General features: G+C 69.1%; 50 protein-coding genes and 8 pseudogenes (2 of these 58 running past the window's edge). 34 read left to right on the top strand and 24 right to left on the bottom strand.

Going from position 1 to position 57671, the window contains the following annotated elements:
* The 5 genes and pseudogenes from AC1VWI_RS43980 to AC1VWI_RS43960 form a co-directional block, all read left to right on the top strand.
* A protein-coding gene (locus AC1VWI_RS43980; RefSeq protein ID WP_499516618.1) for a Pls/PosA family non-ribosomal peptide synthetase crosses the window boundary here: on the top strand, positions 1-1721 show its 3' portion. It extends 1084 nt beyond the left edge of the window; only the last 1721 of its 2805 coding nucleotides appear in the window; its start codon lies off the left edge, out of view; it ends in the stop codon at positions 1719-1721.
* Between the two features lie 24 nt (positions 1722-1745).
* Positions 1746-2753 (top strand): TauD/TfdA family dioxygenase, encoded by a 1008-nt coding sequence (locus tag AC1VWI_RS43975; RefSeq protein ID WP_499516617.1) that lies wholly within the window; start codon positions 1746-1748, stop codon positions 2751-2753.
* A gap of 182 nt (positions 2754-2935) precedes the next feature.
* Entirely contained in the window at positions 2936-4531 is a 1596-nt protein-coding gene (locus AC1VWI_RS43970) for an acyl-CoA ligase (AMP-forming), exosortase A system-associated (protein ID WP_499516616.1), read from the top strand.
* 164 nt (positions 4532-4695) lie between these two features.
* The gene (locus AC1VWI_RS43965) at positions 4696-4968 is read left to right on the top strand and encodes an acyl carrier protein (protein WP_499516615.1); all 273 of its coding nucleotides are present in this window, start codon (positions 4696-4698) and stop codon (positions 4966-4968) included.
* Positions 4969-5487: 519 nt separating this feature from the next.
* Positions 5488-5751: pseudogene (locus AC1VWI_RS43960) on the top strand (Na+/H+ antiporter NhaA); the annotation flags it as partial.
* 160 nt (positions 5752-5911) lie between these two features.
* Here AC1VWI_RS43960 and AC1VWI_RS43955 read toward each other — a convergent pair.
* Together AC1VWI_RS43955 and AC1VWI_RS43950 are read right to left on the bottom strand one after the other, a co-directional pair.
* Entirely contained in the window at positions 5912-7939 is a 2028-nt protein-coding gene (locus AC1VWI_RS43955) for a recombinase family protein (RefSeq protein ID WP_499508782.1), read from the bottom strand.
* A 139-nt stretch (positions 7940-8078) separates the two neighbouring features.
* Positions 8079-8444, bottom strand: coding sequence for a DUF5372 family protein (locus AC1VWI_RS43950; protein WP_499516614.1), 366 nt, complete (start codon positions 8442-8444; stop codon positions 8079-8081).
* Here AC1VWI_RS43950 and AC1VWI_RS43945 point away from each other — a divergent pair.
* Positions 8380-8673: pseudogene (locus tag AC1VWI_RS43945) on the top strand (transposase); the annotation flags it as partial. The gene AC1VWI_RS43950 and the pseudogene AC1VWI_RS43945 overlap by 65 nt on opposite strands.
* A 76-nt stretch (positions 8674-8749) precedes the next feature.
* Complete coding sequence (locus tag AC1VWI_RS43940) at positions 8750-9754, top strand: helicase associated domain-containing protein (RefSeq protein WP_499516613.1); 1005 nt, start codon at positions 8750-8752, stop codon at positions 9752-9754.
* 481 nt (positions 9755-10235) lie between these two features.
* Here AC1VWI_RS43940 and mca read toward each other — a convergent pair whose 3' ends face one another.
* From mca to AC1VWI_RS43925, 3 genes and pseudogenes are all read right to left on the bottom strand, one after another.
* Positions 10236-11117 (bottom strand): mycothiol conjugate amidase Mca, encoded by an 882-nt coding sequence (gene mca, locus AC1VWI_RS43935; protein ID WP_499516612.1) that lies wholly within the window; start codon positions 11115-11117, stop codon positions 10236-10238.
* A gap of 183 nt (positions 11118-11300) precedes the next feature.
* Positions 11301-11681: pseudogene (locus AC1VWI_RS43930) on the bottom strand (MFS transporter); the annotation flags it as partial.
* A 226-nt stretch (positions 11682-11907) separates the two neighbouring features.
* Positions 11908-12054 (bottom strand): hypothetical protein, encoded by a 147-nt coding sequence (locus AC1VWI_RS43925; protein ID WP_499516611.1) that lies wholly within the window; start codon positions 12052-12054, stop codon positions 11908-11910.
* 279 nt (positions 12055-12333) lie between these two features.
* Between AC1VWI_RS43925 and AC1VWI_RS43920 the strand changes: the two genes are divergently transcribed.
* Positions 12334-12552: a hypothetical protein gene (locus tag AC1VWI_RS43920; protein ID WP_499516610.1), complete on the top strand. Its 219-nt coding sequence runs from the start codon at positions 12334-12336 to the stop codon at positions 12550-12552.
* 125 nt (positions 12553-12677) lie between these two features.
* Here the strand turns inward: AC1VWI_RS43920 and AC1VWI_RS43915 are convergent, their stop codons facing one another.
* Positions 12678-14711, bottom strand: coding sequence for an ATP-binding SpoIIE family protein phosphatase (locus tag AC1VWI_RS43915; RefSeq protein WP_499516609.1), 2034 nt, complete (start codon positions 14709-14711; stop codon positions 12678-12680).
* Positions 14712-15268: 557 nt separating this feature from the next.
* On the opposite strand from AC1VWI_RS43915, the gene AC1VWI_RS43910 reads away from it, so the two are divergent.
* The 8 genes from AC1VWI_RS43910 to AC1VWI_RS43875 all read left to right on the top strand — a co-directional run bounded on the left by AC1VWI_RS43910 (position 15269) and on the right by AC1VWI_RS43875 (position 21765).
* On the top strand, positions 15269-16177 hold the full coding sequence (locus AC1VWI_RS43910) for a LysR family transcriptional regulator (protein ID WP_499516608.1): 909 nt from the start codon (positions 15269-15271) through the stop codon (positions 16175-16177).
* Positions 16178-16411: 234 nt separating this feature from the next.
* Positions 16412-17572, top strand: coding sequence for a CaiB/BaiF CoA transferase family protein (locus AC1VWI_RS43905; RefSeq protein WP_499516607.1), 1161 nt, complete (start codon positions 16412-16414; stop codon positions 17570-17572).
* Positions 17573-17596: 24 nt separating this feature from the next.
* On the top strand, positions 17597-18364 hold the full coding sequence (locus AC1VWI_RS43900; RefSeq protein WP_499516606.1) for a crotonase/enoyl-CoA hydratase family protein: 768 nt from the start codon (positions 17597-17599) through the stop codon (positions 18362-18364).
* A gap of 1 nt (position 18365) precedes the next feature.
* Complete coding sequence (locus tag AC1VWI_RS43895; RefSeq protein ID WP_499516605.1) at positions 18366-19112, top strand: acetoacetate decarboxylase; 747 nt, start codon at positions 18366-18368, stop codon at positions 19110-19112.
* Positions 19109-19417 carry a 3-hydroxyacyl-CoA dehydrogenase NAD-binding domain-containing protein gene (locus tag AC1VWI_RS43890; RefSeq protein WP_499516604.1) on the top strand — a complete coding sequence of 103 codons (309 nt, stop codon included), beginning with the start codon at positions 19109-19111 and terminating at the stop codon, positions 19415-19417. The genes AC1VWI_RS43895 and AC1VWI_RS43890 overlap by 4 nt, the downstream gene beginning before the upstream one ends.
* Positions 19300-20058, top strand: a complete 759-nt coding sequence (locus AC1VWI_RS43885; protein WP_499517064.1) for a 3-hydroxyacyl-CoA dehydrogenase NAD-binding domain-containing protein — start codon at positions 19300-19302, stop codon at positions 20056-20058. The genes AC1VWI_RS43890 and AC1VWI_RS43885 overlap by 118 nt, the downstream gene beginning before the upstream one ends.
* Position 20059: 1 nt before the next feature.
* Entirely contained in the window at positions 20060-21262 is a 1203-nt protein-coding gene (locus AC1VWI_RS43880; RefSeq protein WP_499516603.1) for an acyl-CoA dehydrogenase family protein, read from the top strand.
* A 101-nt stretch (positions 21263-21363) separates the two neighbouring features.
* The gene (locus tag AC1VWI_RS43875; RefSeq protein WP_499516602.1) at positions 21364-21765 is read left to right on the top strand and encodes a tautomerase family protein; all 402 of its coding nucleotides are present in this window, start codon (positions 21364-21366) and stop codon (positions 21763-21765) included.
* Positions 21766-21901: 136 nt separating this feature from the next.
* Here AC1VWI_RS43875 and AC1VWI_RS43870 read toward each other — a convergent pair whose 3' ends face one another.
* Positions 21902-22090, bottom strand: coding sequence for a hypothetical protein (locus tag AC1VWI_RS43870; RefSeq protein ID WP_499516601.1), 189 nt, complete (start codon positions 22088-22090; stop codon positions 21902-21904).
* 39 nt (positions 22091-22129) lie between these two features.
* On the opposite strand from AC1VWI_RS43870, the gene AC1VWI_RS43865 reads away from it, so the two are divergent.
* Entirely contained in the window at positions 22130-23023 is an 894-nt protein-coding gene (locus AC1VWI_RS43865) for an alpha/beta hydrolase (RefSeq protein ID WP_499516600.1), read from the top strand.
* A gap of 283 nt (positions 23024-23306) precedes the next feature.
* Entirely contained in the window at positions 23307-24158 is an 852-nt protein-coding gene (locus AC1VWI_RS43860) for an ornithine cyclodeaminase family protein (RefSeq protein ID WP_499516599.1), read from the top strand.
* Here AC1VWI_RS43860 and AC1VWI_RS43855 read toward each other — a convergent pair.
* Positions 24153-25136 (bottom strand): IS3 family transposase, encoded by a 984-nt coding sequence (locus AC1VWI_RS43855; protein WP_419249715.1) that lies wholly within the window; start codon positions 25134-25136, stop codon positions 24153-24155. The genes AC1VWI_RS43860 and AC1VWI_RS43855 overlap by 6 nt on opposite strands.
* Before the next feature lie 41 nt (positions 25137-25177).
* On the bottom strand, positions 25178-25567 hold the full coding sequence (locus tag AC1VWI_RS43850) for a transposase (RefSeq protein WP_419249714.1): 390 nt from the start codon (positions 25565-25567) through the stop codon (positions 25178-25180).
* On the opposite strand from AC1VWI_RS43850, the gene AC1VWI_RS43845 reads away from it, so the two are divergent.
* Positions 25557-25784 carry a hypothetical protein gene (locus AC1VWI_RS43845; RefSeq protein WP_499516598.1) on the top strand — a complete coding sequence of 76 codons (228 nt, stop codon included), beginning with the start codon at positions 25557-25559 and terminating at the stop codon, positions 25782-25784. The genes AC1VWI_RS43850 and AC1VWI_RS43845 overlap by 11 nt on opposite strands.
* A gap of 633 nt (positions 25785-26417) precedes the next feature.
* Here the strand turns inward: AC1VWI_RS43845 and AC1VWI_RS43840 are convergent.
* Together AC1VWI_RS43840 and AC1VWI_RS43835 are read right to left on the bottom strand one after the other, a co-directional pair.
* Entirely contained in the window at positions 26418-26729 is a 312-nt protein-coding gene (locus AC1VWI_RS43840; RefSeq protein ID WP_499516597.1) for a DoxX family protein, read from the bottom strand.
* A 114-nt stretch (positions 26730-26843) separates the two neighbouring features.
* Positions 26844-28520, bottom strand: a pseudogene (locus tag AC1VWI_RS43835) (acetoacetate--CoA ligase); the annotation flags it as partial.
* A 106-nt stretch (positions 28521-28626) separates the two neighbouring features.
* Between AC1VWI_RS43835 and AC1VWI_RS43830 the strand changes: the two are divergent.
* A complete protein-coding gene (locus AC1VWI_RS43830) occupies positions 28627-29298 on the top strand; it encodes a DUF6766 family protein (RefSeq protein ID WP_499516596.1) in 672 nt (223 codons plus the stop codon).
* 1130 nt (positions 29299-30428) lie between these two features.
* On the opposite strand, the gene AC1VWI_RS43825 is transcribed toward AC1VWI_RS43830, so the two are convergent.
* A complete protein-coding gene (locus AC1VWI_RS43825; RefSeq protein WP_499516595.1) occupies positions 30429-30902 on the bottom strand; it encodes a hemerythrin domain-containing protein in 474 nt (157 codons plus the stop codon).
* A gap of 349 nt (positions 30903-31251) precedes the next feature.
* On the opposite strand from AC1VWI_RS43825, the gene AC1VWI_RS43820 reads away from it, so the two are divergent.
* The 4 genes from AC1VWI_RS43820 (at position 31252) to AC1VWI_RS43805 (ending at position 36054) form a co-directional block, all read left to right on the top strand.
* Entirely contained in the window at positions 31252-31746 is a 495-nt protein-coding gene (locus tag AC1VWI_RS43820; RefSeq protein WP_499516594.1) for a DUF6328 family protein, read from the top strand.
* Between the two features lie 916 nt (positions 31747-32662).
* Positions 32663-32881, top strand: coding sequence for a DUF6479 family protein (locus AC1VWI_RS43815; protein ID WP_499516593.1), 219 nt, complete (start codon positions 32663-32665; stop codon positions 32879-32881).
* 189 nt (positions 32882-33070) lie between these two features.
* Positions 33071-35566, top strand: a complete 2496-nt coding sequence (locus tag AC1VWI_RS43810) for a molybdopterin oxidoreductase family protein (RefSeq protein ID WP_499516592.1) — start codon at positions 33071-33073, stop codon at positions 35564-35566.
* Entirely contained in the window at positions 35563-36054 is a 492-nt protein-coding gene (locus AC1VWI_RS43805; protein ID WP_499516591.1) for a hypothetical protein, read from the top strand. Before AC1VWI_RS43810 ends, AC1VWI_RS43805 begins: the two co-directional genes overlap by 4 nt.
* 34 nt (positions 36055-36088) lie before the next feature.
* Here AC1VWI_RS43805 and AC1VWI_RS43800 read toward each other — a convergent pair whose 3' ends face one another.
* On the bottom strand, positions 36089-36964 hold the full coding sequence (locus AC1VWI_RS43800) for an SDR family oxidoreductase (protein WP_499516590.1): 876 nt from the start codon (positions 36962-36964) through the stop codon (positions 36089-36091).
* A gap of 227 nt (positions 36965-37191) precedes the next feature.
* On the opposite strand from AC1VWI_RS43800, the pseudogene AC1VWI_RS43795 reads away from it, so the two are divergent.
* Positions 37192-37786 (top strand): annotated as a pseudogene (locus tag AC1VWI_RS43795) (phytoene desaturase family protein); the annotation flags it as partial.
* A 33-nt stretch (positions 37787-37819) separates the two neighbouring features.
* Here the strand turns inward: AC1VWI_RS43795 and AC1VWI_RS43790 are convergent.
* The 5 genes from AC1VWI_RS43790 to AC1VWI_RS43770 form a co-directional block, all read right to left on the bottom strand.
* Positions 37820-38890, bottom strand: coding sequence for a glutamate--cysteine ligase (locus tag AC1VWI_RS43790; protein ID WP_499516589.1), 1071 nt, complete (start codon positions 38888-38890; stop codon positions 37820-37822).
* Between the two features lie 360 nt (positions 38891-39250).
* Entirely contained in the window at positions 39251-39601 is a 351-nt protein-coding gene (locus AC1VWI_RS43785; protein WP_499517063.1) for a DUF5133 domain-containing protein, read from the bottom strand.
* Positions 39602-39683: 82 nt separating this feature from the next.
* Complete coding sequence (locus AC1VWI_RS43780; RefSeq protein ID WP_499516588.1) at positions 39684-40565, bottom strand: SDR family oxidoreductase; 882 nt, start codon at positions 40563-40565, stop codon at positions 39684-39686.
* A 13-nt stretch (positions 40566-40578) separates the two neighbouring features.
* Entirely contained in the window at positions 40579-42045 is a 1467-nt protein-coding gene (locus AC1VWI_RS43775; RefSeq protein ID WP_499516587.1) for an aminotransferase class I/II-fold pyridoxal phosphate-dependent enzyme, read from the bottom strand.
* Positions 42046-42101: 56 nt separating this feature from the next.
* The gene (locus AC1VWI_RS43770) at positions 42102-42287 is read right to left on the bottom strand and encodes a hypothetical protein (protein ID WP_499516586.1); all 186 of its coding nucleotides are present in this window, start codon (positions 42285-42287) and stop codon (positions 42102-42104) included.
* A gap of 327 nt (positions 42288-42614) precedes the next feature.
* On the opposite strand from AC1VWI_RS43770, the gene AC1VWI_RS43765 reads away from it, so the two are divergent.
* Positions 42615-43799, top strand: coding sequence for an amidohydrolase (locus AC1VWI_RS43765; protein ID WP_499516585.1), 1185 nt, complete (start codon positions 42615-42617; stop codon positions 43797-43799).
* 87 nt (positions 43800-43886) lie between these two features.
* Entirely contained in the window at positions 43887-44447 is a 561-nt protein-coding gene (locus tag AC1VWI_RS43760; protein ID WP_499516584.1) for a hemerythrin domain-containing protein, read from the top strand.
* Between the two features lie 468 nt (positions 44448-44915).
* Here AC1VWI_RS43760 and AC1VWI_RS43755 read toward each other — a convergent pair whose 3' ends face one another.
* Together AC1VWI_RS43755 and AC1VWI_RS43750 are read right to left on the bottom strand one after the other, a co-directional pair.
* Complete coding sequence (locus AC1VWI_RS43755) at positions 44916-45161, bottom strand: acyl carrier protein (protein WP_499516583.1); 246 nt, start codon at positions 45159-45161, stop codon at positions 44916-44918.
* Between the two features lie 835 nt (positions 45162-45996).
* Positions 45997-46152 (bottom strand): DUF6131 family protein, encoded by a 156-nt coding sequence (locus tag AC1VWI_RS43750; protein WP_499517062.1) that lies wholly within the window; start codon positions 46150-46152, stop codon positions 45997-45999.
* Between the two features lie 129 nt (positions 46153-46281).
* Here AC1VWI_RS43750 and AC1VWI_RS43745 point away from each other — a divergent pair.
* Positions 46282-46497: pseudogene (locus AC1VWI_RS43745) on the top strand (flavodoxin family protein); the annotation flags it as partial.
* 9 nt (positions 46498-46506) lie between these two features.
* Here the strand turns inward: AC1VWI_RS43745 and AC1VWI_RS43740 are convergent.
* Positions 46507-47697 carry a zinc-dependent alcohol dehydrogenase gene (locus AC1VWI_RS43740; RefSeq protein ID WP_499509687.1) on the bottom strand — a complete coding sequence of 397 codons (1191 nt, stop codon included), beginning with the start codon at positions 47695-47697 and terminating at the stop codon, positions 46507-46509.
* A gap of 221 nt (positions 47698-47918) precedes the next feature.
* Between AC1VWI_RS43740 and AC1VWI_RS43735 the strand changes: the two genes are divergently transcribed.
* The 3 genes and pseudogenes from AC1VWI_RS43735 (at position 47919) to AC1VWI_RS43725 (ending at position 53965) form a co-directional block, all read left to right on the top strand.
* On the top strand, positions 47919-51011 hold the full coding sequence (locus AC1VWI_RS43735; protein ID WP_499516582.1) for an FAD-binding and (Fe-S)-binding domain-containing protein: 3093 nt from the start codon (positions 47919-47921) through the stop codon (positions 51009-51011).
* 24 nt (positions 51012-51035) lie between these two features.
* Positions 51036-52844 carry a thiamine pyrophosphate-requiring protein gene (locus AC1VWI_RS43730; protein WP_499516581.1) on the top strand — a complete coding sequence of 603 codons (1809 nt, stop codon included), beginning with the start codon at positions 51036-51038 and terminating at the stop codon, positions 52842-52844.
* Positions 52841-53965 (top strand): annotated as a pseudogene (locus AC1VWI_RS43725) (enolase C-terminal domain-like protein). Before AC1VWI_RS43730 ends, AC1VWI_RS43725 begins: the two are co-directional and overlap by 4 nt.
* 517 nt (positions 53966-54482) lie before the next feature.
* Here the strand turns inward: AC1VWI_RS43725 and AC1VWI_RS43720 are convergent.
* The gene (locus tag AC1VWI_RS43720; RefSeq protein ID WP_499516580.1) at positions 54483-54704 is read right to left on the bottom strand and encodes a hypothetical protein; all 222 of its coding nucleotides are present in this window, start codon (positions 54702-54704) and stop codon (positions 54483-54485) included.
* 218 nt (positions 54705-54922) lie between these two features.
* Between AC1VWI_RS43720 and ku the strand changes: the two genes are divergently transcribed.
* Positions 54923-55633, top strand: a complete 711-nt coding sequence (ku, locus tag AC1VWI_RS43715) for a non-homologous end joining protein Ku (protein ID WP_499516579.1) — start codon at positions 54923-54925, stop codon at positions 55631-55633.
* A 289-nt stretch (positions 55634-55922) separates the two neighbouring features.
* On the opposite strand, the gene AC1VWI_RS43710 is transcribed toward ku, so the two are convergent.
* Positions 55923-56273, bottom strand: a complete 351-nt coding sequence (locus AC1VWI_RS43710; protein ID WP_499517061.1) for a DUF6233 domain-containing protein — start codon at positions 56271-56273, stop codon at positions 55923-55925.
* 80 nt (positions 56274-56353) lie between these two features.
* Complete coding sequence (locus AC1VWI_RS43705) at positions 56354-56476, bottom strand: hypothetical protein (RefSeq protein WP_499516578.1); 123 nt, start codon at positions 56474-56476, stop codon at positions 56354-56356.
* A 76-nt stretch (positions 56477-56552) separates the two neighbouring features.
* On the opposite strand from AC1VWI_RS43705, the pseudogene AC1VWI_RS43700 reads away from it, so the two are divergent.
* Positions 56553-57232: pseudogene (locus tag AC1VWI_RS43700) on the top strand (IS5 family transposase); the annotation flags it as partial.
* 106 nt (positions 57233-57338) lie between these two features.
* Positions 57339-57671, top strand: a protein-coding gene (locus tag AC1VWI_RS43695; protein ID WP_499516577.1) for an IS630 family transposase; it runs 743 nt beyond the window's last position. Within the gene, positions 57339-57671 belong to an annotated coding region that runs on past the window's edge; the region does not span the whole gene.

The following is a 57671-nucleotide window of genomic DNA, read 5'->3' as shown; positions in this document are numbered from 1 at the left end:
CGGGCGCGGTCAGCGTCGGCAAGCACACGCTCGTCGGGGAGATGACGGTGCTCGACATCTGGACCTCGCTGGGTGACGGGTCCCAGCTGGGGCACTCCTCATCGCTGCACGCCGGACAGACCGTGCCCGACGGGGAGCGCTGGCACGGCTCCCCTGCGCAGCCGGCCGACGTTGACTGCCAGCGGGTCCCCACGATGGACGTCAGCACCCGGCGACGGTGCGTCTTCGCGACCGCGCAGCTGGTGAACCTGCTTCTGGTGGGTACGCCGCTGACGTTCGTCATCGTGGTCCTCGCGCTCACGAAGGTCCCGCAGCTCGTCACGTTGTTGGACGCGGGACCGCTCTCCCTCACGAGCGGGGCGTTCTACCGCGACAACGCGCTGGTCATATCCGCCGTGCTCTTCTTCGGCGCCCTGCTCGTCAGCCTCGTCTTCGTGGGAACCGTTCCGCGCGTGCTGAACCTCTTCATCAAGCCGGACAAGGTCTACCCGCTGTACGGATTCCGCTACTGGATTCACCGCGCGATCGCCCGCACGAGCAACAGCAGGTTCCACATGACTCTCTTCGGTGGCACCTCCTACATCGTCCACTACCTGCGTTGGCTGGGCTACGAGCTTCGCGACGTGCGGCAGACCGGCTCGAACTTCGGCGAAATGGTCAAGCACGACACCCCGTTCCTCAGCGCGGTCGGCAGCGGAACCATGGCCGCGGACGGGCTGTCCATCATCAATGCCGACTTCTCGAACACATCGTTCCGACTGTCCCGTGTGTCGATCGGGGCAGAGAACTTCCTTGGAAACGTGATCGCCTATTCCGCGCAGGGCAAGACGGGCGACAACTGCCTCCTCGCAACGAAGGTCATGGTTCCCGTCGACGGACAAGTACGGGAAGGCGTGGGCCTACTGGGCGCGCCGAGCTTCGAGATCCCCCGGTCGGTCAAGCGTGACAAGCAGCTCGAGGTGGAGAGCAAGGACGAGCTGCGCCGCCGCCTGCGGGCCAAGAACATCTACAACACCATCAGCATGACGCTGTTCCTGCTGGTGCGCTGGATCCTCATCTTTATCGTCACCGTGCTCTACCTGGCCGCCATCGACCTCTGGGCCTCCCTGGGCGTGCTCGCGTTCGCACTGGCCACCGCCGGGGTCTTCGTTTTCACCGTCGCCTACAACGTCCTGGTCGACCGGCTGGTCCGGCAGTTGCAGGCCTTGCGGCCGCAGGGCTGCTCGATCTACGACCGCGCCTTCTGGCGGCACGAACGCTTCTGGAAAGTGAGTTCCCTCGCCTATGTCCTCGTCTTCAACGGCACCCCGCTCAAGAACGTGATCTGGCGGCTCCTGGGTATGCAGATTGGCCGCAGGGTCTTCGACGACGGCCTCCGCGTGCCCGAGCGGACGTTCACCACGATCGGGGACGACTGCACCCTCAATGCGGACACCATCATGCAGTGCCACTCGCAAGAGGACGGAGGCTTCAAGTCGGACCGTATCGTGATCGGTGCCGGCTGCACGCTCGGTGTCGGCGCATTCGTCCACTACGGCGTGACAATGGGCGACGGCGCGGTACTTGCCACCAGCTCCTTCCTCATGAAGGGCGAGGAAATGCCAGCGCACGCACTGTGGGGCGGGAACCCGGCCAAGAAGATGCGCGGGCAGTCGGCCGACCTCCAGGTGCGCACGATCAGCCGCGGCGACGGCGCCGCCGTGCCCGTCCACGGCGACTGACACCCGGCGAAAAGGAGAAATGAGATGTCGATCTCTTCCCAGACAGCGCTGCCCGAGGTGGACCTGCAACCCGGCAAGCCGCCGATCCTGCACACCAAACCCGCCGACGACGCGGTGCGCTGGGCAGCCGAGAACCGCGCGGCGCTGCCCGCGATGATGGCCGAGCACGGATCGATCCTGATCCGCGGCCTCGGGCTGCGCGACGCGGCCGAGACCGTCGCCGTCTTCCACCAACTGGCCCGCACAGGTCTGATGACCGAAAGAGAGGCCTTCGCCTCCCGGCAGGCCTACGCCGAGGGCGTGTACTCCTCCTCGAAGTGGCCGCCGAGCCAGCCGATGTGCCTGCACCACGAGCTGAGCTACCGGCTCGAGTTTCCCGGCCTGATGCTCTTCGCGTGCCTGTCCGCACCCATCGAGGGCGGGGCGACTGGTGTGGCGGACTCGACGGCCACGCTCGACGCGCTGCCCGGCGACCTCGTCGAACGGCTCGAGCGGGAGGGCTGGATGCTCGTCCGCAACTACAACGAGGAGATCGGGACGTCGATCGCCGAGGCATTCGGCACCGAGGACCGTGACGCGGTCGAGAGCTACTGCCACGCCAACGCCATCGAGTTCGAGTGGCGATCCGATGGAGGGTTGCGCACCTGGCAGCGCCGCAGCGCGGTGGTGCGGCACCCGGTCACCGGTCAGCGCTGCTGGTTCAACCAGATCGCCTTCCTCAACGAGTGGACGCTCGACCCCGAGGTGCACGAGTTCCTCATCGACACCTACGGCGCCGAGGGGCTGCCGTTCACCACCCGCTTCGGGGGCGGCGACCCGATAGGCGAGGACGTCGTGCAGCTGCTCAACGAGACGTACAAGGCCAACACCATGCGGGAGCCCTGGCAGGCGGGCGATCTGATGCTCGTCGACAACATCCGCAGCGCACACAGCAGGGAGCCCTTCACCGGACCGCGTGAGGTCCTGGTCGGGATGGTCGACCCGGTACGCCTGGCCGACTGCTCGCCGACCGTCAAGGTGAACGTCGGATGACCACGTCCCCCGTGCGACCGTTCGCGGTCAGCTCCGGTGCCCACGTCCACCGCGCGAGCCGTCGAACCCCCCGCGCCCAGCACCCAGGCGATCCCGGCCCTGCCCTCGGAGACCAGCCGGCGCAGGGCAGAGGGCTGGGATCCTCGGCTGCCAGGCAAAAGTGAGAGAAAGAAACCGCCGAAATGATCAACCGATTGCCGGACCTCGTTGCGAGGTCCGCCCAACGCAACCCCCGCGCGCCCGCCCTGACCGCACGGACGACCACGATCTCCTACGCCGATCTGCACGAGCGGATGGAGCTCGCGGCCAGCGGCCTAAGCGACCTCGGCCTCAATAGTGGCGAGCGCGTCGCGGTCTTCCTCGAAAAGAAGATCGAGACCGTCGTGGCAATGCTCGCCTGCTCGCGGGCCGGTGGCGTGTTCGTCCCGGTGAACCCCGTGCTGCGGGCCGGGCAAGTGAGGCACATCCTCGACGACTGCACCGTGCGCGTACTGGTGACCTCCACAGACCGGCTGCACACCCTGCGCGCCCAGCTCGCCGCCTGCAAGTCACTCTCCCACGTCCTCGTCCTGGGCGACTCGCTTGCTGATGACGCGGAAGCCCCTTACCGCGTGCTCCCCTGGTCGAAGGTCGCCGAGCCCCCAAGCCAGTCCGCGTGTCCTGCGACGGGCGGCGTCGACACGGATGTGGCCGCGATCCTCTACACGTCGGGGAGCACCGGGCCCCCGAAGGGCGTCGTGCTGTCGCACCGCAACCTCGTCGCCGGCGCGGAGAGCGTCAGCGCTTACCTGAACAACACGGCAGAGGACCGAATCCTGGCCGTCCTCCCACTGAGCTTCGACGCCGGACTGAGTCAATTGACGACCGGCTTCTGCGTCGGTGCCCATGTGGTGCTCGCCAACTACCTGCTGCCGGGTGACGTCATCCGGCCGTGTGTGGAACACCGCATCACCGGGCTGGTGGGCGTACCGCCGCTGTGGATCCAGCTGGCAGCCCAGACGTGGCCGTCCGAGGCCGTGACCGGGGTGCGCTACTTCGCAAACACCGGGGGGCGGCTCCCGCGTGTTACCTTGCAACACCTGCGAACGATGTTCCCGAACGCAACGCCATACCTGATGTACGGCCTCACAGAGGCGTTCCGTTCCACCTACCTCGATCCCCGGGAGGTCGACCGGCGGCCCGATTCCATCGGCAAGGCCATCCCGAACGCCGAGATCCTCGTGGTCCGGGAGGACGGCGGCCTGTGCGGTCCGGGAGAGCCGGGTGAGCTGGTGCACCGAGGTCCGCTCGTCGCGTTGGGCTATTGGAATGACGCAGAACGCACGGCCGAGAGGTTCCGGCCGCCGCCGAACCGCCCGGTCGAGCTGTGTACGCCCGAGCTGGCGGTCTGGTCCGGCGACGTCGTCGTCCGCGACGAGGAGGGCTTCCTGTACTTCGTCGGACGGCGCGACGACATGATCAAGACGTCGGGATACCGGGTCAGCCCGCAGGAGATCGAGGAAGTGGCGTACGAGACCGGCCTGGTCCACGATGCCGTCGCACTCGGCCTCGAGGACGATGCACTTGGCCACCGGATCGTCCTGGTCGTGACACCCTGCGACCCCGCCGGCTTCGACCCGGCCGCGATGACCGCACGCCTGCGGCAGGAACTACCCGGCTACATGGTGCCTGCCGATGTGGTGGCCCGGAGTGTCCTGCCCCGATCGCCGAACGGCAAGTTCGATCGGGCACTTCTTCGCCACGAGCTCACCGCCTCCCGCACTCGGGAGCCCGCGTGACCGCAGGCGCCTACGCGCACCCCCACGATCAGCCGGTCCGCGATCGCCGACGGCATGCTCCACATCGGCAGCCTCCCGGTCGGGTCGCTCGCTGAACGCGCCGGTCCCACTCCGGTCTTCCCCGCAGGCCGCCGGGTCTGCACGACCGATGAGGAGAAGCCAGCATGACTCGCTCGCCAGAGATCTCGCAGGCGATTTTCGAGGACGTCAAGGCCGTCGTGGTGGTGACGTTGGACATCGAGGACCTGGCCGATGACCTCGAGCCGGAGACGGGACTATACGGCAATCTTCCCGAACTCGACTCGCTCACCGTCGTCAAGCTCATCGTCGCATTGCGGAAACGGTTCGATATCGAGATCGAGATCGACGAGATCATCTGTCAGACCTTTGACACCCTCGGGCAGCTCGCGGCCTTCGTGGAGTCCAAGGTGCGCTGAGAGTCGCTCCGCGGCGTCGAGCACCAGACGCGGATCCACCGTCCGGATCGGGACGCGCGAAATGCCATTGGATCTCCTTCCCTGCACGGCCTGGCTTTCACCGGCAGGCAAGAAGGAGGCCCGTCTTCGTATCGGCAGGTCGCCCGCGCACCGCGGCACCTCCACGCGCCAGCGTGAACAGGTCGCCCGGGGTCTGCACCACCCGCCGGCAGCAGCGGCTTCTTCAACTGCTGGCACACAGGATGCACTTCATGGGGCACCGCCTCCAGCCGGAGCCTCTCCCCCACCCGCCCACACCGCACCGGACCGGCGCAGGCGGCCAGCACACCAGCATCCGGCAGCTGAAGTCATCAGATCCCTTCTGCAGCTTGGCTGCAGGAGGTACCCGACACCCCGCTCGCCAGAATCCGTCCCGGCCTAGCCGGCCACGCAACCGCTGTACAAAGGGGCGTCCAACACGGTAGCCAGTTGCTGCTCGCGCTCGGCACCGTTGCCGTCGTCAACGCGCTCACGGCGCTGTCCGCCGCCCTGCCCCTCATCGCCGCCGTGTGAGGCGGAGCCGCACCAGCCGTCCTCTACGCCGTCACCGCCACCGCGGGCGGCGGGAGTCTGGACGGCGGCTGGGCGGTACCGATGGCAACCGACATCGCCTTCGCGCTCGCAGTCCTGGCCGTCCTGTCCACACACCTGCCGGCCCCGCTGCGCGCGTTCCTGCTCTCCCTGGCTGTCGTCGACGACCTCGGCGCGATCCTGATCATCGCAGCCTTCTCCACCTCCAACCTCGCTACTGGGCGCCGGCCGGTGCGTTCACCAGACTCGTCGTCGTCTAGCACCGACCGAAGAGGCCGCGCTCGAGCGGTTCGCCGAGTTCGCTGGTGCCTGGGCAAGAAGTACCCGGCGATCGTTCGGCTCTGGGAAGTCGGTTTCATACTGCCTGTCCTGTCTAGTAGTTGGTGTTCGCTCGCCGCTTGAGGTGGGAGGATGTGGCCACGCGCTGTTTCCAGTACGCCTCGGTGCCGCTGTCCCAGGTGATGCACCAGCGGCGGTGGCGGGCCTGGCGGGCGGCCATCTCGCCGCTGCGGATCCAGGGGTAGATCGCAGCTTCGTGGACGCCGAGGATCCGGGCGGCCTCGGGCACGGTGATCTCCCCGGGCCCGGTGGGGTCGTTGCGCCTGGAGCCGATCGCGTGCTGGGCTCGGATGTGACGGATCGAGTTCACCGTGAAGGGACGACAGTTCCCGGTGATGAAGCCGAGGCTGTTGAGGTGGTCGGCGATCTCGGCGTCGCTGCGGCTGTCCAGCAGGTTGCGCACGATGTCGACGGCCTGGGTGGGGTTGCGGTTGGTACGACGGTCGCAGGTGATCTCGTCGACGGAGCCGGTATGCCAGCGCACCCCGATGTCAGCACGAGTGTTATCGACGTGCCGCACGGTCACGTCCGCGATCAGGGTCCGCAGCAGGCGCTTGCGGTCCTTGGCCGTGGTCGTCGGCGATTGCCACAGAGCCGGCACGTCTCGGGCGAGCTCCCGCAGCCGTGCGGGCTCGGGCAGAGCCAGCTCGGCGGCGATCAGGTCCGCCAGCGCCGCTTCGGCCTGGGCCAGCGCGGCAAGTTTCGCCTCCCAGCGGCTCTCCAGTGAGCGGGCCACCAACCGGTTTTCCGGCTCGACCTGGCCAAAGGCCCGCTCGGCGCGATGGGCCTCATAACGGGCCCGTTCCACGGCGAGTTCGGCGGCCCGGTGCGAGCGCTGGTGACGGTGGTGGACCTCATCGGCCGCGGCCAGGGCGAGGTCCACCTGCTCGGGTGTCAGCGCGGCCAGCAGCAGATCGACCACCTGCGGGTCGACGGCCGCGGCGGCGATCGAGTGGCAGCCCGGTGTGAGGAGCGCATCGCTGCGGGCCCGGGTGCACACATAGTCCGCGGTGCCGTCCGCACGCCGGTAACGGGTGCTCATCGGGAAGCCACACGAGCCGCAGAAGATGATGCCCTGACACACCGGCACCCCCTCCCGCGGCGGCCGGGCCTTCGCACGGGTGCGATTGGCGGCCAGCTTCGCCTCGATCTGCAGATACTGCTGCCAGGAGATATAGCCCTCGTGGTGGTCACAGATCAGCACGGCCCACTGATCGCGGGACCGCTGGTTGACGGTGGTGATGACAGTGCCGTCGGGCCGCACCTTGCGAGAGCTCACCGAGCGACCGAAGACATAGGCCCCGGCATAGACGGGATTCTTCAACACTGCGGCGGCCCGGCCATGGGTGAGCCGTCCCCAGGCCAGCCGCCCGTCCCACACCCCGGTATCCCGGCGGGGGAAGCGACGTCCGGCGAACGCGCGGACCACGGCGAGAGCGGAGCCGTGCTGGTCAAAGAGGGCGAAGACGTCCGCGACCGCAGCTTGCACCTCTTCATCAGGGTCCACCACGATGGTCCCGTCGTCGGCATAGACCATGCCGACGGGCAGCGGCAGCCGCAGGTCCCCACGCTCGGCGGCCGCCTTGCGGGCTCCCTGCAGGCGTCCAGCCAGGATGTGCAGCTCGGCCTCGCTCATCGTGGACTTCAGGCCCAGCACCAGGCGGTCGTTGAAATCGCCGAGGTCATAGACGCCGTCGGCGTCGATCAGGAGGGTGTCGGTCAGCCGCGCGAACTCCAGCAGCCGGCCAAACTCGGCCGAGGAACGGGCAAGTCGGGAGACTTCCAGCCCGAAGACCGCGCCGACCTCGCCGAGACAGACCCGGGACACCAACTGCTGGAATCCGGCCCGCATTCCGGAGAATCGGCCCGAAACCCCCAGGTCCGCATCCACGACCTCGATGTCGCATGGGGCCCAGCCGAGCTCCCGCGCGCGGTCGGCCAGCCCGTACTGGCGGGCAGTCGACTCGGTGTTCTCCCGTGTCTGCAGCAAGGTTGACTGCCGCACATAGATCAGTGCCTGCCTCGACCGGTGCGAGGACGTGATCTTCTGCAGCCCGCTCACCGCCGTCCTCCTCCCCTCGCACCGAGGACTCGACCATGTTCGCCACCAGCAGCACGACGCTCCGGCTCCAGTTCTCCACCATGGTCACCGCCCGTCACCGATGCCCGGGCGCCGAAGGCCACAAGAAGAAGGGCACCCTTCACGAGGATCCACCATCCCCCGGCTCGACACCACGGCTCATCAGGGCATCCACCAGCGCAGACAGCGCACCAAGCCCGTCGGTTGCGAGCCGGTTCTCACCCGGCGCCGGGCCGCGGTCCGTCCACCCCTGCGGGAGTGTCACCGTCACGCCGTTACCGGCAGTGCAGATGAACACCAAACCGCTGGAGCGGCGCACCGCGCGGCATACACGCAACCGCCGCCCCGCCAGCGGATGGAATGGATGCGTGACCAGCAGCGTGTCCTCAGAAACGCCACGAAGAGAGGCACTATGCGATGCCCTCTGGGAGAACGCATGGGAGGAGTTCACCCCGTTCCTCCGCTTCGACAGCGAGATTCGCCGCATCGTCTGCACCACGAACGCGATCGAGTCCGTGAACGCCAGGATCCGCCGGGCGGTCAAGGCCCGTGGACATTTTCCGAACGAGACCGCCGCCTTGAAGTGCGTCTACATGGCCATCATGAGCCTGGACCCCACCGGCAAAGGCCAGGCCCGCTGGACCATGCGTTGGAAGACCGCCCTGAACGCCTTCGACATCACCTTCGACGGCCGACTCTCCGCAGCCCGCCAGTAACCCCAACCACCCTGGTTACACCGCTCGGTTTACAGACCCCCTCCCATATGCGGCGGCGGATGGAGGGCAGGGCGCGGTGGGAGGAGTCAGTGCGCCGGCGGGCGGGCTGCTGGCGTTCTCCGCGCCACGGGACCCCGCGCAGCTAGCGGCGTTCATCAGCCTGCGGGTGCTGCAGCCGGAGACCGAGTTCTGGCGGCGCGGCCTGCAGGCCGCACTCGCCTACCACGGCGACCACGGTGACCTGCGCGTCCCCTACGGACACCGCACCCCCGACGGGTTCCCCCTCGGCGTGTGGATCACCCGCCAACGTCAGGCCCGCACCCGCGGCCGCCTCGACACCGAACGCGTCCAGCAACTCGACGAGCTCGGCATGATCTGGAACCACGCCGACGTGGCCTTCACCGAAGGCCTGGCCGCCGCACGCGGCTGGGCCGCCGAACACGGCCACCTCCTGGCCCCCACCGACGCCACCCGGCAGGGCTACCCCATCGGCCGATGGCTGAAGAACCAGCGCGCAGCAGCCCGCCGCGGCAGTGCAGGTGATGGTGGAAGGGGTGCGGGGCTGAACCGGGAACGGCGGCAGGCACTCGAGGACATCGACCCCGCCTGGTGCCCCACGTGGCCCGTGATGTGGCAACGCTGCTTCCACCTCGCCCGCACCTACGACACCGCCGACGGCGCACTGCCGGATCGTGATGGCCGGCTCGTCATCCAAGGCGAAGACATCGGCCGCTGGATTCAGACTCAGCGCACTCAGTGGGACACCCTCAGCGCTGTCCAGCAATGGCTCCTGATCGAGATCCTCGGCATCACCGCCGCCGCAGAGGAGGAGCAGGCGCCGGTCTCGGTGGTTGCGAGGCCGAAACGCACCCGGGCGCAGATCTGGGCCGCCAACCTCGCCGCCGCCTGCCAATACGCCGAACGGGAAGGACACCTCAACGTCCCCCGATCCCACGTCGAGACCGTCGACGGCACCGAGCACACCCTCGGTATCTTCATCGCCAACCAGCGCGGGCGCCGTGCCAGCCTCGCCCCTGAACGGGTCGCAGAGCTCAACGCGCTCGGCATGCGATGGGCGTAATCGCGTGTGCGGCAGGGTGCAAACGGGCTTGATGCACCAGCGTGCGGAGCCTTCACGGACTAACCCTGGGAGCGAACAGGGGGAGCCCGTTTGCCAGGCGGTGCAGATGCCGAACCGCGCGGTCGTGCCCATCGTGCTGTCGGGCGCATGGTGACCCGTTTGGCGACGGGCTCCGGGGCAGCGGGGCCCATACGGGGCATCCGCCCGGGTGCCGCTTGAAGGCGCGGCAAGGGGTGGATTTGCCGCCGGGAAACGCGAACGGGCCCAGCCCCGTGGCTCGGGACTGGGCTCGCTGCTGCAGGTACCTGACCTGCGGTGTTGTCCCTGTTTTGCTGTGGTTCGCGGCCAGCAGCGTTCAGGGAGCCGGTCGTCGCTGCGTTGGATGTGGGGCAGCCGCTTGAGGACATCGCGCTCCATCTCCAGCTCGCGTATCCGCTTGCTCTTCTCGCCCATCTCCCGCCGCAGCCGGGAGCGGACAGGGTCAGACGGTGACGCGGGCGGTGACGCCGGCGAACAGGTCGTCTTCTGGGAGCGAGGTGTCGACCAGCGAGCGGGCCAGCTCGTACTCCTCGGTCGGCCAGACCTCGCGCTGGACGTCGAGCGGCACCTGGAACCACGGGCCGTCCGGGTCGATCTGGGTGGCGTGGGCAATCAGCGCCCGGTCGCGCACCTCGAACCAGTCGGCGCAGTGCACGCGTGTGGTGAACTCGCGGTCGTCGCGGCCCTCCTTCTCCCAGGCGGCGATCCAATCGCCGTACGGGGACTCGTGGCCGTGCTCGACCATGTAGGCGTGGAGGGCGCGGATCCGGGCCATCGACATGCCGTGGTTGTAGTACACCTTGAGCGGCTGCCAGGGTTCACCGGACTTCGGGTAGGCGCCGGGGTCGCCGGCTGCCTCGAAGGCGGCCATCGTGATCGTGTGGGTCATGATGTGGTCGGGGTGCGGGTAGCCGCCGGTCTCGTCGTACGTGGTGATCACATGGGGACGGAACTCGCGGATGAGCCGAACCAGCGGTTCGGCCGCCATCTCCAGCGGCTCCAGTGCGAAACAGCCTTCGGGCAGCGGGGGCAGCGGGTCGCCCTCCGGCATGCCGGAGTCGACGAACCCCAGCCAGGCCTGCCTGACGCCGAGAAGCTCCCGCGCGGCGTCCATCTCATTGCGTCGCACCTCGTGAATGTTGGCCTCGATCTCCGGGTCGCCCTGGAGCTTCGGGTTGAGGATGGAACCGCGCTCGCCGCCGGTGCAGGTGACCACCAGGACGTCCACGCCCTGGGCGACGTACTTCGCCATGCTCGCGGCGCCCTTGCTGGACTCGTCGTCCGGGTGTGCGTGGACCGCCATCAGCCGCAACTGCTCTGTCAACGTATGTTCCTTCCACATCGCCCCGCTGCCGGGCGGGTGTCTTAAGCCGGGGCCCTCCGACCGGGCAGAGGGCCACTCGGCGGCCTGCCATGTCCTTCATGGCGGTGAGATGTTGGTGCGTATCCGTGGCTGTGCGGTCCCTCCAGGCCCGCACGACAGGTTTCCGCCGGACTACCCGGCGCGTCAGTGGACGACCACCGGCACCGCCGGCTCGTCGTCGGCGCCCTCGCTGCCCGCGCGGCCGGCGTCGACCAGGGCCAGGACGATCAGCGTGGCGATCACCAGCATGCCGACGGCGAACCAGATGGCGTGGGTGTAGCCGTGCACCACGCCCTGCAGCTGGATCAGTTGCCGCTGCGGCTTCGTCGCGGCGCCAGCGATGTGGTTTTTGACGTACGAGGTCGTCGCGGAGGCGGCGACCGTGTTCAGCAGGGCTGTGCCGATCGCGCCGCCCACCTGCTGCGAGGTGTTGACCATCGCGGAGGCGACACCGGCGTCCCGGGGCTCGATGCCCTGGGTGGGCAGGGACATGGCGGGCGTGAACGTCGTACCCATGCCGAGACCCCCGGCCATGGGTCAGTACCAGGGTGAGCACACCAAGGCGTGGGCCGCCAAGATCGCCGAGTTCGACGATCCTGACCGAAGGCGGGATGGCCTCGTCCAGGTGGGGCAGCGGGTAGTCGACGAGGTCGACCAGCTCGTACTCGACGCCGGTACGGGCGCCGGACCGGTCCACCACCCAGTCCGATGGACGGTCTCTCCGTCGCCCGCATTCCGACGGGCGAGGGCGTCAGACCCGGACGGTCTTGAGGGCGCGGGCCCAGGACTCAAGCTGGTCGAACAGGGCTGTCGCGGCAGCGTCGTGCTGCTCGCCCGGCTTGAAGACGGAGAAGTTCTCGAAGTCGGTGAACAGCGAGAAGGACAGCTGCTGACGCACGTGGGCCAGCTGCAGTTCTCCGCCGCGGAAGAGGTGACTTCCTTTCCCGCGACTCACGCTCCCGTCGTCGCGCTCGGAGGTAGCCCCCAGACACCCGTCCCGTGCCCGCTCAGGGCGTGAGGTCGATGATGCGAAGCGGCATCCCGCAGACGGCCTGCCGCGCGGACAGCCGTCCGCTGGGCCGGCCGTCCTCGGTCGGGGAGTTGGCGAGTGCGGCTACGAAGACGCGGCCGACGCGGTGAGCGAGCGCTGCACGCCTTCTGGAATGGCGCCGGCTTCGTGGAGGGCGCACGCAGCCTGCTGTACTTCGACTCGACGGGTTTCGGCGGCCGCATCCTGTCCCTGGTGCTCTGGCTGGCCGCGGGAGCGCTGCTGATGACTGCCGCCACGGTCACCGAGCACCGCGCCGCCCCGGCCCTGGCCTCGCCGGCGAACCGGCAGCGGGACACCGAAGAGGAGACGGCCGAGGTGGACCTGGGTGAAGCCGTCGCCGCCTAAGGGGAGGTGCAGAGCCAGTTCGCCGCGTTGGTGGTCGGGGCAGTCGGATGGGCGACGACGTCTTTCCCGATTGCCGGAAGGTGTACTGGCCGAGCCTGTGCGAGCGAACCAATGCGGTCACAGCACTAGACGCAACCGTGGGTCCGGTGGAGCCCGTCCGGGAGTGCAATTTCGGCCCAGATGGTCTTGCCGTCGTGCCGTTGCCGGGTACCCCAGCGCTCGGCGAGCTGCGCCACGATGAACAGCCCCCGCCCGCCCTCGTCGAACATCCGGGCGCGGCGCAGGTGGGGGGCGGTGTTGCTGGCGTCGGACACCTCGCAGATCAAGGTGTCCTCGCGGATGAGCCGCAGTTGGACCGGAGCCGAGCCGTAGCGGATGGCGTTGGTGACCAGCTCGCTGATGACCAGTTCCGTGGTGAATGCCAGCTCTCCCAGGTCCCAGCCCTCCAGTCGGGACGAGGCGAGGTCCCGGGCGTGGGCCACCTCGGCGAGATCCTCCGTGAGGTCCCATGCGGCGGCATGGGCGCCGTCGAGCTCGCGGGTACGGGCGATGACCAGGGCGACGTCGTCTCGGGACTGTTCCGCGGCCACCGTGTGCAGGACGTGGTCGCACAGGTCCTCCAGCGAGGCAATCGGCTCGGATAGGGCTTTCTGGAGGTGTTCGAGTCCCTGGTCGAGGCTGTGTTCCGGGGATTCGATGAGGCCGTCGGTGTACAGGGCGAGCCGGGTGCCTGTGGGCAGCTCCAGTTCGGCCGTCTCGAAGGGAAGTCCGCCCACACCCAGCGGAGGACCGGCGGGGATGTCGAGGTACTCGACGTCCGATCCGGGACGCAAGACGGCGGGCGGTGGATGGCCGGCGCGGGCGGCGGTGCAGCGGCGCGAGACCGGGTCGTAGATCATGTACAGGCAGGTCGCCACGATCTCACCGGCGACCGCTCCGGCGCCGCCGACGTCTCGGTGCCGGGTGACGACGTCGTCGAGGTGGGTGAGCAGTTCGTCGGGCGGCAGGTCGATGTCGGCAAGGGTTCGTACGGCGGCACGCAGCCGCCCCATACTCGCCGAGGCGTGAACGCCGTGGCCGACCACATCGCCCACCACCAGGGCGACCCGGGCCCCCGAGAGCGGGATGACGTCATACCAGTCGCCGCCCACTCCAGCGAACAGACCCGCGGGCAGATAGCGCGTGGCCGCCTCCACTGCCGGCTGCCTCGATACCACCAGGGGCAGGAGGCTCCGCTGCAGCGCCAGGGAGGTGTTGTGCTCCCCGGTGTAGCGGCGGGCGTTGTCCACGCATACCGCGGCCCGTGCCCCGATCTCCTGTGCCAGGAGCAGGTCGTCGGCGTCGAAGGGGGCCCGGCCCGGGGAGCGTGTGAACAGCGCCGCGCCGAGGGTCGCCCCCCGCGCGCGCAGGGGGATCGCCAGCGCGGAGTGCGGCCCGTTCGTGCCCGCGTCGCCGGGATCGGCAGGCACGGAGGCGGCACCGGTGATCTCAAGCATCATGGGCTCGCCCGTAAACAGCCCTAGGGTCGCTTCCGCCCGCTCCCGGTAGGTGACGGTCTCGCCCGGCCCCAGGTCTCCCGGGGGCGCGGGCGATCCCGATGCCGCGGTGCGGCACAGGGTGAGATCGCCCGTGCCGGGCCGCAGGACGGGTTCCTCGCCCTGGAGGACACTGACGAAGAGGTCCACCGTGGCGTGGTCCGCGAAGCGGTGCACCGCGACCTCCGTCAGTTCCTCGGCGGTACGCACCGCGTCGAGAGTGCTTCCGACCCGGCTGCTGGCCTCGCTGAGCAGCGCGAGCCGCTCGCGAGCGATCATGAGCCGGCTGAAGCGTCTCTCCCCCGCGACACGGATTCGGCAGACGGCCACGCTGATGACCAGGCCCACCGCCAGCGCCGTGATGATCGTGATTTGGTTGGCGGGCCCCATGTCCCGCAGGAGAACCCCGTACAACGCGATGGCGGCGGCCAGGTTGAACAGTCCGACGATCATGGTCTGCCGTACCGGCAGCAGAGCACTGGCGACGACCGGGATCAGGACGGCGTACTCCGCGATACCCATGACGTGCACATCGGCGGCAGCCAGCGCCAATCGCAGGCCCGAGATCAGCACAACGCTGAGCAGCAGGAAGACGAAGCTTTTGCTCAGTTGAACGGGATGCACGCCCTACACCTCCCCATGCCGGGAGCGGGACCCTGCGACGTCCCCGTCTGACGTTGCCCTGGCAGGTAACAATTTACCCTTTGCGAGAATTGTTCCATTGACGAAAGACTGCCGTGCCGGGACACACGCCATCCATCGCACGCACAGCGCCTCAGGGGCCTCGGTGGCGCGGCCGCACCGGCACCGGCGACCCGCCTGGCCGGCACATGAGGCAGGTCTGGTTCGGCCGGATAGGGGGCAGGCTCACTACCGCCTCGCCCCGCAACGCGTCGCGCGGAACGATTCTGGCCGTGCGCCACTTGGGGGCCTAGGTGCCCGCGCCGGCAACGACGCCAGCTACGAGCCTGCATCGCTGTCCAACCGCGCGAGCGGGCGGTCGGCGATCAGCGTCGCCAGCGCTTCGCACCCCGCGCACCCCGGCACCCGGCACCCGGCACCCGGCACCCGGCACCCGGCACCATGATCCGACCGCCCCGGCGTGGCGCATCTGTCGTGCACGGCCTCGCGGAATCGCCCTCGGAGAAGTCCGGTCGGCACATCGGGGTTAGCGTGACGGAGTGGAATTGTTTCATCTGCGGTACTTCGTCGCAGTCGCGGAGGAGCTAAATTTCTCTGCGGCGGCGCGCCGGCTGCACATGGCCACGTCTCCGCTGAGTCAGCGGATCAAGGACCTGGAGCGGGAGCTCGACCACCGGCTGTTCGAGCGCGACACACACCGTGTCGCGCTCACGCCGGCCGGTGAGGCGTTGCTGCCGATCGCCCGAGACGTACTGGAGCAGATCACCTCCATACCGTGGCGGCTGCACGAGGCGGCCGCACCAGGACGCAGCACCCTGTTCGTGGGAATTCCTTCGGGAGTGCACCCCCGGCTGAGGTACCTCGTCGACGCGCTCGCCGAGCGCGTGAGCGAGCGGTGCGAACTCCTACGCTGGCCAGGCTCATCCAGGGCTCTGGTCACCGCAGTGAGCGAGGGAAAGCTCGCGCTCGCGCTGGCCCGCCTGCCGGTCGATGACCCCGCGCTGGAGCGACTGCCGGTGATGTCGGAACGGTTGGGCGCGGTGGTGCCGGCCGACCAGTTCGCCGGGCGGGACTGCGTGACCCTGGCCGAACTGGCCGACCTCTGCTTCATCGTCGCCCCGAAGGAAGGCAGACCCGCCTATTTCGATCAGCTCGACCGGGAAATGTCCGAGCGGGGGGTCAGGAAACGCATCGAGCTGACCGACACCGACTATTCCGGAATCGCCGAGGTGGTTTCCGGCGGGATGGCTTTCTATTTCTCCCTGCTCGACCCGGAGAGCCCCCTGCACGGGTACGCGATGGAGAACACCAAGGTGTTGCCGTTCACGGATTTCGAGCGGCACCTGGAGACCGTCCTGGTCTGGCGCCGCGACCGGGCCTCCGGCGGCGACCTGGACGAACTCATCGACGCGGCCCGCCTGGTCTTCGCCGAGCCGCTCGTCGTCTGAGCCGGCCGGCATTCGAACCGGAAGCGGGATGAACACCCCCAGGCGTATCCGCATTTCCTTGATTTCGGGTGCAGTCGGCCCTCTTCGCCATGGATGGAGGCATCCCGGGGGCTTGAGCTGCCGGTGTGACCGCTGCGGTCACACCGATGTCAGCAACACGGTGATTCCACTGTCTATTATGTCCGTTTAGCGTTCATTTCTGTAGCCAGCCAAGGGCACGAAAGGACGCAGACAATGGCGGACACTCACACTCCCGGCCCGCTCGACGGTGTGCGGGTCATCGACCTCTCGACAGTGGTCATGGGCCCGTACTCGGCCCAGATCCTGGGAGATCTGGGCGCCGACGTCATCAAGATCGAGTCCCCCGCGGACCCCCTCCACATAGGCGAGTTCCGCAACACGCCGGGCATGACCCCGCTGCACCTCAACGTCAACCGCAACAAGCGCAGCGTGGCCCTCGACCTCAAGGACGAGGCGGAGCACGCCCAAGCCCTGAAGCTCATCCACACCGCCGATGTGCTGATCACCAACATGCGACCTCGCGCGCTCGCCCGGCTGAGCCTGACCTACGACGACCTCACCGCCGCCAACCCGGGCCTGGTCTACGCGCACGCCGCCGGCTTCCGCGGCGACTCCGACCGGGCGGACGCCGCCGCTTACGACGAGACCGTGCAGGCCGCCTCCGGACTGGTCGACATCGCCAACCGGGCACTGGGCACGCCGCTCTACCTGCCGACCATCCTCGCCGACAAGGTCTCCGGCCTGACCATCGCCTACAGCGTGCTCGCCGCCCTGGTACATCGGAACAGGACCGGGCGCGGCCAGCAGATCGAGATCCCGATGGCCGACACGCTGATCACGTTCAACCTGATCGAGCATCTCGCCGGGCACACCTTCGACCCGGCGACGGGTCCCACGGGCTACCCGCGGTCGCTGTCGCAGCACCACAAGGCGCGGCGGACCAAGGACGGCCTGGCCGCCGTGATCCCGTACACGCCGCAGAACTACCGCGACTTCTTCCATGCCGCCGGCCGTCCCGACCTGGCCGCCGACCCCAGGGTCAACGGCCCCGTCCTCAACGTCGCCGACGCCGACGACCTGTCCGACCTGGTCGACCAGTGCGCGCCCGCACTGACCACGGCCGAGTGGACCGAGGTGTGCACCAAGCACAGCATCCCGATGGGGCCGGTGCTGGAACTGGACCACTCGCACGACGATCCCTACGTCCGCGAAGGCCACCTCCTCGACACCGTCGTGCACCCGACCGAAGGGCCGGTCCGCACGATCGGGATCCCGGTCAAGTTCTCCGCCACGCCCGGCTCGATCCGCCGCCTGGCCCCCGTACCCGGCCAGGACACCGCCGAGGTCATCGCCGAACTGGCCGCCATCCGCTGAGCACCAACAGCCACAGGAGAAGCCGTGAGCACCAATGACGTGCGCGTGCAGCGGGTCTGTTCGACCTTGCTGATCACGATCGACCGGCCCCACGCCCGCAACGCGGTCAACACCGCTGTCGCCGCCGGACTGGCCGCAGCTCTGGACGAACTGGAGGCCGACGCCGAGCTGCGCGCCGGCGTCCTGACCGGAGCCGGCGGCACCTTCAGCGCCGGCATGGACCTCAAGGCCGCGCTGCAAGGCGAGACCCCGACGATCCCGGGACGCGGCTTCGGCGGCCTGACCGAAGCCGAACGGACGAAACCACTCATCGCCGCCGTCGAGGGCTTCGCCCTGGGCGGAGGGTTCGAACTCGCCCTGGGCTGCGACCTCATCGTCGCCGCCGAGGACACCACGTTCGGCCTGCCCGAGGTCAAGCGCGGACTCATCGCCGCCGGGGGCGGCGTGGTCCGCCTGCCCAAGCGCATCCCCTACCACCTGGCCATGGAATTGCTGCTCACGGGCGGGCCGGTCAGCGGTCTGCGCGCGGGAGAGCTCGGCCTGGTCAACCGCGTCACCGCGCCCGGCCAGGCGGCGACCGCCGCCCTTGGGCTCGCCGAGCAGCTCGCGAACAACGCCCCGCTCGCGCTGGCCGCGGTGAAGTACCTCGTGCAGGCCGCCGACGGCATGCCGGAGCCGGAAGCCTTCCGCCTGCAGGCCAAGGCGATGGACACCCTGATGGCCTCGGCCGACGCACACGAGGGCATGACCGCCTTCGCCGAACACCGCGCCCCGCAGTGGACGGGGACGTGACATGAGGATCGACGACGTACGACGCCACGGCACCACCCCGCTGGGCCGCCCGGCATTCGCGCCCGTGACCGCGCGGTTCACCGACCGCGAGTACCTCAGCATCGTCTACCGCACCGACCCCGACGTGCTGCGCGCCGTCGTCCCCGAGCCCCTGCGGATCAAGGAGCCGCTGGTCCGGTTCGAGATCATGAAGATGAACGACGTCACCGGGTACGGCCCCTACACCGAGAGCGGCCAGGCGATCCAGGTCGCCTTCGACGGCGAGCGCGGCGAGTACCTGCACGCGATGTACCTCGACAACTTCCCCGCCACAGCGGCCGGACGCGAGGTCAGCGCCTACCCCAAGGTGATCGGGGCGCCGAAGCTGTACGTCGACCACGACGTGCTGGTCGGCACCCTCGACTACGGCACACTGCGGGTGGCCACCGCGACCATGGGCTACAAGCACTACCCGCTCGACCCACGCGAAGCCCGGGCGCAGATCACGGTGCCGACCTTCATGCTCAAGACCGTCCCGGGATACGACGGCACCCCGCGCATCCAGGAACTGGTCCGCACCCAGATCACCGACGTCGTCGTCAAGGCCGCCTACACCGGCCCCGCGCGGCTGCAGTTGTTCCAGCACGTCCTCGCGCCGCTGGCCGACCTGCCCGTCCTGGAGATCGTCTCGGCGAGCCACATCCTCACCGACCTGACCCTCGCGCCGGCAGAGCCGGTCTTCGACTACCTCCAGGCAGGCACACCATGACCCACCCCTTCCGCACCGCCGCCGTGATCGGCGCCGGCACCATCGGACTGTCCTGGACCGCGCTGTTCGCCGCCCACGGCCTGACCGTCCGGGTCAGCGACCCGCGCCCCGACCTCGCCGAGGCCGTCGACACCGCGCTGGCACAGTTCACCCCGCACCTGCCGCCCTGGGCCTTGACGTCGAGGGCCTGGCCGACCGGGTCCACCTCGCCGGCGACGTCACCGAAGCCGTCCACGACGCCGACATCGTCCAGGAGAACGGCCCCGAGAACCTCGACTTCAAGAAGCGGCTGTTCGCCCGACTGATGAAGGAGGCCCCCTGGCACGCGCTGCTGCTGAGCTCGTCCTCCGCGATCCCGGCGACAGCCTTCACCGGGCACCTCCAGGACGCGAGCCGGATCCTGATCGGGCACCCGTTCAACCCGCCTCATCTGATCCCGCTCGTCGAGGTCGTGCCGGGCGAGTGCACCAGCGAGGACGCCGTCCAGGACGCCGTCGACTTCTACACCTTCCTCGGCCGCACCCCCGTCGTCGAACGCAAGGAGATCCCCGGGTTCGTCGGCAACCGCCTCCAGCGCGCGGTCAGCCGCGAGGCCACCTACCTCGTCCAGCAGGGCGTCATCACCCCGGACGACCTCGACACGGTGCTGACGACCTCGCTCGGCATCCGCTGGGCCACCGTAGGCCTCTTCCTCGGCCAGCACCTCGGCGGCGGCCCGGGCGGCTACCGCCACCTGATCGAGCACATCGGCGCATCCATGGGCCACCTGGCCCTCGGACAGCCGTCGAACGACCCCGCGGACCAGGAACGCGTCGTGAAAGCCGTGGAGCAGGCCTACGGCTCCCACACGTACGCCGACCTCGCCGGCGAACGCGACCGCAAGCAACTCGCCGTCCTGGCCGCACTGCACCCCACCGCCCAGACCAACCGCACCAAGGAGAACTGACATGGACCACGAGCTCACCGCGCTGGAAGACGACCTGGCCGCCGACTTCTACCACTACGAGTCGCTGCTCCCGGACGAGGAGCGCAAGATCCTCCTCAAGGCCCGCGCCCTCATGCGGGAGGAGGTCAAGCCCCTGGTGAACGACAACTGGGCCAAGGGCGAGTTCCCCGTCGAACTGATCGACAAGTTCCGCGGCAGCGGCCTGGCCGCACTGTCCTACGAAGGCTACGGCGAGCACCAGCCCGCCGTCAGCCACCTGCTCGGCGGCATGATGGCCATGGAACTCAGCCGTACGGACTCCTCCGTCGCCACCTTCTTCGGCGTCCACAACGGACTCGCCTTCTACTCCATCCACCACGGCGGCAGCCAGGAACAGCGCGACCGCTGGCTGCCGCAGATGGCCACCATGGACAAGATCGGCGCGTTCGCCCTCACCGAGCCCCTGGGCGGATCCGACGTCGCCGGCGGGATGCGCACCACCGCCCGCCGCGAAGGCGACACCTGGGTCCTCAACGGCGCCAAGAAGTGGATCGGCAACGCCACCTTCGCCGACTACGTCGTGGTGTGGGCACGGGACGTCGACGACAACCACGTCAAGGGCTTCGTCGTCGAGAAGGGCACACCCGGGTTCGTCCCGGAGAAGATCGAGGGCAAGATCGCACTGCGCATCGTGCAGAACGCCGAGATCACCCTCACCGACGTGCGCGTGCCCGAGACGAACCGTCTGCAGAACATCAACTCCTTCCGGGACGTCGCGGAGATCCTGCGCATGACCCGCAGCGGAGTCGCCTGGCAGTCGTTGGGCCTCATGATCGGCGCCTACGAACTGGCCCTGGACTACGCACGCGAACGCATCGCGTTCGGCCGCCCGATCGCGAAGTTCCAGATGGTGCAGGATCTGCTCGTCAAGAGCCTCGGCAACATCACCGCCTGCTGGGGCATGCTGGTGCAGCTCGCCCGCCTGCAGGACGCCGGCATCTTCCGCGACGAACAGTCCGCGCTCGCCAAGGGTTTCGTCTCCTCACGAATGCGCGAGGTCGTCGCCTGGAGCCGCGAGATCTTCGGCGGCAACGGCATCCTGCTCGGCCACGACATCGCCCGGTTCTTCGCAGACTCCGAAGCCCTCTACTCCTACGAGGGCACCCGCGAGATGCAGACCCTGATCGTCGGCAAGTCCATCACCGGGCAGAGCGCCTTCGTCTGAAGCCCCCGGCGGTCTGCGGGGGAACATGCGCCGCCGTGCCCCTCCTCGTCGCCACCGCTCTCGTCTGACACAGCCCCGCACCGTCCTCCATGGAGGGTCCCATGCCCGTCTTCAGCGCCCACGTCCCCGCCGGCCGCTACTCCCCCGAGCAGAAACACGCGCTCGCCGACGCTCTCAACCAGTCCCTGGTCCAGGCCCTCGGAATCCCCGAGGGCGATCGCTTCATCATGATCAGCGAACACGGCGAGAACGAACTGTTCCTGGACCCGACCTTCATGGGCATGCAACGCAGCAGCGACGCCGTGATCATCACCGTACTCATCGGCGCCCACCGCCCCCTGGAGGACAAGCGGGCCGTTGCCGCCACCATCAACAAACTGGTGGTCAGCGCACTCGGCATCTCACCCGACGACATCTTCATCGCGCTGATCCCCACCCCGAACGAGAACTTCTCCTTCGGCAGGGGCCAACTCCAGCTTGCCGACACCGCGCCACGCTGGTGAATCGACACCGGACGGTACGACAAACGCGCCGTCACACGCGCTGCCGCGCAGCCCCTGACCACCCCTCGGGGAACGCCCGCAAGACCCCGGCCAGCGCATTCTCCGACAACTCGCCCCCGGCCCTCACCAGGAGCCCTCAATGGGCCAGGGCCTGTCCGCAGCGGGCGGCCACGGGCTTCGGACGATGAGCTGACGGCGTGACGGTCCTGACGAAGGACGGCACGGGCAGCTCGTCCGGGCTGCCGTCCGACACCGGCCGCAGCGCCGCGCTCTCCGGCTCTTCGCGGACAGGCTGCGAGGCGTCGCCAAAGCCGATCAGATCCACCCGGGACCGAGTCCTGGCATACCAAGGAGGCGGTTGTTCATGGTCGAGCGCGAGAACGTCGAGTTCGCCGCGGCCGCAGGAGTCACGCTGCGCGGCTGGCTCTTCCTGCCCGACGGGCAGGAGCCGCATCCGGCGATCACGATGGCCCACGGCTACGCAGGGATCAAGGAGCACGGCCTCGAACCCTTCGCGCGGAGCTTCGCCGAAGACGGATTCGTCGTCCTGCTCCACGACCACCGCACCTTCGGCGCCAGCGACGGTGAGCCCCGGCAGGACGTCGACCCCTGGCAGCAGATCACCGACTGGCGACGGGCCATCTCCTACCTGGAGAGCCGACCCGAGGTCGACGCCGACCGCATCGGCCTGTGGGGCACCAGCTACGCCGGCGGCCACGCCATCGTGCTGGGAGCCAGCGACCGCCGACTGCGCGCCGTGGTCGCCCAGGTCCCCACCATCAGCGGATACGAGCAAGGGCAGCGCCGCGTCCCACCGGACGCCGTCGCCGCCCTGGAGGAGTCCTTCGCCCAGGACGAGCGGGCACGATTCCGCGGAGAGGCCCTCCACACCCAGGCCGTCGTCAGCAGCGACCCCACGGTCCCCGCCGCCTACCGCACACAGGAAGCCCTCGACTTCTACCTGCAGCCCACACCCGACGGCGTCTGGGAGAACAAGGTCACCATCCGGTCCACCCGCGCAGCGCGCATGTACGAGCCCGGGACCTGGATCACCCGGGTCTCCCCCACACCGCTGCTCATGGTGATCGCCCTGGGCGACACAGTCACCGTCACCGACCTCGCCCTCGCCGCCTACGAACGCGCCCTCGAACCCAAGCGACTGCACCTGCTCCCCGGCGGCCACTTCGACCCCTACGTCACCCACTTCGGCCAAGCAAGCACCGCTGCCCTCACCTGGTTCCGCGAACACCTCGGCTGACGGAGCACGCACAGCGCTGGAGTACTTGCACCGTGCCAGAACATCCGGCGGCGTAGTCGTCGAGCGCGGCAGCAGGACCGGCGCGGCTCGGTCCGGGAGATCACGCCATCCGGGCAGCACGTTCCCGGCGATGAGCGCCACGTCTTCACATCCCCAAACGCCTCGGCGATCCTGTCGCCCGTCCCATGTCGGGGTAGGCGCAAGAGAGCGGCTCGCGGCCGGCCGCCTTGCCTCCACTTCTGTCGAATCCGGCTGCCGCAGGATGCGTGAGACTCTGACGCGTATGACCCGCATCTTGACCCGCACTAACCTGCTCGGTCTGCTCAACCCCTTGGCCTGCATCCAGGCTCTACGGAAGGGGTTCAGTGCCTCCGCTGAAAACGCAGTCCTCGGTCAGCGTGTCCGCACCGACCTTCCCTTTCCGGGTACTGCAACGGCTCTGCTGCCAGGGCTGCTGCCTGGCATCAACGCCTACACCGTCAAGGCCAACGCAAAGTTTCCCGCTGCCTCACCTGCGCTCCGCGGAGTAATCTGCCTTCACAGCGGCACAGACGGCGAACTGCTGGCCCTGCTGGACTCCGCGACCATCACCGCCTGGCGGACCGGCCTTGCTGCGGCGCTGGCCACTCACCTGATCGCCCGGCCGACCGGGAACACGCCCCACACAGTCGGCGTCATCGGAGCCGGCGCCCAAGCCGAACTCACCATCCGCGGAATGCGCGAACTACGAGCCTATGACCGCCTCGTCGTCCACGACACCGATCCGCAGCGCGCAGCCGCCTTCGCTGGCAAACACGGCGGCACCACCGTCTCCACGCCCGCACAGGTCGCTGCCGAGGCATCCACCGTGGTGCTGGCGACGTGGTCCCGCGAGCCCCTCCTGCGCCTGGAAGAACTCAGGCCTGGCCAGCACCTCACTTCTCTCGGTGCCGACGAACCGGGAAAGCAGGAGCTTGCCCCTGACGTGCTCACCTCCACTCGATTGATCGTCGACGACGTGGCACTCGTTGTCGCTCATGGCGCACTCGCCAACGCTGGTCTACCGGCCTCCACTGTTGCCGCGTCGTTGAGTGAGATCATCCGCGGTGACGCTCCGGTAGTTGTCAAGTCAAATGAGACGTTCGCGGTGCTATGAACCTTGTGGTTCGGGTTGCCTTCGTTTCGCCGGGTCGTTGATCCAGACCTGGCCGGGTATCTCGGGTGGTCTTGGTCGGCGGGCGAAGCGTTCGGGGTGGCGTTCGTATGCCTCGGCGAGAGCGGTGGCCCGCTGGTCGCGGACCTCCTCTGCAGTGCCGAAGTGGACGGAGGCGGGGGTGTGCAGGCCGATCCCGGAGTGTCTGTGGTCGTGGTTGTAGTAGGTGATGAAGGCGTCCATCCACTCCCGGGCATGGGCCAGCGAATCGAACCGTTCTGGGTAGTCGGCGGTGTACTTCGTGGTCCTGAACTGGCTTTCCGAGTATGGGTTGTCGTTGCTGACCCTGGGGCGCGAGTGGCTCCTGGTGATGCCGAGGTCGATCAGCAGTTGGGACACCTTCTTGCTGGTCATCGAGGTGCCGCGGTCTGCGTGCACGGTCTCTGGCACGATGCCGTTGCGCTCGATCGTCTCGCGGATCAACTCCTCCGCCCGCTCAGCCGTTTCGGCCCGCTCGACGGTGTGGCCGACGATGTAGCGGCTGAAGATGTCGATGATCACGTAGGCGTGGTACCAGATGCCCTTGTCCGGGCCGGGCAGCTTCGTGATGTCCCAGGTGAAGACCTGCGAGGGGCCGGTCGCCGTCAGCTCGGGGATCGTCCTGGGCGGGTGGGTGGCCTGGCGGCGGCGTTCGCCGTTCTGCCCGGCGGCGGACAGGATCCGGTACATCGTCCGCTCCGAGCACCAGTAGTTCCCCGCGTCCAGCTCACGCGCCCAGACCTGCGCGGGCGGCAGGTCTACGTACTCCGGCCGGTTCAACAGCGCCAGGATCTCTGCCCGTTCGGCCGGCGAGAGGGCCGAGGCGGGCGTGGGTCTTGGGGACGGTGCGGGCTTCGGCTTGGGGTTGATGTGACGGTAGTGGGTGGCGCGTGAGCGCCCGGTCAGCCGGCAGGCTGCTGTGGTCCCCAACTGGCCCTGCACACCCGTGAACGCTTCGTCGATCAGGGGCGCGGCGGCGTGCTTCAGTCCGCGCTCTCGGAGAGCAGTTCCAAGAGCGCGTTGGCTTTTCCCATGACTTCCAGGGCCGCGTCCCGGCGGGCCAGGTCCTTCTCCAGTCGTGCGACCTTCTTGCGCAGCCGTTCCAGCTCGGCCTGCTCGGCCGCCTTCTTCGGCCGCACCGCCGAGGTCCGCCGGTCGGCCAGGGCATCCAGGGCGCCGGCCTCGCGGGCCTGGCGCCACTCGATGATGTGCGAGTGGTACAGCCGCTCACGGCGCAGGATCGCGCCTTTCTCCCCGGCCGGGGCGGCGTCGTACTCGGCAACGATCCGCAGCTTGTACTCCGCGGAAAACGTCCGCCGCTTCGGCTTCGGCGCCGGATCGTCACCGGCGGGTATCGGGGTCGTGCTGGCCATGCTGAAGGGATCTCCTGTCTCGCCCATCCAGACTAACCCGATAAACCGGGTGTCTCAGCCGAGGCTGTCAGAGAGGGCTCCCGCACGTACCCACGACCTGGAGATCACCACCTACACCCCAGTCGGACTGCCCTGGCAAGACCTGGTCCTCGCCTGGCTGGCCTATCAACAGGCCGAGGCTCAAGAGATCGGTGTCACCCTCGATCTTCTCTCCTGAGCAAGCACCTGCCCCGATCGTCAGCTCCCTGAGCAGCGATCGGCAGCCGTGGCGGCCCCCAGTGCACTCGTCTGCACCATGCCGCCGAAGCGGTGGGCAAACTTTCTGACGCCTCCCGCCGTCACGAGCCAGTCGGGCGCTGCGACCGCCAGGGCCTGCCGAGCCTGATCGCGGACGCCGGCCTGGTGCGCGCTGTCCGGCTGACGGTGCGGTCTGCCCGAGGCGGGCGACGCGGCGGGCGTCGTTCGCCTTGCCCGCCGCGGCCGCGCCGCCGCCGGTGCCGGCACCGGCACGGCCGCGTCCTACCTGTAGTCGTTGTCCCGGCCGTCTTCAAAGACGAAGAATGGCTTGGCGCCACGTGCGGGTGTTTCGGCGAGTGTGAGGGCTCCAGTGAAGCGTTCGAGTGGGAACGGCTGCCCCTGGGCGGTTACGATGCCGACCCACGTGGCGATGTTTCCAGTTTGCATGTCGGTACACCAAGGCGGTTGTGTTCCGCCTTCCTTCTTACGGTTACTGATTGTCAGAGCGTGGTGTCGTGAGCGGTGAGGGCGTCCTGGACCACGGAGTGCGTGAGGCAGGCGCCCGGGCCGGTTCACCACGTGGTCCCGGCGAGGAGCACGAGGTACCCGGCGATCAGTGCCGCGCCAAGTATTGCGGGGATGAGGCTGGGCAGCCTGTCGCCATTGCGGACATGGGTGCCACGGCACCGGCGAGGAGCAGCAGCGATCCGGTGGCGGCCAGGGCTCCCAACAGCGGCACGACGGGGCCGAGGGTCACGCCGACGGCACCTGCCAGTTCCAGGGATCCGATGACGCGGTAGGCCGTGGTGCTGAAGCCGGCGTGCGCGGCCATCTTGGGCACGGGGCCCAAGGCCAGCATCTTGGCCATGCCCAGCAGGGCGAAGATCAATGCGATGAGGCAGAGCAAAACGGTGGGGAGGTTCACGCGAGGGCCTTACCGGGGGGCGGGTGGATGTTGGGCTGTGTTCACCGGGGGAATCGCGCTGCTGCGGCCGGGTGGGGCGGCCCGGCTGGCCGCCAGCGGGGCATGTTGAGGACGTCATCGGCTGCACCTGCTGCTGTGGTGGTCTGCGGTTGCGGTGAGGCCGCGTTGTCGACGACGTTCGTCACCCACGCGGGCGAAGTAGGCGGCAAGGTCGGGGGTGTCGATGGCGGCGGGGTTGAGCACCTGCTCGACCGGCGCGCCTTGGAGGATGCGTTTGACGGGAACCTCGAGTTTCTTGCCGGTCTTGGTGTGCGGGATGGCCGGTACGGCGAGGATTTCGTCGGGGACGTGGCGTGGTGAGGCGCCGGCGCGGATGGCGTCGCGGATCTTGTCGCGCAGGGTGTCGTCCAGGTTGACGCCGGGCGCGGGGACGACGAACAAGGGCATCCAGTAACCGCCGTCGGGTTCCTCGGCGCCGATGACGAGGGCCTCGGTGATCTCGGGGAGGCGTTCGACGATGTCGTGGATGTCGGCGCTGCCCAGGCGTACGCCGTTGCGGTTGAGGGTGGCGTCGGAGCGTCCGTGGACGATCACCGAGCCGTGGGAGGCGAGGGTGATCCAGTCGCCGTGCCGCCACACGCCCGGGTAGGTGGCGAAGTAGGCGTCGCGGTAGCGGCTGCCGTCGGGGTCGTTCCAGAAGTGCAACGGCATGGACGGCATGGGCCGGGTGACGACCAGTTCGCCGACCTGGTCGCGGACCGGGGTGCCTTCGACGTTGTAGGCGGCCAGTGCCACGCCGAGGTTGGGGGCGGACAGCTCCCCCGCCCAGACGGGGCTGGTGGGAGCGCTTCCGGCGAAACCGGAGACGACGTCGGTGCCGCCGCTGGTGGAGGACATCTGGACGCCGGGCCCCACGTTGTCGCGGACCCAGGGGTAGGCGGAGGCGGGCAGGGTGGAGCCGGTGCAGCCGATGACACGGATGGCGGCCAGGTCGTGCTTGGAGGGTTCGACGCCGAGCTTGGCCATGGCCAGCAGGTACTGGGGGCTGGTGCCGAAGACGGTGACCTGGTGGCGGGCCGCCAGCTCCCACAGGATGTCCGGGCGCGCTTGCGGGGCGGGGCTGCCGTCGTAGGTGCAGGTGGCGGCACCGGTCAGCAGGGTGGAGACGACCAGGTTCCACATCATCCAGTGGGTGGTGGTGTACCACAGCAGGCGGTCGCCGCGGCCGAGGTCGGTGTGGAGGGCGAGGGTCTTGAGGTGTTCGAGCAGGACCCCGCCGTGCCCGTGGACGATGCCTTTGGGCCGGCCGGTGGTGCCGGAGGAGAAGACGACCCACAGGGGGTGGTCGAAGGGCAGCGGGGTGCACGCGAGTTCCTCGGTGCGGCTGGTGGCGTCCTGCCAGGGAACCGTCTGTCCTGGGTGCCTGTCCTCGGGCCATGCCAGGCCCACGTGGGTTATGAGCACCGTGCCCTTCACGGAGGGCAGGGCGCGGGCCAGTTCGAGGGAGGCGTCGCGGCGGTCATGCGTGGTGCCGTTGAAGAGGTAGCCGTCCGCCGTGATGAGCACCGTCGGTTCGAGCTGGGCGAAGCGGTCGGCCGCGGCCTGGGGAGCATAGTCCTGGCCGCACACCGACCACACCGCGCCCAAGCTGGCGGTGGCGAGGAAGGCCACGATCGCATGGGGGGTGTTGGGCAGATAGCCCACCACCCGGTCGCCCTGTCCGACGCCCAGGTCGCGCAACGTGGCGGCGACGGAGGCGACCTGGGCACGCAGCTGCCGGCCGGTGATCTCACGCTCCTGCTAATCGCGGGCGGCTTGGCGTACTTCATGGCTCTGGGCTTGATGCACCGATGAGCGCCCCCTCCGGCGGCCGCCGCAAAAACACTCCCGCTCCGGCGTGCGTGGCGTTTCGTCCGAGAGCCTCGGCCTGGCCTTCATGTCGGCCTTCCTGCTCGCCCTCGCCGGACAGGCGGTTGCCGGTCAGGCCGAATTCAATAACCAGCTCGTCACCGACGGCCTGGAACCCGTCAACCTGGGCGCCTACCTGACGTCCTCGGACTTCGCTGTCGACGTGAGCGAAAACTGGCAGTCGGAGTACCTGCAATTCTTCCTCTACATCTTCGCCACCGTCTGGCTGCTGCAACGCGGCTCCTCCGAATCCAAGGAGCTCGGCAAAGCGGGCACCGAGTCCGACAAAGACCAGAAAGTGGGCAAGCACGCCCAGAGCGACTCGCCCCGCTGGGCAGCGGCAGGTCACTGGCGAGGCATCCTCTACTCGCGTTCCCTCGGCTTCGTCATGGCGGTGATCTTCCTGCTGTCGTGGCTGGCCCAGTCCATCGCCGGCGTCGCCGCCTACAACGAGACACAGCTGCGCCAACTGCAGGCCTCGACCAGCTGGTCCAACTATCTCTCCTCCGCGGACTTTTGGAGTCGCACCCTGCAGAACTGGCAGTCCGAACTCCTGGCCGTCGGGTCCATGGCCATCCTGGCGATCTACCTGAGGCAGCGGGGTTCACCAGAGTCCAAACCCGTCGGAGCACCCCACATAGCCACTGGCGCCGAGAGCTGACCACTCAGGTTCATCCCAGCATCGGCTTGCGTACGACACGGATCACGTCCGGGTCCCACGAGTACGTGCGCCAGCACCGTACCGGATAGCCGGCGCCTCTCCAGGAGGGGCGCCTTCACCTGGATCGCGCCGCCCGTCCCAGTACCGGATCTTGTGCCAGACCACGGCGTCGTGCCACTGGCCGCCGACACGGACCTAGACCCGCGGCTCGGGCTCGTAGCTCTCGATCTCGGGGTCTGGTCGTGCGGGACGTCGCCCCGGCTGATGCGGACTTCGAGGAGCTGTGCTCCACCGGGCTCACCGCCGTGATCGATGGGCGGGCCTCGAAGACCTCGTGGTCCCACTAGAACCAGGCCCGTCGACGCCCGTCCGGAAGTGCGGGGCGCACCAGCAGGTGCACGGCCGCCTGGTCGTCGCCGTGTCCGCGGCGCTCGGTCACCGCACCGCGATAGACGCGCCCGTCGAGCTGGAAACTCACGCGTTGCCCGCCGGTACTCCTGGGGGCCCGACGTACACGGGCGGAGCCCTGGACTCCCGGGGCGGCACCTCCACCGGTACCCCCACTCGGTCACGCGTTCGACTGTAGACCTGAGCGAGAGGGGCGCCAAGCCCACCCGGCGGCGCTCACTCCTTCAAGTGCCACCGCCCCGCGTCCGTCGCACGCCCCGGTCCCCCGTTGACCGGCCATGAGCACAAGTCGAGACGGCCTCTCCCGCCGCCGGACCGCACCGCCGTCGACGTCGTCCTCACGGTACCCGTCGACCAGGTGCACGCGTCCCTTTCCGCAGGTGGGGGACGTCGCAGGGATTGTCGACGTGGAGCCGCTGGGGCTCCTTCATTTGGCAAGCCCAGCACATCGTCATACGGCCCGCCAACCAAGGCGACGGGACCTTCGCGGCGGGGACGGCGAGCCGGTGGATTCGCAGGCAGGATCCGGTCGGGCAGGTCGGCTGGGCGATCTGGCGCTCGCACCAGGAGCCGCGAGGTCGACGTTGGAGATACCTGACCGGCCGTCGTCCGGCGCCCGGTGCCGCCGAGGGGCATCGTCGTCGCCGTGGCCGACCACCCAGCGTGCAAGGGACACAAACGTCCAGGGCCGGTGGTGAACGCTATGCCAGCTGGAGCCTCTGCTACTTCGTCGAGGAGGGCACCTTCAAAGGGTCACGCGGCGCGTCGGCTTTCGCTTGCTGCATCTGCTCGCCGAGTTCGGTGAGTCGCTTGCGGCCCATGGCCTTGCGGACCTCAGGGAACCAGTCCTTCTCCTCTGCCTCGACATGGTGACGCACGTTCTCCATCAGCACCGTCATCTTGGCTTTGAAACGTTCGTCGGCCGGGTCCATGTCCTTGAGTTCCGACAGCATCCAAACAACGACGTGGTGCTCTTCGATGCTCTCTAGCACCTGCTCGGTGCTGTCCGGGTCGGCTGCCCGCGCCGCGGGATAGAAGATCTGCTCTTCGATCCACGCATGGACTGTGAGCTCTTCGATCACCTCGTCAACGATCGCGCGCCTTTCCCCAGGCGCGTCTTCGGCAGCCTTCTCGAAGCGTTTGAACAGCTTCTCGACCGTCTTGTGATCCTCCCGGAGCAACACGATGCCGTCCACGAGGCCTCCTTTGTGTCCGAGGTGCCAGGGCACTTGCCACCGGTGCCGCCCCCTCGCCTTACCCCTGGCGGGGCGTCCATGTGCAGGCGTATATCGAATGCACCCGAAGGGGCGCGCCTGCCTGGCTCGACTATCGACGGTTACGTCCCTGCTGTTTTGAAGCATCGAACCGCCTGACCCTTCCCGCCCCAAGAGCAATGCGGCCCCTCCGGTTGCCGACAGGCTGGCGCGACGATCCATCCGTTCAGGGCACCCGGCTCGCCTGATCGGGCCGACTTGCGTCGCGCCCTCGCCGGGATGGCAGTAGACAGCGAGTAACAATGCCGCCGAGCCACCTGTGAGAGACGCCATGGCCGCCGACGCCCGTAGCACCGGACGCCATGAGACCGAGGAAGAGCGCGCGGATCGCAAATGGGGCGAACTCATCCAGGAGGTGCGCGTCGCCCAGACCGGCGTGCAGATCCTCTTCGGTTTCCTGCTGACGGTGGTGTTCACTCCCCGCTACGCGCAACTGCAGCACGCGGACAAGGTCATTTACATCGTCACCGTCGCCCTGGGGGCCTCGGCCACCGGCGCCCTGGTCGGGCCGGTGTCCTTCCACCGCTTGGTGTCGGGGCTGCACATCAAGCCGCAGACAGTGCAATGGGCCTCCCGCGTGACCTTTGTGGGTCTGATCCTGCTCCTCGCCACGATGACAGCGGCGCTCTTGCTGGTCCTGCGCGTAGCCACGGACAACCTTTTCGTGCCGTACCTGGTCAGCGCCGTGCTGGCCTGGTACGTCCTGTGCTGGTTTGTCCTGCCCTTCTGGGCGCGGGTTCGCTTCGCAGGTCGCCGGCACAAGTGAGCGGACGGCTCCAATAAGCGGGGGCTGGCTGACGGACCCGCAACCTCCCCATGCAAGAAGCGCCTCGAACCGCATGCCACGGGCATTGGCGGCGGGCGCCGGGGAGGAGATGGTGCGTGGTGGGCCGGATCGGGCGTCGTTCGAGTTTCCGATAGGTGGCGTCCGGAGGCTCCCGGGCCCGGGCGGTGATGTGAACCATGGCGCGGTAAGGGGCGTCGAGGAGCGGGGCAGGGGTGCCTCGGGGAGTGGCGAAACAGTTCGGCGTCCTCGTGCTCATGCGTACTGATCATGTCGATCACGACGAGCGCGGCCGTTTCCTTGCCGTGCATTCGTTGCGGACTCGATGGTTGCCGTGTCAGGCGGTCCCTCCCCGGCGGCGTGCTGGGCCCGTACACGGGGGAAGTGCAGAAAAGTGCAGAAAGCTCCGGACAGGTGGTCGTTCCAGCATGCGGCCATCAAGACTGCGTCGCAGGCTGGAGGGGTGGAATGCCGAGTGATCGTGTATCCGCCTTCGGAATGCGGCGGGCGCCGGGTCCGGCTGGATGAGCGCATCCTCGGCCTGGCCCACGGGCCCAGGGACATTCTCGTCTTGCTGCGGCGGGCTGGTCTCAGGCCCCGGGTCAGAGACCTCTGGGAAGGGAAGCTGGTCGAATGGCGGGGCGGCGGCCCTGACCTTTGGTGACGGGCGGCGCGGAAGGGCTGGGGCGGCAGGCTCTTCTCTGGATGGCAGGGGGCCTGCCCAAACGGCACTCCTCTCCCGGGGCGGATCCGCACCGTAGTTTGTATCGACCTCCGATTCGCTCGCCAGCCGGTCAGGCCGGGAGTCGCCGAATGCGACCACCGTTCACGGAGACGACTGAAATGCACCAGTGGTTGTGCGTGGTGTCGACCCGGATGCGCGGGGTAACCGCCTGCTATGCGAACTGACCGGATGCAATTAGCCGTCCCTCACGACTACCTCGTCGGCACTGCGCCGCTTGTCGTGGGTATCGTGCTGGTGATCATCCTCGTCTCAGCGGTAACCATCGGTTGGCGCGTGCGCAGAAGGCAACCGCCTCCTCCGCGGACGCCCCAGCCTGGTGCTGATTCTTGGCGCACGAGCCGAGATCACGACGCCGACGCTGATCGAGGATGACAGCCCCAATGGCCAGGTCACCGAGAAGCCGACGCGATCCATCTTGGGACTGCCGTAGATCCAGCGGGGAACTCCTCCCGCCAGCAGATCCCGCTGCATGCGCGCCCTGTGCAAAGAGTTAGGCAGGGAAGGGCTCGGGTATCCGAGGAACGTCGGGCGGACAGGCACCTACATGGTGGGAGGCATTGGATGAAGCCGTCGGTGGATCGGATCGCTCACCCGTGGGGCAGCCGGACCCCGTACGGGCGGAACGAGCCGTGGCCCACGCGGGTGGACGCCTACCTGGCCAAGGGGATCGAAGCGGAGAAGGTAGAGCGGTGGGTGCAGGCCGCCTCGATCCTCCACTCGGACGGCGACGCCATGGACATCGCCGTCGTCGGGAACCGCATCGTCGGCGTGCGGGGCCGCGCCACCGATCGCGTGAACCGCGGCCGGCTGGGCCCGAAGGACCTCTTCGGCTGGCAGGCCAACGCTGCGCCGGACCGGCTGACCCGGCCGCTGATCCGTAGCGACGGTCAACTGCTGGAGTGCGACTGGAACGAGGCGATGGAGCGCGTCGTCTCCCGGTCCAAAGCCTTGCTGGACGAACGGGGGCCGGGCGCGATCGGCTTCTACACCAGCGGCCAGCTGTTCCTGGAGGAGTACTACACACTTGCCGTCCTGGCACGGGCCGGCATCGGCACCAACCACTTGGACGGCAATACCCGTCTGTGTACGGCGACAGCCGGGGAGGCCCTGAAGGAGTCGTTCGGCTGCGACGGCCAGCCGGGCTGCTACGACGACTTCGACCACGCAGACGTCATCGCCCTGTTCGGGCACAACATCGCCGAGACGCAGCCCGTGCAGTGGATGCGGATCCTCGACCGCCTCGAAGGCACCGACGCCCCGCGGCTCGTCTGCGTCGACCCGCGCCCCACTCAGGTAGCCCGCCGGTCCGCCGTCCATCTCGCCCCGCGCGTCGGCACGAACGTGGCACTGATGAACGCTCTGCTGCACGAGGTCATCCGCACCGACCGGGTCGACCACGACTACATCGCGGCCCACACAGTCGGCTACGAGGAACTGACTGAGCAGGTACGGGACTGCACCCCGGAGTGGGCCGCCGGGATTTGCGACGTACCTGCGGCGCGCATCGCCGAAGCCGCTGAGCTCCTGGGATACGCGGACCGGCTGGCGTCGACCGTGCTGCAGGGCTTCTACCAGTCCCACCAGGCGACCGCAGCGGCCGTGCAGGTCAACAACCTGCACCTGGTCCGCGGCATGCTCGGGCGGCCCGGGTGCGGGGTGCTGCAAATGAACGGGCAGCCCACCGCGGAAAACACGCGCGAATGCGGAGCCAACGGCGACCTGCCCGGCTTCCGCAACTGGGAGAACGACGCCCATGTGGCCGACCTGGCGAAGGTCTGGAACGTCGAACCGTCGGCCATCCCCCACTACGCCCCTCCCACCCACGCCATGCAGATGTTCCGCTACGCGGAGCAGGGATCGATCCGCATGCTGTGGATCAGCGGCACGAATCCCGCCGTGTCCCTGCCCCAGCTGTCCCGGATCCGCTCGATCCTCAGGCAGGAACGCCTCTTCGTCGTCGTGCAGGATCTGTTCCTCACCGAGACCGCCCACCTCGCCGACGTGGTACTGCCGGCCGCCACCTGGGGTGAGAAGACGGGCACCTTCACCAACGCCGACCGCACCGTGCACTTGTCGGAGAAGGCCGTCGACCCACCCGGCGAGGCCAGACCGGACCTGGACGTCTTCCTCGACTACGCCGCACGCATGGACTTCCGCGACAAGGACGGCGGGCCGCTGGTCGGCTGGCACGACCCCGAATCCGCGTTCGAGGCATGGAAGCGGTGCAGCGCGGGCCGCCCCTGCGACTACACCGGCCTGACCTACGAGAAGCTGCGCGGCGGCAGCGGCGTCCAGTGGCCGTGCAATGACGAGGCGCCCGACGGCACCGAACGGCTGTACAGCGCCGGGATCGCCTGGGCCCACCCGGACATGTGCGAGAGCTACGGCAAGGACCTGGTCACCGGCGCCGCCGACAGTGTGGTGGAGTACCGCTCCCTCAACCCGAACGGCAGGGCGATCATTAAGGCGGCAGAATACTTGCCGGCACACGAGGAACCGGACCCGGGATACCCCTTCCAGCTCACCACGGGACGGACGATCTACCACTTCCACACCAGGACCAAGACCGGCAGGGCACCCCAGCTAAACGCCGCCGCCCCCGACGTGTGGGTGGAGATCTCTGCCGCCGACGCAGACTCACAGGGACTGGATGAAGGTGACCTGGTCGAGGTCACCACGCCCCGTGGTGCGCTACGCGGCAGGCTCCGTATCACCGGCATCCGGACGGGATTGCTCTTCGTCCCGTTCCACTACGGCTACTGGGACACGCCGGGAAAACACGGACCAGGCTGTGACACGCCTGGCCGTGCGGCGAACGAGGCGACCGTCACCGACTGGGACCCGGTCTCCAAGCAACCGTTGTTCAAGACCGCTGCGGCCGCCCTGACCTTGGTGCGACGAGGCGAGGGAGCCACCTCCACGGCACCGACCACCACGGCCTCCGCCCCTGTGCAGAGCAGCGCCGTGCCGGCCACCACAGGAGGAGCAGGAGCGTTCGCGTCCCAAGCGCCCGGGAAGTCCTACTCCCCTGACAGTCAGGAAGGCGGAATCCGGTGAACGGCATTAAGGACCTACTGCGCGCACTGCACGCCGACGAGGAGCACCTGTCGCGGGAATTCGTCACCGTGGCCGACCGCCATCGCACGGATCACGAGGTCCACCACGTCGCCATGGATCTGGCCGCGTGGTCACGCGAGCACACCCGGCGGATAGCGGACACCACCCGAGCGTACGACCTGGAACTCGATCCGCCGGGGGAACTGCACACCGGCCTCCTGTCGGCCGTCGGCAGGAAGGCCGCCGAGTCGGTCGGTCTCCGCCCCGAGCCGGCGCTGCTGCTCCTGCGGGACCTGCGCGACCTCCACCTCGCCGCGTCAGGCAACTCCCTGTACTGGGAGATGGTGGCCCAGGCGGGACAGGCCACGAGGGACGAGGCGCTGCTCGACCTCGCGATGCGGTGCCACCCTCAGACGCTGCGGCAGATGCGCTGGACCAACACCATGATCAAGACCTTGTCGCCCCAGGCGCTGGCGAGCCTGAGCTGAACTTCCTCCTGACGGAGGTGGCGGCGAGCCTGCGTCACGGGCCTCGAGTCGCGTCAGCTCGGCCGCCCGCGCCCAGGAGGCCGGTGTCGGTGATGTCACCGCGCTGCTCCAGGGCGCCCATCGTGTGCCGGGCCCTCCAGGCCACCAGTCCCGGCAGGAGGATGCGCACCGCTTGGACGCCGCGCAGCCAGGGCTGTACGTAGACAGCGGACGCGCGGTGCTCGATGCCTCGTACGAGCCGCTCCGCTGTGGCCCCGGCAGTGTAGGTATGGCTAGCCGGCCAGGGCAGGAGGGCCCGCAATTCGCGCATGGTCGGGTGGCACTGGGCCTCGCGGATCATCTCCGTGTCCGTCCAGCTCATGTAGGCGACGCCGACGGTGACACCGTGGTGCGCCACCTCCGCGCGCAGGGAATGCGTGAACGCCTCGACCCCTGACTTGGAGGCGCAATAGGCGGACATCAGCGGCGCCGCGCCCATGGCAGCAAGTGATGAGACCTGCAGATAGTGGCCGCGGGTGATCAGCAGTTGCGGGAGGAAAGCCCGGGCGGTCAGTGCGCTTCCGACGAGGTTGACCTCGACGATCCTGCGCCAGGTCTCCATGGAGGACTCCATGAAGGGGCCTCCGGCGGCGATGCCCGCGTTCGCCACGACCACGGAGACGGGGCCGAACTCCTCCTTTACCTGGCCAGCGGTACGGCACAGGGCGGCTTCGTCTGTGACGTCGACGTACCAAGCTCGCGCCGGACCGGGCACCGCTGCCGCCGCCGCCTGCAATTCCTCTGGCTCGAGTCCTAGCAGTGCGACTCGGGCGCCACGGGCCGCCAAAAGATGCGTCACCGCCCGCCCGATGCCCCGGGCGGCGCCGGTAACCACGGCCGTACGACCCAGCAAGCGCGGGGAGCCGGTCACGCTGGACCTCCACCTACGACAAGAAAATGCACAAAACCCCAATAACGACAGTAATCGAGGGTAGGAGACGGGGCGGCCGGAAAGGCGATAGGCCATCGGAGGGACCCAAACGCGGCTTGTCGGTGGCACTCCCGAGAACGTCTGGGCCGTTCTCGTCGACGGTACGCGCTATGGCGAGTGGGTCGCGGGTCCGTCGTCCTCGCGGCGGTGGGGGCTGTACTGCCGACGGCGACGCGGTGCAGGCCCGCCGCGCCGTGCTGGCCGACGTGTCCGTGCCCGCCATGTACAGCGAGCTGGTGAACCGGGACGACCTCCCGCCCCGAGTCTTGGAGCATCTGCGCCACTTCCAAGCGACCTTCAAAATGGACTGAGCCCTGGAGGGCCCGGTGCCGTGGTCGGTGCCCGCAGCGGCGCAGGCCCCCACGGTGCACTTGACCGAAGGGGCCGACGCACTTGCCCGGTTCGCAGCTGATGGTCGACCGGGTAGAAGCCCAGGTCGAGCGGTACGCTCCCGGCTTCCGGTCGCTCGTTAGCGCCCGCCGGATACTCGCACCGCCCCACCTAGAAGAGCACGACGCCAATCTCCATGGGGGCGCAATCAACGGTGGCACCGAGGCCATGCACCAGCAACTGGTCTTCCGCCCCATCCCGGGTACCGCCCGCCCTGTGACACCGATCGCGGGGCTGTTTCTGGCTTCGGCTGGGGCTCATCCGGGCGGCGGGGTGCACGGCGCACCTGGCTCCAATGCCGCTCGTGCCGCGCTGCGCTCCCGCTCCCCCAGCCGCCTGCTGAGCGAGGCACAGCGCGCGCTGACCTGCCGAGGCCCCCGGTCGGCGCACCTGATCCGCCATGGCTCAGATCTGGCTGCGGCGGACGCAGGCCGCGACGACTTCGCGGAGGCTTCCGGTACGCCGCAGCAGGTCGCGCTGGATCTGGGCGCCGTTGCCGGTCTTGAGAAGTCCGGCGAGGGCGTCCTGCGCGGGGATCACGTCGCCGTTGTCCTCCAGGGCGTCGCGTACGTGATCGAACAGGGCGCGGACCACGACCTCGGCCGGGGCGGGTTCCATGGACACCGGGTGGATCAGGCGACCGTCGATGCCCTCCCGGGCGGCTTGCCAGGTCGCCAGCCGCAGCAGCGCCACGCTGTGCCCGGACGGCGGCTCACCGGCCTGCCAGGCGCGAGCCGCAGTCTCCACCAACGCCCGCACCAGCGTCGCCAGCAGCGCGGTGCCGGACGCGTCCAGGCACACGTCCGCGACCCGCACCTCGACGGTGGGGTAGGTGTGCGACAGCCGGGCGTCGAAATAGACCATGCCCGGGTCGCGAAGCACCACAGTGGCGATCATGGCCCGCACCTGCTCGTGGTAGCCGGCCGCGGAACCGAACGGCTCCACCGGCCCTGCCGACGGCCACCTGCCCCACACCCGGCTGCGGTAGCTCGCATAGCCACTGCCCCGGCCCTGCCAGAACGGCGAGTTCCCGCTGAGCGCCAGCAGCACCGGCAGCCAGCAGCGGATCCGGTCCAGGACCGCGACACCCTCCTCGTCGGACTGCACCGACACATGCACGTGGCAGCCACACGTCAGCTGCTCCTGCGCGGTCAGCCCGTACCGCTCCCCAGTGCTCAGCTGCGGGTTCACCGGCAACGGTGATGTCGCCAGCGCCGCGACCGCGCCACCGGACTCCTCGGCGTGCCGGGCCGCCTCCGCCCGCCAGCGCACGATCTCCGCCGCCAGGTCCTCCATCCGCGCCTGCGGTCGGGTGGCGAACTCCAGCTGTTCCCTCTGCAGTTCCGCCTCAAACACCCCGCCGCACCCGGCGGAGTCACGACGCGCTGACGCCAGCACCGCCGCCGACAGCGCCTGCGGCTCTCCGGACTCCGCGTCCAGCAGCAGGAGCTCCTCCTCCACACCCACCGTCCGCATCGTGCTCCTCCGTTTCCGCGACACTGGGTGACCTCGGGCGACAACTCGCCTTGCATGCGACGTGCCCACTCCTGCGGTTACCCATGACATGACCAGTGCGCCGGGCACCACATCTGGTTCCCCGCCTGCGGCCTGTCGATGCACCCGTCATCGCTTTTCTGACGCACACATCCGGGGCCTCGTCGGGCGGCACCGTGGCCACCATCACCGGAACGAGCCTGGACACCGCTGAGGAGGTCACCTTCGGTGGCGTCTAGGCACCCTTTGTAGTGGTGGCCGCCGAAGAGCCGACCCTCATCGCTCCGGTGGGCGGCGACGGAACAGTCGATGCATCACCGGCCCGGGCGCTGCCACGTCGATTCACTTACGGGCTCTCCCTGGCGCCCCCACCTCGAGAGGATGGAGGTTGCGGGAACGTTCCAGTGCGTACGCCCGTAGACGGCGAGAGCACAGCGGATTGCGGGCTCTGCCGGGGGTGTGCCGAGCTTGGAACTGGCGCGCCAGCCAGGCAAGTACAGCGGAATCGTCGTGGGGGCGGGCACCTGGCAGGCGGAGGCGGGCGGCGATCAGGGCGGCGTCGATGTCGCTGGTGCCGGTGGCCACGCACAGGGTGTACGAGACGTCCTCGAGCTGCCGGCGGACCTGCGGGGCCTCAGGATTGAGCAGGCTGAGAGTCTGGTAGCGGTCGTTCAGGACGGCGGGGTGGGCCATCAGCACGGCATCTCCTCCAACGGATCTCAAATGCGGTCCGTTGGTCCACCGTCTTCCCGGTCGTGGCGGCACATACCGCTCCTCAGGGCAGTGGCGTACCGCCCGTGGCGTTGACGACCTCGGCGGTGATGTAGCTGGCGCGCTGGGAGGCGAGGAAGACGTACGCCGGGGCCATCTCGGCCGGCTGGGCGGGGCGGCCGAGCGGGGACTGCTTCCCGAATTCGGTGGTGTCCGGGAGGGTCGCCGGGATGAGCGGGGTCCACACCGGGCCCGGGGCCACCGCGTTGACGCGGACCCCCTTGGAGGCGACCATCTGGGCCAGTCCCTGGGTGAAGTTGACGATCGCCGCCTTCGTCATGGCGTAGTCCAGCAGATGAGGGCTGGGCTTGTAGGCCTGCACGGAGCTGGTGTTGATGATCGAGCCGCCGGCGGGGAGATACTCGAGGGCCATTTTCGACAGCCAGAACATCGCGTACAGGTTGGTCTTGAGTACCCTGTCGAACTGCTCTGTGTCGATCGCGCCGATCCCGTCCGGCTGGGACATCTGGTAGGCGGCGTTGTTGACCAGGATGTCGAGCCGTCCGAACTGCGCGAGCGCCAGGTCGATCACCTCGCGGCACTGGCCCTCCTCGCGAAGGTCGCAGGACAGGGCGACGCCCTTGCGTCCGGCGTCCACGATGAGTCCGACGGTGGTGTCCGCGTCGGCCCTCTCCTCGGGCAGATGCGTGATGAGCACGTGCGCGCCTTCGCGGGCGAAAGCGAGCGCGACGGCCCGGCCGATCCCGGAGTCGCCACCGGTGATCACCGCGGCCTTGCCCTCCAGCAGGCCACTGCCCTCGTACGAGGTCTCGCCGTGGTCGGGGGGCGGGTCCATCGGCCCCGTCCAGCCCGGATGCGGCTGGTCCTGGGCGGGGAAGTTCGGCTGTGGATGCCGGGTGACCGGGTCTTCGTTGTGGGAGGTCATGCGGGTTCCTCCGTCACTTCTCGATCGTGACTCGGATCGAGCGCACCTTCTGGTCGGCGGCGTCGGGGACGACCATCCCGGCTTCGATCCCGGTGCGCAGGTAGTCCAGCACCTGGCGGTTGAGACGTTCGCCGGGGAGGGCTGCGGGGATGCCGGGTGGGTAGGGCGTCAGCATCTCGGCGGTGATCCTGTCCTCGGCCTGCGCGATCGGGACCTGCTCGGTCTCGCCGAAGAAGGCGTCGCGCGGCAGGAGGACCTGTTCCAGGGTGAGTTCCTCCGGGCTCGGGATGTTCACGGGGGCTGCGGGGCGCAGATCGCCCACGTGGTCGAGGAGGTCGGCCAGAGCAGTGACCAGTACCTTCGTTGTGTCCTCGGTGTCGGCGTGGGTGAGCTGGGCGCTGATCCTGCGGTGGTCGCTGACGTGGAGGTTCACCCCGTGGTGGGCGCGCAGCCAGTCGGCGGCCCGGTATCCCGTGGTGCCCCGCGCGGAGATGTCGACGATCACCTGCAGCGGATCCAGATCGGCGGCCCGGCCGGGGGCGCAGAAGTCCTCGCGGCCGTGCACGTGGAAGCCGTCAAGGGTTTCGATCTGGCCGCGCAATGCCTCTGCCAGGGCGAGCGCGCGGTCGTAGAGGGCGTGGCCGTGTTCCACCATCTGCCGGCGCCAGCCGTCGAGCGCCGCGTACATCAGCACCGAGGGGCTGGTGGTGCCCAGCAGGTCCTCGCGGGCCTTGAGCACGTCGGGGTCGATCAGGTCCCCCTGGAGGTGGAAGACCGAGGTCTGTTCCAGGGCCGACCCCATCTTGTGCACGGAGGTGACGCACACGTCCGCTCCGGCGTCCATCGCCCAGGTCGGCAGCAAGGCGTGGAACGGCAGGTGTGCTCCCCACGCCTCGTCGACGATCAGGGGTTTGCCCTGCCGGTGGCACTCCTCGGCGATCGCACACAGATCCGCACAGGTCCCGTACGGCGTGGGACTGGTGACCAGGGCACCCTTGGCGTCCGGGTGGTCGCGCAGCGCCGCGGCGAACGCCTGCGGGGACGGCGGATGGGCCAGGTGCAGTGCGGGGTCCCACTGGGGGCGCACCCAGACCGGCTCCTGGCCGGAGAGGATCAGACCCGAGATGACGGACTTGTGGGCGTCCCGTCCCACCACCAGCTTCTCGTGGGGTCCGGCGACCGAGAGCATCGCCGACTTGACCGACAGCGAGCTGCCGCAAGTGGAGAAGAACGTGTGCTCCGCTCCGACCGCGTCCGCCATGAGCTCCTGCGCCCGCTGCAGGACGCCGTGAGAGGAGGTGCGGTCGTCCAGGCCGCTGGTGGCCAGGATGTCGGAGCGGAAGACCGCCTCTCCCAGCGCCTCCAGGACACGGGGATCGGTGCCCCGGCCCTGCTTGTGACCGGGTGGGGTGAACGGTGTCTGACCGGTCGCGTGGTAGGCGGCCAGCGCCTCCAGGACCGGCGCGTGCGAATGGTCCATGAGCAGCGGCTGCCCGCGCCCCCGATGCGGGAAACGCCCTGCCTTGGGGGTGGAAGTCAGCGGCCGCGGTGTTCGGTCTTCGGCTCCTGCGGGTCGACGTTGCTGAACTCGGACGTCTCCTTGGCGCCGCTGGGCCGGCCGGAGGGGCCACGTTTCCCGGTGTCCTGGATCTGCCGCTTGCCGGACTTGCTGGCCCGCTCCTCACCACTGCGCGACACGTCGTGTGCCAGCGTGCCTGCCATGGACTCCGCGATGTCCTTGCGCGTCGGTTCGCGCTTCCCACCGGGCGCATAGGTGTCCGGGTAAACGAGCGGTGGCCGCGGGGGTTGTCCTGCTGCTTCTCCGCGTCTACGTCCGTGGCCCATCCGTGCTGGCCGTCCCCCTCGTGGCGGCTCAGACCCTCGCCGTGCGGCGGCTGCTGCTCCTTCGCCATCGCTCTTCCCTCCCGAAAGGCACCTTCCATGCATTACCTACCTTTCGGGGCGCGCCCCGACAGCGGCGGCTCATGCGTGGCGCGGTCCCGCGCGCCGGGCCGGGTAGGCGTCCGGCAGACATCCGGGAGGTCACCGATGGATGAGCCCGTGGACCAGGTATACGCCCGCATCGCGGAACAGCTCTCCGCTCGCGCCGGGCTGCTGTGGGATGTGGCCTCGACGCTCCACGGGGACCCGGAGCCGTCCTTCGAGGAGCACAGGGCGGCCCAGCTGCTGACCGCCCACCTGGAACGGGACGGCTTCTCCGTCCAGCGCGGGGTCGCGGGCCTGCCGACGGCCTTCGTCGCGGCCGCCGGTAACGGCGGCGCCCCGCGGGTGGCCCTGCTGCTCGAGTACGACGCCCTGCCCGGGATGGGTCATGCCTGCGGCCACAACCTCATCGCCGCAGCAGGGCTCGGCGCTGGCCTCGCTCTCCACGGCGCCGTGCCGGACGTACGCGGGTCACTGCTGGTGGTCGGCACCCCGGCGGAGGAGCGGGGCGGCGGCAAGGTCGTCATGGCCGAGGCGGGCGTATTCGACGGGGTGGACGCCGCCCTGATGTTCCATCCCGGCGTGCACAGCTGGTCGTGGGCACCGCTCACTGCTTCGGCCCAGGTGAGGGTGGCCTTCCACGGCCGGGCCGCCCATCCCACGGGCAGTCCGACTGAAGGGATCGACGCGCTGGCCGCGCTGATCCAGTTCTTCAACACTCTGGCGGTGCTCGGCCGACGGCTTCCGTCCGGGTCCCACGTGCAGGGCATCGTCACCGAGGGCGGCAAGGCCACTAACATCGTCCCGGACTACGCGGAGGGGCTGTTCGGCCTGCGCGGAACCACCACGGCCGCCCGTCACGAGCTGGCGAACGCTCTCGCCGACTGCGCCCACGGGGTTGCGCACGCCACCGGCACCCGGGCGGAGGTCTTGCCCGTCGGCGCCGGGTACGACCACTTCCGCAACAGCGGCGTGCTTTCCGTGCGGTTCACCGCCCATCTGACCCTGGCGGGCGTGCTGGCGGGCGAACCGGTGCCGGGTGTCCACCTGGGTTCCTCGGACGTCGGCACGGTCAGCAACCGCCTGCCGACCATCCATCCGTTCGTGGCGATCATGGACGCTGACGGCTCCGACCACACCCCGCGTTTCGCGGCGGCCGCGGCCGCCCCGCGGGCCCGCGAGGTCATGCTCGCCGCGGCCCGTGCGCTGGCCTGCACCGCCGCCGACGTGGTGGTCGAGCCCGAGGTCACCGCCGCGGCCTGGGCCGAGCACCGTCGTCCGGATGGCTGAGGAAAGAGGGCGTGCCCCGCGTGGGAGGGGGAAGCCGCCCGGGGGAGAGACCGTTTAGTGCACGCCGGAACGGAAGGAAATCATGTGATGGGACACGGCGGAGACGTCATCGCGGAACTCACGGCCGACCATCGCGAGGTGGAGGAGTACTTCGCCCGTCTGCGGGCCCTGCCCCCGGGTGACAAGGAACGCCGGAACGTGCTCGACGAGGTCACCATCGAACTCGTACGCCACTCGGTGGCCGAGGAGATGTACCTTTACCCGGCCGTCCGGGAGCACCTCCCCGGAGGGGATGCCGTTGCCGACAAGGAGATCGAGGAGCACGCCGAGGTAGAGCAGGTCCTCAAAGACCTGGAGGACGTCGACATCGACGACGCCCGTTTCGACCAACTGGTTGGCAAGCTGGTCACTGACGTCACCGAGCACGTCCAGGAGGAGGAGCGGCAACTCTTCCCGAGCCTCGCGCAGGCCTGCACTCCCGAGCAGCTCAATGACCTCGGGGACAAGGTGCGCAGGGCCAAGAAGGTCGCGCCGACCCAGCCGCACCCCAGCGCCCCGGACACCCCGCCCGGCAACAAGCTCCTGGCACCGGGTGCCGGCCTGGTGGACCGGGCGCGCGACTTCGTCACCGGCCGCGGCAAGTCCTGACCCCATCGGCCGATCCCTGGGCTGGCCCGGCGGAATGCCCCGTGGGCGTCCAGGGCAAGGCCGCCTCGGCATGCCCGGCAATTCATCGCAGTTCCTGCCCATAGCCCGCGAGACGGGGCTTCCCACGCTGTCTTCACGACCCTCGCTGACGTGCCTGCCAAGCCGGCCAAAGAGGACTGGGCGGCGGATGATGGTGATGCAGTTGCGCATCGGGTGCTACCTGCGGTGGTCTTGGCAAATTGCGCGGGCTTGATGGCCGGGGTGAACGTGTGACGAGCAGGGCCAAGGCAAGCATCTGGCCAGCGGTACCCGGGCGCCCGACTGGACAGGGCTTGACAAACACCAGTCTCGCCGCTGCTGGCGCCCTACGACTCGACCAATCGATCAGTTCGCTGTGGACTCTAGCTGACGGCCCCCACAAATTCTCTCGGGGGCCGTCAGGCGAAATTACGGGATAAACGGAGCGCCCTATCGAGAAGCGGCCGGGCCGATGTCGCCCTTCTCCGCCAACTCCGTTAGGAAGTCGTGGCACCGAGCGGCGCGTTGAGAGTCCTCGCGCATCACGTCTTGGAAGAAGTCCGCGATCTCGCTTTCCCCCGCGCTCTTGGCGTCCCGGACGTACTGGCCGTAGTCGTGTCCTGCCTTCAACGAGTGATACTGCACCGACACCAGGTCATACGCCACATCCTTGAATCCTGTCTCACCTGTCGCCATGGTTTTCCTCCGTTTCGTGAGGACACTTCAAGCGCCTGCCCATGCGAAAACAGGACAAACGACCGGTATCGATGGTGTTCTGTTGATCGACCTCGACGAGACCCGAGGCCACCCGGCCAGCCGCTTGGACCACTCGCCTACCTCCGGAGGCCACGCTGGGCGGGCGGGGCACCGTGTAGTGACCGCCCAAGAAGCGGCAGGCAGGGCGGTCTGGTTGGCGGTTACGGTTCGCAGGGGCAGGGAACGCGGAGCTCGGCGAAAGCTTCGCCCATCTGCCACATGGCCTCCAGTGGAGCGCGGCGTCGGCGCGGAGTGCATAGGGCTCCTGGGCTCGTCGTCTCTTGGACGGTGTCCGGCTCTGGCTGGTGCGTGGGTGCACGCTGGCCGTGCATGCAGCTCTCCCCGGCTGTTCTTCAGGCCGCGCCCCCAACGACCACTCGGGGTGAGATTCGTCGCGAACGGCGGACATCGCACGGGGTGCTGTTTGTCCGCGAGCGGCACCGGTTACCGGGAGGCGACAGGGTTTCCGAGGACGAGCGGGAGAGCGGCATGGCCAACGAGCCGGGCCCGGTGAAGAAGATCGTCGACAAGGTCATGGACATGGGCGCGGAGCTCACCCCCGCAGGACCGGCGGACATCCCCGGCGTGCCCGCGAGCATGCCTCCCACGGTGGACGAACCGGTCGAGCCGCACGCGCCGCTGCCGGCCAAGCCTGGTGGCGTTCACTCCACGAGGAGGATCGCCACGAAGGACATCATCCTAGAAACACCGGTGAGCCGCCGTGGCGCTCGTGTGCGTCTCCGGAGTCAGATGTTGGGCGGCCCGACTGGTGGGTCTACCAGAAGTGCCGACGTCCCCCGACTCCGTGCCCGATAGCCCCTAGCACCCAGAGCACGAGGCCGACGACCACCAGGATGATCCCGATGGTCCACAAGATCGAGATCCCGGTGAGGAATCCGATGATCAGCAGGATGATGCCCAGCGGCCGCATGACCGCGGCTGCAGACACACCGTCGCGCTTAAGCCCAGACACTGGGGCTGAGCCGGTCGGTAAGCTACTTTCCGAGCGCACGCTCGAGTTCTGCCTTGTTCATGTGGGATCGCCCGTCGATGTTGCGACGTCAGCGAGATCTCCGGAGCCCTCGGCGACCTCGGGTACACCGTCCCGGGCCAGGGCTGGACGTACTGGCACCGCGGCCCCGGAGCCGGCCCCGACTACCTCGACGACGAACGCGGTCACGACTGGTCCCACACGACGGGTCGCGCCATGGCCGCGAACCTGTACGGCGTGGCCCGGGCCCTGGCAGCCACGCCCCTCGACGCGCCGCCTGGGTGATCGCGGGCGTCACGGGTGCATGAGGACCTTGATGGCACCGTCGGCCTTCTTCTGGAACATGTCGTAGGCCTGGGGGGCCTCCTCCAGCGAGACGTGGTGTGTGGCGAAGCCGTCGACGCCGAGCGGGTCCTCGTCGGTCAGGAGCGGGAGGATCTCGTCGCTCCAGCGCCGCACGTTCGCCTGGCCCATGCGCAACTGGATCTGCTTGTCGAACAGGGTCAGCATCGGCAGCGGGTCGGTCATGCCGCCGTAGACGCCGCTCACCGAGATCGTGCCGCCGCGGCGGACCAGTTCGATGGCCAGGTGCAGAGCCCCGAGGCGGTCGACGCCCGCGGTCTGCATGAGCTTGGCCGCCCAGGCGCGTGGAAGCAGGCCGGCGGACTGCTGGACCAGCTTCCCGAGGGTGCTGCCGTGGGCCTCGGTACCCACCGCGTCGATCACGGCGTCCGGGCCGCGGCCGTCGGTGGCGTTCCGGACGGCCTTCACGAGATCGTCCCGGTGCTCGTACTCGTCGAGGCTGAAGACCTGGGCGCCGTCACGGCGCGCCCTGGTCAGCCGTTCCGGTACGTGGTCGACCCCGATGACCTTGCCCGCGCCCAGGTGGCGGGCGACGCGGCAGCACATGTCGCCGATCGGCCCCAGGCCCAGGACGACCACGCTGCCGCCCTGGGGGACGTCGGCGTACTTCACCGCCTGCCAGGCCGTGGGCAGGACGTCCGAGAGGTAGACGTACCGGTCGTCGGGCGGCCCGTCCGGAACCTTGATCGGGCCGAACTGCGCCTGCGGCACCCGCAGGTACTCCGCTTGAGCCCCGGGGACGCGCCCGTAGAGCTTGGTGTAGCCGAAGAGCTCCGCCCCGCAGCCGTACTCGGTGACCTGGGTCGTCTCGCACTGCGTCGGCAGCCCCTCGCGGCACATGTAGCAGGTGCCGCAGGCGATCTGGAACGGCACCACCACCCGGTCACCCGGAGAGATGTTGTCCACCTCGGAGCCGGTCTCCTCGACGATGCCCATGGGTTCGTGCCCCAGGATGTCGCCGGGCGTCATGAGCGGGGCGAGGACCTCGTACAGGTGCAGGTCCGATCCGCACAGGCCGGTGGACGTCACGCGCACCACCGCGTCGGTCGGCTCTTCGATCCGGGGGTCGGGCACGGTCTCGACCCGTACGTCGTGTTTGCCGTGCCACACGGTCGCCCGCATGATCGATCACTTCCTCGCGGTTGTCCTTCACGGCAGGACCATCGGGTACCCGAGGACACGCCGGTGAACCGCCGGTGCCCCGCATCGACGGCCGGGTCGTCGTCGCGGGGGTGCGTCATCCGGCCGATCCGCGCTCGGGAGGCGTTAGAGACCGTTAGGTCCGGGAACCCGTGACTGGGGCGCCGAGGCGGTTCACCGACGACCGGGAGCGGACGACGCGGATGGCTCATGACGCGGACATCACCGAGGACGGAGTGGCTGGCCTGGACCTGGCCGCCCTGGAGCGCGCGCTGCGCGAGCGGGTCGACGGTGAGGTGCGCCTCGACGCGGGCAGCCGCGGCGCCTACGCCACCGACGGGTCGAACTACCGCCAGGTCCCGATCGGCGTGGTGGTCCCCCGGAACCTGGAGGCCGGGGCCGCGGCGGTGGAGGTCTGCGCGCGATTCGGGGCGCCGCTGCTCTCCCGCGGCGGGGGCACGAGCCTGGGCGGCCAGTGCACGAATACCGCGATGGTCATCGACTGGACCAAGTACTGCCACCACCTGCTCTCAGTCGACGCGGAGAACAGGACGTGCGTCGTGGAGCCCGGCATCGTTCTCGACGAGCTCAACCGGCAGCTGTCCGGATTCGGGCTGAAATTCGGGCCGAAGCCCTCGACTCACAGCCACTGCTCCCTGGGCGGCATGATCGGCAACAACTCCTGCGGCGCGTCGGCACAGGCGTACGGCAAGACCGTGGACAACGTGCGCCGCCTGGAGATCCTCACCTACGACGGGCTGCGCTGCTGGGTCGCGCCCACCTCGCCGGAGGAGTACGAGGCCGTCGTGGCCGCCGGCGGCCGGAAGGCGGAGATCTACGGGGCGCTGCGCGAGCTGACGGACCGGCATCTGGCCGACGTCCGAACGGGCTTCCCGAAACTGCCCCGCCGGGTGTCCGGCTACAACCTCGACTCCCTCCTGCCGGAGAACGGCTTCGACGTAGCCCGGGCACTCGTCGGCAGCGAGGGCACCCTGGTGACGGTGCTGCGCGCCGAACTGGAGCTCGTGCCCGTCCCGGCGGCCGAGGCCATGGTGGTGCTGGGCTACCCCGACATCTGTGCCGCGGCCGACGACGTACCGCGGCTGTTGGAGCACTGCGAGCCGACGCAGCTGGAGGCGCTGGACAGCCGCATGGCGCAGCTGATGCGTGAGGAGCATGCCTACCTGGAGTCCCTGGAGCGGTTCCCGGAGGGGGAGGGGGACGCCTGGCTCCTGCTGCAGTTCAGCGGGGACAGCAAGGACGACGTGGACCAGCAGTCACGCGCGCTGCTGCGGGCCGTCGGACGCGACGAGGACGGCGCCGACGTGGCCTTCTCCGACGATCCGGACCGGGAGCAGGAGATGCTCAAGGCCCGCGAGGCCAGCCTGGGTGTGACGGCCAGGCCACCGGACGGGCGCGAGACGTGGGAGGGCTGGGAGGACTCGGCGGTGCCGCCCGAGCGGCTCGGGGACTACCTGCGGGATCTGAAGAAGCTGTTCGCCGACTTCGGTTACGCCCAGTCGTCGCTGTACGGGCACTTCGGGCAGGGGTGCGTGCACACACGGATCCCGTTCGAACTGACCACGGCCCAGGGCGTGAGTGACTTCCGCGCGTTCCTGGACCGCGCCGCCGACCTGGTGGTCTCCCACTGCGGGTCGCTGTCCGGTGAGCATGGGGACGGCCAGGCCCGCGGCGAGCTGCTCCCGAAGATGTTCGGTGACCGTCTGATTTCGGCGTTCGGAGAGTTGAAAGCGCTGTTCGATCCCGGGGGCCGGATGAAACCCGGCAAGGTCGTCACCCCGCACCGTGTCGACGAGAACCTGCGTCTGGGCCCGCACTGGCGGCCCGAGACGCATGCGACGTACTTCGGCTATTCCGCCGACGGCCACTCCATCACGCGCGCGGTCATGCGCTGTGTCGGCATCGGCAACTGCCGCACCCACAGCGGCGGGGTGATGTGCCCCTCGTACCGGGCGACCGGCGAGGAGGAGCACTCCACGCGCGGCAGGGCCCGGCTGCTGTTCGAGATGCTGAACGGTCACGCCGACGCAGCCGTGACCGACGGCTGGCGGTCGACCGAGGTTCGGGACGCGCTCGACCTGTGCCTGGCCTGCAAGGGCTGCAAGTCGGACTGTCCCGTCGGGGTCGACATGGCCACCTACAAGTCGGAGTTCCTGGCGCACCACTACTGGGGCAGGCTCCGCCCGGCCGCCCACTATTCGATGGGCTGGCTGCCGTTGTGGGCGCGACTGGCCCGGCTGTCGCCCAGGCTGGTCAACGCCGCCCTGACCGCGCCGGGCCTGGCCCGGGTGGGCAAGGCGCTCGCCGGAGTGGCGGCGGAGCGCGACGCGCCGCCCTTCCCGGAGGAGTCGTTCACCGAACGGTGGGCCGCACGCGGCACGACACAGCCGGAGCCAGGCGGGGACCGCACGGTCCTACTGTGGCCCGACACCTTCAGCACGCACTTCCATCCTGGCGTGGCGAAGGCCGCCGTACGGCTCCTGGAGGACGCCGGTTTCCAGGTCGACGTTCCGACACGGGCCGTGTGCTGCGGCCTGATCTGGATCTCCACCGGGCAGCCGGCCACAGCCCGCCGCGTGCTGCGCCGCACCCTGCGGGTGCTGCGGCCGTGGCTGGAGGCGGGTACGCCGATCGTGGGGCTGGAACCGTCGTGCGCGGCGATGTTCCGCGCCGACGCACCGGAGCTGATGCCCGGGGACCAGGACGTGCAGCGCCTTGCCGGGCAGTTCCGCACGTTCGCCGAGCTGCTGGTCAACGACGCGCCCGAGGGATGGGAGCCCCCGCGGCTGGACTGCGATGCGGTGGTGCAGACGCACTGCCACCAGCACGCAGTGCTGGCAGACGACGCGGACCGGCAACTGATGCGCCGGGCCGGTCTGGATCCGCGGGTGCTGGACGACGGCTGCTGCGGGCTGGCGGGCAACTTCGGGTTCGAGCGCGGCCACTACGAGGTGTCGATGACCGTGGGCGAACAAGGTGTGCTGCCGGCCGTGCGCCGTGCCCCCGCCGAGGATCTGGTCCTCGCCGACGGGTTCAGCTGCCGTACCCAGATCGAGCAGGGCGGCACGGGCCGGCGGGCCGTGCACCTGGCGGAGGCACTGGCGTTCGCCCTGGACGGAACGGTGCCCGGCAACCGGCCGGAACAGCTCGCCGAGCGCCCGGCCGCTTCGCCGCGGGACGGCCAGCTGCTCGCCGCCGTATGCGCCGTCGCGTCTGCAGCCGCACTTGCCGCTGGGGCGGCCGCCGCGGTGCGCCGCCACCGACAACAACGTTGAAGCCGATTCAGGAAGGTGTCTCCCGTGTCCATCAAGGTGTCCGACCACGTTCTGCAGCGGCTTCGCGAATGGGGCGTCGACCACGTCTTCGCCTATCCCGGTGACGGCATCAACGGACTGCTCGCCGCATGGGGCCGGGCGGACGACAAGCCGCGGTTCATCCAGGCCCGTCACGAGGAGATGGCCGCCTTCCAGGCGGTGGGGTACGCCAAGTTCTCCGGCAGAGTCGGCGTCTGCGCGGCCACGTCGGGCCCCGGCGCCATCCACCTCCTCAACGGCCTGTACGACGCGAAGCTCGACCACGTTCCGGTGGTGGCGATCGTCGGGCAGACCAACCGCAGCGCGATGGGCGGCTCGTACCAGCAGGAGGTGGATCTGCTGAGCCTGTTCAAGGACGTCGCCTCGGAGTACGTGGAGATGGTGACCGTCCCGGAGCAACTGCCCAACGTCATCGACCGGGCGATGCGCGTGGCGGCAGCGAAGCGCACGGTCACGGCCGTGATCATCCCGACCGATGTCCAGGAACTCGACTACTCTCCGCCGCAGCACGCGTTCAAGATGGTGCCCTCCAGCCTGGGCATGCCCTCCTTCGCCCCGGCCCCCGACGAGGCCGATCTGGACAGGGCGGCCGAGGTGCTCAACGCGGGCGAGAAGGTGGCCGTCCTCATCGGTCAAGGAGCGCGCGGAGCACGGCCCGAGGTGGAGCAGCTGGCCGACACGCTCGGCGCCGGTGTGGCCAAGGCGCTGCTCGGCAAGGACGCGCTGTCAGACGAACTGCCGTACGTCACGGGGGCGATCGGTTTGCTGGGCACCCGGCCCAGCTACGAGCTGATGCAGGACTGCGACACCCTGCTGGTGATCGGCTCCAGCTTCCCCTACAGCCAGTTCCTGCCGGAGTTCGGCAAGGCCCGCGCGGTGCAGATCGACCTCGACCCCTTCATGGTGGGCCTGCGCTACCCGTTCGAGGTGAACCTCGTCGGCGACACCAGGACGACCCTGACCCGGCTGCTGCCGAAGCTGGAACGCAAGAAGCACGGCAGCTGGCGCAGGAAGATCGAGAAGGACACGGCACGCTGGTGGGAGGTCATGGAGCGCCGTGCCGGCGTCGAGGCGGACCCGATCAACCCCGAGTACGTCGTGCACGCGCTGGACGCGTTCCTGCCCGAGGACGTCATCCTGGCCGCCGACTCCGGTTCCGCGGCCAACTGGTACGCCCGGCACCTGCGGATGCGCGGCGGCATGCGTGGTTCCCTGTCCGGCACGCTCGCCACCATGGGGCCGGGTGTGCCGTACGTGATCGGCGCGAAGTTCGCCCACCCGGACCGCCCGGCGATCGCCCTGGTCGGTGACGGGGCGATGCAGATGAACGGGATGGCGGAGCTCATCACCGCCGCCAAGTACTACCGCGGGTGGTCCGATCCGAGGATGGTCGTGGCCGTGCTCAACAACGGCGACCTCAACCAGGTGACCTGGGAGATGCGCGCCATGTCCGGAGCGCCGCAGTTCCTGCCCTCCCAAGCACTGCCGGACGTCGCCTACGCCGACTTCGCCCGCTCCATCGGCCTGGACGGCCTCCGCGTGGAGAAGCCGGGCGAGGTCGAGGGGGCCTGGCAGCGGGCGCTGGCCGCGGACCGCCCGTTCGTCCTGGACTTTCGCACCGACCCCGCCGTCCCGCCGATCCCGCCGCACGCCACGCTCGACCAGATCGAGGCGGCGGCCACGTCCGTCCTCAAGGGAGACTCCGACCGCGCCGCCATGGTCCGGCAGGGCTTCAAGGCGAAGGTGCAGGAGATGCTGCCCGGCCGAGGACGCCACGGCCACAGCGAACCGTGAGCCCCAGCGCTGCCGCCGACGCGCCGTCGGTGGACTCCATAGAGGCCGCGGCGTACACGGTGCCCACCGACGTGCCCGAGGGTGACGGCACCCTGACCTGGGACTCCAACACCCTCGTGCTCGTGCGGGTGCGCTCCGGCGACACCACCGGGATCGGCTGAACGTACGGCGCGCCCGCCACCGCCCAGGTCGTCTCCGGCCAGCTCGCTCCGGTCGTGACCGGTACGAGCGCCTGGGACGTACCCGCGGCAAACGAGGCGATGTGCCGCGCGGTCCGCAACGCGGGCCTGCCCGGCCTCGTGGCCGGGGCCGTCTCGGCGGTGGACATCGCCCTGTGGGACCTCAAGGCCCGGGCTCCTGGACCTGCCTCTCGCGCGGCTGTTCGGGCAGGTGCGGAACGAGGTCCCGGTGTACGGCAGCGGCGGATTCACCACGTACGACGACGCCCGGCAGGACCGGCAACTGCGCGGCTGGGCCGAAGAGCAGGGCATCCCCCGCGTCAAGATCAAGATCGGGCAGTCCTGGGGGTCGAACGACGACCGTGACCGCGACCGCGTGGTGCGGGCGCGGCGCAGCATCGGCGACGCGGCGGCGCTGTTCGTCGACGCCAACGGCGCCTACGGTGTGAAGCAGGCCGTCGAGGTGGCGCGTTTTCTGCACGACCTGGGGGTCTCGTGGTTCGAAGAACCCGTTTCCTCCGACCACCTCACGGCCCTCGCGCAGGTGCGGTCCCAGATCGTGCCGGAGGTGGCCGCGGGCGAGTACGGCTACACGTTGCCGTATTTCGGACACATGCTGCGGGCCGAGGCCGTGGACTGCTTGCAGGCCGATGCCACCCGCGCGGCGACCTGACCGCCTGGCTGCGCGTATCCTCTCTGGCGCACGCCTTCGGCGTGGACCTCTCCGGGCACTGCGCCCCACACGTCCACGCCCACGCGGCCGCAGCGGCACCGAACCTGCGGCACCTGGAGTGGTTCCACGACCACGCGCGGATCGAGGGAATGCTGTTCGAAGGCACCCTGGATCCGGGCGGCGGCACGATCGCTCCCGGCACCGACGGGTCCCCGGGCCTAGGGTTGGCGTTCCGCAACGAGCGGGCGGACGCGTACAGGGTGAACTGATTATGGAGATGCCCGCCCGATCGTGGGCCTAGCAGGTTTGGGCGGACGCCGTCGGGCAGCGTGGTACGCGGCTGTGAATCCTGTCCTGCCGCACCAAATGGGCCGGCAGGGCAGCCGCTAGCATCTACGCCGCTGCGCGCGACCGCATACGGGGCCCGCCCCAAGGTGCTGTGTCTCGTTCCACATCCGCATGGGCGGGGCTGCGTCGCTCCGCGATCCGCATCTCTGATGCAGGGGCGGACGCTCCACAATGCGCCGGTATCGTGGCCAGGTCATGCTTGCCCGGGGGACTGCCGCGTGATCGTGTACCCGCCTGTGGGAATCGGCGGGCGCCGCGTCCGTTACGGCGGGAAGATCCTCGGCATTGCATACACCCGCGCACCTACTGGTGGAACCCGGACGCGATCCGTGTCACGCGGTGATCACCTGGAAAGTAGTGCGGCTCCGCCCAAGATGGAGGAGGACGAAGTCGCGTCCCCGTTTCTACCTCGTTCGTGCGGGCGTCAATCCCGCTGGCTCACAGGCCGGCCATGACCCGCGCGGCAGCCTTGTCGCTGGCGTGCCCTTCCAGGGCGGCCCACTCGGCGACGTCGAAGGGCCAGCGAGTGTCGGCGTAGGCGATGACGACATGGCGGCCGTCCTGCCGGACGGTGTGCCGTCGGTCGCCTGGCTCGGTCCCGGCGGCCACGACAGCGGCGGCCGACGAGGCGTTGCGGCACTTGAGGCGGGTCTTGGGCATCTCAGCGCTCCAGCGTTCGCTGCTCGGTACGGCGGACAACCCCGTGCGGGAGCCTAATACGGACGGTGACCTGCCTCTTCCGGTAAGCCGCATTCGGCGCAAAATCACTGTCACCAGCCCGGACCAGCAGCCCACGCGGTGAACTGCCCCGGCTTGCACGCTGTCGGTATGCGCGCGATCTGGACCGGCTACGTCAGCTTCGGCCTGGTCACCACCCGGTGCAGCTCTTCACAGCGACTGAGGAGCACGGCACCGGATTCCACCAGGTCCACGCAAGCGACCGAGCCCGCATCAGACGCCGGAGGGTCCGTGAGCGCGAAGACATGGAGGTCCCCCAAGCGGAGATCGCGCGCGGCTGGGAACGGCCCGACGGCCGAACCGTCGTGCTCCTCGATGAGGACCTGGCCGCGCTCCCCCTCCCGACGAAGCGCACCGTCGCCGTCCCTGGCTTCGTCAGTGAGCGCGACGTAAACCCGGTGCTCTACGCCAAGCCCTACTGGGTGGGCGCTGCCGGCGAACAGGGCCAGCGCCCGTACGCGCTCCTGGTGGAAGCGCTGGCACGACACGGCACGGTGGCGGTGGCGAAGGTCACCTTGCGCACCCGGGAAAGACTGGCCGTGCTGAGGCCGCGGCACGGCATGCTCGTGCACCACACGCTCCTGTGGCCCGAGGAGATCCGCGAACCGGACGACCTGTCCTCTACCGCCCCGGTGACGGACCGCGAACTGGAACTCGCCGAGCTGCTGATGAACCAGCTCGCCGAAGTCAACATCGCCGAGCTCCACGACGACTACGCGGCCGCCCTGGAGCAGCTTGTGGCCGCAAAGATGACCGGCGCGGACCTGGAAGAGCCCGAGGAGCCAGCGCTGGCAGTAGACCTGATGGCAGCACTGGAGGAGAGCATCCGGGCGGCGAACACGCGGCAGTAGGTGCCCGCGGCGTACCGGCACGGCTCCTGGCGGCCCTGCGCCGCGCCTGTGACCCGGCGCTGAGGGCGTCGTGGAGTTTGAACAGGCGCATCCTGGAAGGGCGACCTCGCCCGTCCTTCCCTGACCCCGCGGCGGGGTCGCCCGTCACTCGAATGCGCCTTCCAGCTTGAAGATCACGCGAAGCGCCGCAAAACTACCCGGTGCGTCCGAGAGCTTCGACCTGCGCCGCAAGCCTTGGGGCCTGAGAAGCCCCCGCCGGATCCACCGGTGAGGGGCTCTTCAGCAAGCCTTATATTGCGTGCGGCGCTAGGCACTTTCGTGCATGCACCCCCCCGGCTGCGTCGCGTTCGGGGCGGCAGCGGGGGCAGACGTCTACGTCGGGCATTCCGAGGGCGATCTCAAGTTCGCGCTGGCTAAGCCAGCCGCCGACCGCGTCCGGGCAGTCACCGCGGTGGACCACCCCACGGAGCGACCCGCCCTTGGGTACGTGCTGCAGGCGCCAGCCGATCCCGCCCTTGGCGACAGACTTCTCCCGCTTCGGCCGCGAGGCTACGGAAACAGGTCGCAGCGGCGCTTCCTCGGCCTCGCGGATCCTCGCGTCAACCGCATCGAGCTGCAGCTGCAGGCACAGACGGATCACCCGCAACCGCTCAGCATCGGACGGCGAGTCGCGCACATGTTCGAGTGTGCGACCGGGTCAGTGCGCCGAGCCAGCGCGGCTCAGCTCTCCGGCTTGGTGGGCAGCTCGGTGACAAACGTGCCCAGCCCCGGTACATCACGGCGAGGGCGCAGCACCTTCTGCCCGGTCGCCACGGCGATCCCGAACTCCTGCTGCAGCTCCACCAGCGACGGCAGCCGGCCGCCGGGCGGCTAGCTAGAGCCTGTCGTCAAACGATCTTTCCTGGTGGATCATGGTGCGGTGAAACGTCGCCATGAACTGTCGGATGCCGAGTGGGAGTTCGTGCGGCCGTTGTTGCCGCGTGCCCAGTCGGGGCGAAAGCGGCTGGATGATCGGATGGTCCTGAACGGGATCGTTTGGAAGTTCCGGACGGGGTCGGCCTGGCGGGACGTGCCTGAGCGGTACGGGTCCTGGGCCACGCTGCACACGCGGTTCCGCCGGTGGGCGGCCGACGGCACCTTCGACCGGATGCTGCGGGCCGCCCAGGCGAAGGCGGATGCGGCCGGTGCCGTCGACTGGATGGTGTCCGTCGACTCCACCATCGTGCGGGCCCATCAGCATGCCGCCGGGGCCCGAAAAGGGGGCTCCGCAACCCAGGGCTCGGGCGGTCCAGGGGCGGTCCGACCAGCAAGATCCACCTCGCCTGCGACGGCCTGGGTCGCCCACTCGGCTTCACGATCACCGGCGGCAACACCAACGACTGCACCCAGTTCACCGCCGCCATGCAGGCCATCCGCGTGCCCCCGATCGGAGCTGGCCGACCCCGGACCCGGCCCTCACACGTCATCGGCGACAAGCGCTACAGTTCCCTGGCCATCCGCACCTGGCTGCGTGAACGGGGCATCGCCCACACCATTCCCGAGCGGGCCGACCAGATCCGCAACCGGCTCCGGCACGGACGCCGCGGCGGCCGACCCCCGACCGCTGCCCACCCGTCACGGCAAAGACCGTCGCAGTACTACTGACTTGTAATGCGTGATGTCGTGGGGTGCTGACAGGTCGTGATCGTCGCGGTACACCACGGTCATGAGGTACGCGCAGGGTGGCGGGCTGACTGCCGAGCGGAGGGCATTTCGCGAGCAGATCCGTCTGGACGCGGGTGAGATGTTCGCGGCCGGTTGCGACAACGCCGAGGTGGCGAGGGTGCTGCGGGTGCATGTGCGTTCGGTGCAGCGCTGGCGGCGTGAGTGGGCTGAGTGGGGTGAGGCGGGCCTGGTCTCGAAGGGGCCGGCGTCCTTGCCCAAGCTCAGCGACGAGTTGTTCGTGAAGCTGGAGGCGGCTTTGGCGTTGGGGGCGGTGGCGCACGGCTGGTCTGACGAGCGCTGGACGCTCGCGCGGATTAGGACGCTGATCGGGCGG

The organism is Streptomyces sp. TOM-9 (assembly GCF_056858595.1).
The sequence above is the reverse complement of the archived record's forward strand: the minus strand, read 5'-3'. Positions and strand labels throughout refer to the sequence as shown.

Bases quoted from the DNA above. Each gene is read 5' to 3' on its own strand.
- AC1VWI_RS43890 (WP_499516604.1), top strand. From the start codon at position 19,109: ATGACCCACCCCTTCCGCACCGCCGCCGTGATCGGCGCCGGCACCATC.
- AC1VWI_RS43850 (WP_419249714.1), bottom strand. From the start codon at position 25,567: ATGGCCAGCACGACCCCGATACCCGCCGGTGACGATCCGGCGCCGAAG.
- AC1VWI_RS43815 (WP_499516593.1), top strand. From the start codon at position 32,663: ATGCGAACTGACCGGATGCAATTAGCCGTCCCTCACGACTACCTCGTC.
- AC1VWI_RS43775 (WP_499516587.1), bottom strand. From the start codon at position 42,045: ATGGACCATTCGCACGCGCCGGTCCTGGAGGCGCTGGCCGCCTACCAC.
- AC1VWI_RS43975 (WP_499516617.1), top strand. From the start codon at position 1,746: ATGTCGATCTCTTCCCAGACAGCGCTGCCCGAGGTGGACCTGCAACCC.
- AC1VWI_RS43780 (WP_499516588.1), bottom strand. From the start codon at position 40,565: ATGACCTCCCACAACGAAGACCCGGTCACCCGGCATCCACAGCCGAAC.
- AC1VWI_RS43880 (WP_499516603.1), top strand. From the start codon at position 20,060: ATGGACCACGAGCTCACCGCGCTGGAAGACGACCTGGCCGCCGACTTC.
- AC1VWI_RS43905 (WP_499516607.1), top strand. From the start codon at position 16,412: ATGGCGGACACTCACACTCCCGGCCCGCTCGACGGTGTGCGGGTCATC.
- AC1VWI_RS43765 (WP_499516585.1), top strand. From the start codon at position 42,615: ATGGATGAGCCCGTGGACCAGGTATACGCCCGCATCGCGGAACAGCTC.
- AC1VWI_RS43785 (WP_499517063.1), bottom strand. From the start codon at position 39,601: ATGGCCCACCCCGCCGTCCTGAACGACCGCTACCAGACTCTCAGCCTG.
- AC1VWI_RS43810 (WP_499516592.1), top strand. From the start codon at position 33,071: ATGAAGCCGTCGGTGGATCGGATCGCTCACCCGTGGGGCAGCCGGACC.
- AC1VWI_RS43965 (WP_499516615.1), top strand. From the start codon at position 4,696: ATGACTCGCTCGCCAGAGATCTCGCAGGCGATTTTCGAGGACGTCAAG.
- AC1VWI_RS43860 (WP_499516599.1), top strand. From the start codon at position 23,307: ATGACCCGCATCTTGACCCGCACTAACCTGCTCGGTCTGCTCAACCCC.
- AC1VWI_RS43760 (WP_499516584.1), top strand. From the start codon at position 43,887: ATGGGACACGGCGGAGACGTCATCGCGGAACTCACGGCCGACCATCGC.
- AC1VWI_RS43755 (WP_499516583.1), bottom strand. From the start codon at position 45,161: ATGGCGACAGGTGAGACAGGATTCAAGGATGTGGCGTATGACCTGGTG.
- AC1VWI_RS43820 (WP_499516594.1), top strand. From the start codon at position 31,252: ATGGCCGCCGACGCCCGTAGCACCGGACGCCATGAGACCGAGGAAGAG.
- AC1VWI_RS43875 (WP_499516602.1), top strand. From the start codon at position 21,364: ATGCCCGTCTTCAGCGCCCACGTCCCCGCCGGCCGCTACTCCCCCGAG.
- AC1VWI_RS43865 (WP_499516600.1), top strand. From the start codon at position 22,130: ATGGTCGAGCGCGAGAACGTCGAGTTCGCCGCGGCCGCAGGAGTCACG.
- AC1VWI_RS43740 (WP_499509687.1), bottom strand. From the start codon at position 47,697: ATGCGGGCGACCGTGTGGCACGGCAAACACGACGTACGGGTCGAGACC.
- AC1VWI_RS43895 (WP_499516605.1), top strand. From the start codon at position 18,366: ATGAGGATCGACGACGTACGACGCCACGGCACCACCCCGCTGGGCCGC.
- AC1VWI_RS43750 (WP_499517062.1), bottom strand. From the start codon at position 46,152: ATGCGGCCGCTGGGCATCATCCTGCTGATCATCGGATTCCTCACCGGG.
- AC1VWI_RS43720 (WP_499516580.1), bottom strand. From the start codon at position 54,704: ATGCCCAAGACCCGCCTCAAGTGCCGCAACGCCTCGTCGGCCGCCGCT.
- AC1VWI_RS43735 (WP_499516582.1), top strand. From the start codon at position 47,919: ATGGCTCATGACGCGGACATCACCGAGGACGGAGTGGCTGGCCTGGAC.
- AC1VWI_RS43970 (WP_499516616.1), top strand. From the start codon at position 2,936: ATGATCAACCGATTGCCGGACCTCGTTGCGAGGTCCGCCCAACGCAAC.
- AC1VWI_RS43790 (WP_499516589.1), bottom strand. From the start codon at position 38,890: ATGCGGACGGTGGGTGTGGAGGAGGAGCTCCTGCTGCTGGACGCGGAG.
- AC1VWI_RS43770 (WP_499516586.1), bottom strand. From the start codon at position 42,287: ATGGCAGGCACGCTGGCACACGACGTGTCGCGCAGTGGTGAGGAGCGG.
- AC1VWI_RS43950 (WP_499516614.1), bottom strand. From the start codon at position 8,444: ATGCGGCGAATCTCGCTGTCGAAGCGGAGGAACGGGGTGAACTCCTCC.